We start from the raw sequence: 41844 nt of genomic DNA, 5'->3' as shown, positions 1-41844 counted from the left end.
CTTCGGGCTTTTCAAGCCCGACCAAATTCCCCTCCCACCTTATGTCGGTGGGAGTACCCTTTGGAGGTTAAGATGGTGGTTAAGACATCAATACCGGCATCTAATAACTCTTCAACGTCTTGCCAGCGTTTAGGATGACGACTGCCATGCGGGTTACTGAAAGCTAATTCATCCATTAAAATAATGGCCGGGTGACGTGCTAAAACACCGTCTATATCAAAGGTATTAATTTTACGTCCGTGGTAGCGGATCCGTTTTGCGGGCAGTTGCGGCAAACCTTCTAATAGAGCAGCAGTTTCTAGGCGATTGTGCGTCTCTACCACACCGATGACAACATCAAGCCCTTGTGAACGAAGCCGTTGGGCTTCTTGTAGCATTGCATAGGTTTTTCCTACTCCAGCGTAGGCGCCGAAGAAGATCTTTAAGTTGCCGCGAATTTTTTCATTGGCAATACTCAATAAATCTTCAGGGGTAGGGCGTTTAGGTTCCTGGCTCTCCATCAATCAACCTTATTGTATTTTTGCATTTTCTGATTGTTCAAGCGCGTCAAGGGCAATATTAAGTTTAAGCACATTAATAACAGGTTGACCTAAAAAACTTAAAAAGGGTCGCTAGGTGTTAGCTGCAATTAGGTGTCTAATTTTATGTAAAGCAAGCCGGCGTGCCTTAGCTACCCTGCCTGCTTGATAATAGGCTGCACTTGGTGAAATATGAGGATCTAATCCACTGGCTGAAGCTGTTATCAGCTCGACTGGAACGGCCACATTGTTTTGATTATTGAAAATTTTAATTTGTTGAGCACGGCTAGCAAACTGTTTTTGCAATGCGGGATTATTGACCGCCAGATTACTGCCGCTGGAAGCTAATCCATTATAAGGTGTGTCAGCCGTTGCTGACGGGCGGCCATGAAAATATTTAACCTCAGTTATCGATTGGCCAATCAGTGCCGAACCCACAGTCCGATTATTCTTTTCTATCAAGGAGCCTTTAGCTTGATAATTAAAGAAAGCATTTGATAAACCAGTAATAAATAATGGGTAAACAATTCCGGTTGTGATAGTTAGAAAAATAAATAACACAAATGAAGAACGTAAGACATTCATATTCAATACCTTATTAGGACATAAACAGGCTAAGCAGTAGATCAATCAATTTGATACCAATAAATGGTATAACTAAACCACTTAATCCATAGATCCATAAATTACGGCGTAATAATGCTATTGCACTCATGGGACGGTAACTAACGCCTTTTAGTGCTAAGGGGATAAGGCCAACAATAATTAGCGCATTAAAAATAACTGCTGACAGAATAGCTGAAGAAGGGGAGTGTAAATGCATAATATTTAAAATATTAAGCTGAGGATAAGTAACCGAAAAAGCGGTAGGAATAATAGCAAAATATTTGGCAATATCGTTGGCAATGCTAAAAGTTGAAAGAGCGCCTCTGGTCATCAACATCTGTTTACCAACGTGGACAACCTCAATAAGTTTAGTTGGATTTGAGTCAAGATCGACCATATTACCGGCTTCTTTTGCTGCCTGGGTGCCAGAATTCATGGCGACGGCAACATCGGCTTGCGCCAGTGCTGGTGCATCATTAGTACCGTCACCTGTCATTGCTACTAAACTCCCATCGGCCTGATATTGGCGGATCAATGCCAGTTTAGCTTCAGGTGTTGCCTCGGCCAAAAAATCATCAACGCCGGCTTCAGCGGCAATGGCTGCGGCTGTCAAATGGTTATCACCGGTGATCATCACGGTTTTAATTCCCATCCGGCGCATTTCGGCAAAGCGCTCTTTGATCCCCCCTTTTATAATATCTTTTAAGGCGACCACACCAAGAATTTGCTGATTCTCAACAACAACTAATGGTGTTTCTCCTTTCCGGGCAACTTCTTCGACTAATTTTTCTGTTTCGGCTGGGAATCTAGCATGACTTGTTTCCAAATAACGACGAATAGAATCGGCAGAGCCTTTTCTGATCACACGATCACCCACATTAACGCCACTCATCCGAGTCATGGCGGAAAAGGGAACAAACGTGGCATTTAATGCTTGTAGATCACGCTCGCGCAAATTAAACAATTGCTTAGCTAAGATAACAATACTACGTCCTTCTGGTGTTTCATCAGCCAGCGATGATAGTTGTGCCGCATCAGCCAGCTGTTGTTCTGTAACACCTTTAAGGGGTAAAAATTTAGACGCCTGACGATTACCTAGAGTAATAGTACCCGTTTTATCGAGCAATAAGACATCGACATCTCCCGCCGCTTCTACGGCACGTCCACTGGTGGCAATGACATTTGCGGCTAACATCCGACTCATACCGGCAACGCCAATTGAAGAGAGTAATCCGCCGATGGTAGTCGGGATCAAACAAACTAATAATGCAATCAGTACCACAATAGAAATTGGACTACCGCTGCCGTTCACCTCAGCACTAAATAAACTAAAAGGATAAAGTGTTGAGCAGGTTAATAGAAAAATAATGGTTAATGCAGTTAATAGTATGATTAACGCGATTTCATTAGGTGTTTTGCGCCGTTGAGCACCTTCTACCATAGAGATCATACGATCAAGAAAAGTTTCACCAGGATTAACCGTACATTGGATAATTAACCAATCTGACAGTATGCGCGTTCCGCCTGTTACTGAAGAAAAATCACCACCAGACTCCCGAATAACGGGGGCTGATTCACCAGTAATCGCACTTTCATCAACGGAAGCACCGCCTTCAAGTACTTCACCATCACAAGGAATAATTTCACCCGCTTCAACCAGTACGATATCGCCTTTTCTGATTTGGTCAGAATTGATTTTCTCTTTTGCTGCCTGATAATCGGCACTGGCTAAACGTGTAGTAACACTTTGTTTTTTGACCCCTTTCAGACTAGCGGCTTGCGCTTTACTGCGCCCTTCAGCCAGTGCTTCGGCAAAATTAGCAAATAGCACGGTAAACCATAACCAAACCGCAATTATGCCGGTAAATAGTGCATTACCGTCAACGGATGGCGTGAATAATTGATAAAACCAAATGAATGTCGTCAATATACTGCCGATATAAACGATAAACATAACTGGATTGCGCCATTGAATCTGTGGCGCACATTTTTTTATAGCGTCAAATAATGCTTGGTGGATTAATTTCTTATCAAACAATTGACTGGTATTTTTGTTCATTTATAGTCCCTTATTGGGCGGAATGCCAAAGTTGTAAATGTTCAGCAATTGGCCCAAGTGCCAGGGCAGGCACAAAAGTGAGTGCACCAATAACGAAAACCGTCAGTATTAACAAGCCAATAAAGAGTGGGCCATGAGTAGGTAATGTGGCAAAGCTTTCAGGCTGGCGTTTTTTGCCTACCATAATACCAGCAATAGCCATTACTGCAGTGATTAAGCCAAAACGACCGACAAACATAACTATACTCAGCGTAATATTATAGAACAGATTATTGCTATTTAATCCGGCAAAAGCGCTGCCATTATTATTTGCCGCTGAGGAAAAAGCATAAAGAACTTCACTGAAGCCATGAGCGCTAGGATTTAAAATAGCACTGCGTCCTGCTTCGGTAAAAAGTGCCAGTGTTGTTCCTAGTAGGGTTAAAGTGGGAGTAATTAAAATAGCAATAGCGGTTAACTTCATTTCCTGAATTTCGATCTTTTTGCCTAGATATTCAGGTGCTCGACCAATCATTAATCCAGCCAGAAAAACGGCTAACATGACAAATAGTAGCATACCGTATAACCCAGAACCGACACCGCCAAATACCACTTCACCAAGTTGCATAAGCCACATTGGTATCATCCCCCCTAATGCAGTAAAAGAATCATGCATGGAGTTCACCGCGCCGCAGGAGGTTGCTGTCGTGATAACAGCATAGAGTGCTGAATTTAAAATCCCAAAGCGGCTTTCTTTCCCTTCCATATTAATATTGCTGTTGGCGCCTGAAAACATCAATTGGGGATTACCTTGCGTTTCGGCATAGACGACGATAGTGATAGCAATAATGAAAATAATTGCCATCGCCCAAATTAATGTTATACCTTGGCGACTATCACCGACCACGCGACCGAATGCAAAACAAAGTGCGGTAGGAATTAAAAGAATGGCAATCATTTGGCTAAAATTGGTTAATGCAGTAGGATTTTCGAAAGGATGCGCTGAATTTGTGGCAAAAAATCCGCCGCCATTAGTGCCTAATAATTTAATTGCTTCTTGCGAAGCAACAGGCCCCATGGGGATGATTTGGTTTTGGTTTTGTAATGTCTCTACTACTAGATATGGCGAAAAATTTTGTAACACACCTTGGCTAACAAAAAATAAGGCAAAAATAAATGCCAGTGGTAGCAAAAGATAGAGTGTAATACGAGCAATATCTATCCAGGCATTGCCTAGCGTTTTTACACCTTGGCGTGCAAAGGCGCGGATCAGCGCGAAGGCAACCGCAATACCGGTCGCGGCAGATAAGAAATTCTGTACCGTTAATCCCGTCATTTGACTAAAATAACTTAAGGTATTTTCGCTACTATAGGCTTGCCAGTTAGTATTAGTGATAAAACTAATCGCGGTATTGAGTGCTAGATCCCAATCTAGATTGGCAAATTTTTGTGGATTGAGGGGTAAATTTTGTTGATTGATTAATAGCAGAAAGAGAAATATGCCACCAATAACATTGAACAGCAACAGCGCGGTAACGTATTGTCGCCAATTCATTTAGTGTATTTCACCGCCAGGTTTGCGTAAGCGACAACAACTCCATAAGCCGGATTCCATTTTGAGAACCCAAATCGGCAAATCACTTTCAATCAATAAAGCGATATAATTTCCTACAAATTTAGCGATCACAAGCAGGAAAATTAAAAAACTGGTAATTAATAATAAAGCACTACTTACCATTTAAAAATCCTCCGCATGGATAAGCGCATAAATTAAATAGAGAAATAATATTCCAATTAGAATGATCCCTGTGATAGTAAAAATGGACACAGTTTGTCTCCTCATGCTTTTGATGTACAGAGCTTAAGTTTTTCAATGCAAAGAATCTGATAAAAAGTCGCCACATAGTGTAAAAATAGTATAAAAATGCCAATATAATAGTTTGTAAGTTATTACTGTTATCGCTATTTTTTTGTTATAATAAATTAACCATAGTTAATATATGGTTAATTATTTGAAATAAAAGTTAATATTTTATTGTTTGATAAGTAAATAAATTACGATATAAGGGAAAGTGCTGAAAAAAACAGCAAAAAAGTGGTCTGATGAATAGCCATGCTCACTTTTATCAGATAAAATTTTCATTCATTACACAATATATCTCAATTGTTTATATCAATTGATCACTTTATAAGGAGGATCTTTATGTCTGAGTATCGTCAATATCCCTGGCATCAAGTTCTCTTGCGTCGTGTTGGTGTTGTATTATTAGGCATTGTGGCTTTTCCTGTCATGATTTTCCGTCGAGACCGTAGCCGCTTCTATAGTTACCTACATCGTATGTGGCTAAAGACTAGTGATAAACCGGTTTGGTTAGCCAGCGCTGAAGATACGCAATCGATGAAGTAATTAATTGATTAAAAAATTAAAACGGCCTATTACTTGTAGTGATAGGCCGTTTTTGTTTTAAGCTGCTGTGAAACATATTTTTAAGTTTGATATTTAATAAAATAAATCAGTTTTACAAATAGGATAGGTAAGTAATGGATAATATTAAATTAGAGCAATTAATCAATACGCACTTGAATATTGAACAATATACAGATTATGCGCCCAATGGACTTCAAGTGGAAGGGCGCTCAGAGGTAAAAAATATAGTGACCGGTGTGACAGCATCGCAAGCGCTACTTGATGAAGCAGTAAAATTAGCCGCAGATGCAATTATTGTTCATCATGGTTATTTTTGGAAAAATGAAGCTGCTGTTATTCTTAATATGAAGCGTAAGCGATTAAAAACATTGCTTTGTAATGATATTAACCTTTATGGCTATCATTTGCCCCTTGATGCCCATCCCATTATGGGTAATAACGCGCAGTTGGGAAATATTATGGAGGTAGAGATCGATAGCTATATTACACCTTTATTGCCAATAGGTAAGTTTGCGCAACCGATAACTCCAGATGATTTAATGGCTCGTTTAAATAATCGGTTAGCACGCCAACCATTGTACTGTGGTGATAATGGCCCAAAAAACATCCGCACCATTGCCTGGTGTACCGGGGGCGGACAGAGTTTTATTCAACAGGCAGCTGAGGCTGGCGTTGATGCTTTTGTGACCGGTGAAGTTTCTGAGCAAACCATCCATATTGCTAGAGAAATGGGGATCCATTTTTATGCCGCAGGTCATCATGCAACGGAGCGATTTGGCGTTAAAGTGTTAGGTGAATGGTTGCAAAAAGAGTATGGGTTTGCGGTTACTTTTGTCGATATAGCCAACCCGGCCTGATTTTTGTCAAGATAAACAGCAAGCCAACTAAAAGTGCTAAAAGGTAGTTTATCATTAAACTGTGTCTTGTAATCTATATGGTTGTTGATTACGAAAAATAAAATAGTAAGACACAGTCTATTTATCAGAATAAAAATTAATTATTTTTTGGTTAAATCGCTATGAAAATCTCTTTGTTTGTAACCGGTATATAATTGGCGTGGACGAGCGATTTTTAATTCTTCATCATGCATTTCATTCCAGTGAGCAATCCAACCAATGGTACGCGCAATAGCAAAAATAACCGTAAACATGGTTGTTGGGATCCCTATCGCTTTTAAAATGATGCCAGAATAGAAATCCACATTGGGATAAAGTTTTTTCTCTATGTAATAGGGGTCATTGAGAGCTATATGTTCTAACTGTTTGGCAACTTCTAATATATTATCATTTAATTCAAGTTCTTTAAGTACTTCATCGCAAGTCTGCTTCATCACAGTGGCTCGAGGATCATAATTTTTATAAACCCGATGACCAAATCCCATCAAACGGAAAGGATCATCTTTGTCTTTTGCCCGTTTGATAAATTTAGGAATATTTTCGACAGTTTGAATCTCTTCTAACATGCGTAAACAGGCTTCATTGGCGCCACCATGAGCCGGGCCCCAAAGAGAGGCAATTCCAGCAGCAATACATGCAAATAGATTAGCACCAGAAGAGCCGGCGGTTCTTACCGTTGAAGTTGAGGCATTTTGTTCATGATCCGCATGGAGAATAAAAATGCGATCCATGGCCCGTTCGATGATGGGGTTAACCAGATATTTTTCACAAGGTGTAGCAAACATCATATGAAGGAAATTCGCTGAATAAGAGAGGTCATTTTGCGGGTAAATAAAGGGTTGACCAATAGAATATTTATAACACATTGCAGCAACGGTAGGCATTTTTGACAGTAATCTAAATGCTGCAATTTCACGATGACGCGGATTATTAACATCTAATGAGTCGTGATAGAAAGCCGCTAGTGCGCCTGTTACACCGCAAAGAATAGCCATTGGATGAGAATCGCGACGAAAACCTTGCAAAAGCCGAGTAATTTGATCGTGGATCATGGTATGTTCGGTGACAATTTTTTTAAACTTGTCATAGTCGTTTTGTGAAGGTTTTTCACCGTAAAGTAGTATATAACAAACCTCTAAATAAGTAGAATTGGTAGCCAATTGATCAATAGGATATCCGCGGTGCAAAAGAATACCTTTATCTCCATCAATATAGGTAATTTTAGACTCGCAGGATGCGGTTGAGGTAAAGCCAGGATCGTAGGTAAAATAACCTTGAGAGCCTATTCCTCGGACATCAATTACATCAACTCCAAGTGTCGGTTTTAGTACTTCAAGCTCAATTTTTTCTGCATCTTTATCGACTAGTTCTATAGTCTTTTTTTCTTTGCCTGCCATTACGGGTCTCCTTAGCGCTTAAACGCAATTTCCGACAACCATGAAAGCATGATAAAACGCTTAGAAATTGCATGATATTTTATTAATTAAAAAGCTTGAATCATGATTTTTTAACGAAGTTTTTATCAAATGAAATTTTTCATTAACATTTCATAATCTATTATGTTCCTTATATATTTTAAATTATATCAACAATAACATTAGGTTTTTTATGGCTAACAATCTAGCATTTTTATTTTACATAATTTCTTTTTTTTGTGCGGTAATAAAGACTAATTAATTTAACTTAATCATATGTAAGATAAATGTTTAACACTTGTCAAATTACATTATCAATTTAATGACCGATGTTTAAATCGTGATCATACTCACTGTTCAAGCTAAATCTCTCCAAACATAATGTGTTGTAATTGTAATGGGCATGTGAAGGTCATATACTGCAAACGAGGTCTCCGGATTACCTTGTGGTAGGAGTACCCAGCGTTAATAAGTAACAACTTTTGCCAATATGTTATGGATTAATTTATCAGCTGAGTTGTACTTTGTTATCACGATCGCTGTTTGATTTCTGCTCCAGGTCCGGAGGTAGGAAAACAATAAAGAGCTGTGTGGGCAAAAATTGTGAAAAAACAAAGACCTATTAATCTTCAATTGCAGACAATTCATTTTCCTGTTACTGCAATCGCTTCGATTTTACATCGTGTCTCTGGCGTTATTACCTTTGTTGCGGTCGGTATTTTATTATGGCTGCTGGGATTATCGCTTTCTTCATTGGAAGGCTTTCAATATGCGACCGAAATTATGCATAGTTTTTTCATCAAATTCATTATTTGGGGTGTATTGACAGCATTGATATATCATATTTGTGGCGGTGTTCGCCATATGTTAATGGATTTTGGTTTTATCGATGAGAGTTTGTCTGTAGGACGCATTTCCGCTATAGCTGCGTTTATTATTACCGCTATTTTGTCGATTTTGGCGGGGGTTTTTATATGGTAGTTAGCGCATCAACATTAGGCCGTACCGGTACCCAAGATTGGCTGTTACTTCGTGCATCTGCCATTATTATTGTCCTCTATACGATTTATATTGTTAGTTTTATTGTAACGACTGAGTTAAATTATACTGTTTGGCGGACATTTTTTGCTTTTTCAATAACTAAAATTTTTACTATTTTAACGCTCATTTCCATATTGATACATGCCTGGATAGGTTTATGGCAAGTATTAACCGATTACATTAAGTCAATTGCATTGCGATTATTATTACAACTTTTTTTTATTGTAATACTAATGACTTATTTAATTTATGGAACAATAGTGGTGTGGGGAGCGTAAATGAAATTACCAATAAGAGAGTTTGATGCAGTTGTTATTGGTGCTGGTGGCGCTGGGATGCGGGCAGCATTGCAAATTTCCCAGTTAGGTTTGTCATGTGCATTAATTTCTAAAGTTTTTCCAACCCGTTCACACACCGTATCAGCCCAAGGCGGGATCACTGTTGCATTAGGTAATACACATGAGGATGATTGGCAATGGCATATGTATGATACTGTCAAAGGCTCTGATTATATCGGTGATCAAAATGCCATTGAATACATGTGCAAAACCGGACCTGAGGCCATACTAGAACTTGAACATATGGGGTTACCATTTTCACGTTTAGATGATGGCCGTATTTATCAACGTCCATTTGGTGGCCAATCAAAAAATTTTGGTGGTGAGCAAGCGGCTCGCACCGCTGCGGCGGCAGATAGAACTGGGCATGCCCTTTTGCATACCCTATATCAACAGAATTTAAAAAACCATACCACCATTTTTTCCGAATGGTATTCATTGGATTTAGTCAAAAATCAGGATGGTGACATAGTCGGTTGTACCGCTTTATGTATGGAATCTGGTGAGGTAGTTTACTTTAAAGCTAAAGCCACTATTCTTGCGACCGGTGGAGCGGGCAGGATTTATCAGTCAACGACTAATGCACATATTAATACCGGTGATGGGGTAGGCATGGCCGTCAGGGCAGGTGTGCCATTGCAGGATATGGAAATGTGGCAATTTCATCCAACAGGAATTGCTGGCGCGGGTGTATTAGTGACAGAGGGATGTCGTGGAGAGGGTGGCTATTTACTTAATAAAGATGGCGAGTGCTTTATGGAGCGTTATGCACCCAATGCCAAAGATTTAGCGGGCCGTGATGTGGTTGCTCGCTCAATTATGATAGAGATCCGTGAAGGTAGGGGATGTGATGGCCCCTGGGGACCCCATGTTAAATTAAAACTGGATCATTTAGGTAAAGAAGTATTGGAGTCACGATTACCCGGTATTCTTGAGTTATCTAGGACTTTTGCTCATGTTGATCCCGTTAAAGAACCCATTCCTGTTATTCCTACTTGCCATTATATGATGGGTGGGATCCCAACCAAAGTAACCGGTCAGGCGTTGACGATAAATGAAAAAGGTGAAGATGTTGTGATCCCGGGATTATTTGCTGTTGGTGAAATTGCGTGTGTGTCTGTTCATGGGGCCAACCGTTTAGGCGGTAATTCATTACTTGATTTAGTGGTATTCGGCCGTTCTGCTGGCTTACATCTGAAAGAATCTTTACTGGAACAAGGCTCAATGCGTGATGCCAGTGAATCTGATATTGATGTGGCTTTAAAGCGTTTAAATCGCTGGGATAATACCCATAGCGGTGAAGATCCGGTCGAAATACGTAAAGCATTACAAGCATGTATGCAACATAATTTTTCCGTTTTTCGTGAAGGCGATGCGATGGCTAAGGGTTTAGAAGAATTAAAAGTCATTCGTCAACGTTTAAAAAACGCCCGTTTGGATGATACTTCACGCGAATTTAATACCCAACGTATTGAATGTTTAGAACTAGATAATTTAGTAGAAACGGCGTTTGCAACGGCAGAAGCCGCCAATTTCCGGACAGAAAGCCGGGGAGCACATAGTCGTTTTGACCACCCTGATCGTGATGACACAAATTGGTTATGTCACACGCTATATTTACCACAGTCTGGAACCATGGCTCGCCGAGCAGTCAATATGCAACCTGAGTTACGTGAACCCTTCCCACCTAAAATACGTACTTATTAATGCACGACGTTAATAGTGTTGCGGAGAAAGTAGATTATGAAAATTGAATTTTCCATTTATCGTTACAATCCAGACGTCGATAATATGCCACGTATGCAAGACTACAGTTTGGACATAGCTGAAGGGCGTGACATGATGTTGCTGGATGCGTTAATTCAACTAAAAGAAAAAGATCCGACTTTAGCATTTCGTCGTTCTTGTCGTGAAGGCGTTTGTGGCTCTGATGGATTAAATATGAATGGTAAAAATGGCTTGGCCTGTATTACACCATTGTCAGCATTGTGTCGTGATAAAAGAAAGATAGTGATTCGACCTTTGCCAGGTTTGCCGGTTGTTCGAGATTTAATTGTTGATATGGCCCAATTTTATACTCAGTATGAAAAAATTCGTCCTTACCTTATTAATGATGGCAAGAATTCACCGGCTCGTGAATATTTACAGACTCCAGCGCAACGAGAAAAATTGGATGGTTTATATGAGTGTATTCTTTGTGCTTGCTGTTCAACTTCATGTCCATCATTTTGGTGGAATCCTGATAAATTTATTGGACCTGCCGGTTTATTAGCTGCTTATCGTTTCTTAATCGATAGTCGGGATACTGAAACTGAGACAAGATTGGATAATTTAAATGATGCGTTTAGTGTATTTCGCTGTCATAGCATTATGAATTGTGTCAGTGTTTGTCCAAAAGGTTTAAATCCGACTAAGGCTATTGGTCACATTAAATCAATGTTATTAAAGCGTAGTGCATAGTTTGGGTAAAATTTCCCGTAATAGAAATATTGCGGGAAATAAAAAATAGAAATCAATTATTTTAAATTACTGTTATTTTTATGTGTTAAATTATGGCAGGAGTCTTTAAAAACCGGTTACGGTTTTTAAAGGTTCTTACGATAAGGGGAATTTAATAAAAAGCCCCCTTTATTAATAATCGTGCATAGAACACGTTCAAAGAATCTTTATTGAAACCGTCTATATAAAAACGGTACTGTTAACTACGACGAAAACTAAAGCCTATAGGCTTAAGGGATCACAATGCACAACGGCGTAATGAAGGACTGGCTAGATTCAAGTTTTCTAGCTGGTGCAAATCAGTCTTATATCGAACAGCTTTATGAAGACTACTTAACTGACCCTAATTCCGTTAATGCAGACTGGCGAGACATTTTTGATAAACTACCAGGTGCAAGCTCCAACGGTGAATACTCCCATACTCAAACACGTGAATATTTTCGTTCATTGGCGAAAGATTCTACACGTTATCAAACTTCGGTTAGTGATCCGTCTTTGGATGCGAAGCAAGTTAAAGTCCTCCAATTAATAAACGCATTTCGTTTTAGAGGACATCAAAATGCAAATCTTGATCCATTAGAGTTGTGGAAACAAGAAACTGTGCCTGATTTAGATCCTGCATTTCATGATTTAACTGAAGCTGATTTTGAAAAAACCTTCAATGTTGGTTCTTTTGCTATTGGCCAGGAAACCATGAAATTGAGTGAGCTGTATACGGCACTGAAGCGTATTTATTGCGCTTCCATTGGTGCAGAATACATGCATATTACCAACACGGAAGAGAAACGTTGGATCCAACAGCGCCTAGAACTGGCCACGCCGGTTAGTGAACAATTTAGCAAACAAGAAAAAATCCGCTTTTTATCAGAATTAACTGCGGCTGAGGGATTAGAGCGCTATCTGGGGGCAAAATTTCCTGGCGCAAAACGCTTTTCCCTCGAAGGGGGCGATTCGCTCATTCCGATGCTAAAGGATTTGATCCGGCATGCAGGTCAACAGGATACGCGTGAAGTCGTATTGGGCATGGCGCACCGTGGGCGATTAAATGTTTTAGTTAACATTTTAGGTAAGCAACCAAAAGATCTGTTTGATGAGTTTGCCGGCAAGCATAAAGATCATTTAGGAACTGGTGATGTTAAATATCATCAGGGCTTTTCTTCTGATTTTAAAACAGAAGGCGCTTTGGTTCATTTAGCTTTAGCCTTTAATCCATCACATTTAGAAATAGTTAGTCCGGTAGTAATCGGTTCTGTCCGTGCGCGTCGTGATCGCTTAGATGAAGGTCGTAGTAATATGGTACTGCCTATTACTATTCATGGTGATGCGGCGGTAACTGGCCAGGGAGTCGTGCAGGAAATGCTGAATATGTCTCAGGCTCGAGGCTATGAAGTTGGTGGTACAGTGCGAATTGTGGTTAATAACCAGATAGGTTTTACCACCTCCAATCCTAAAGATGCACGTTCAACACAATATTGCACTGATATCATGAAAATGGTGCAAGCACCTATTTTTCATGTGAATGCCGATGATCCCGAAGCGGTTGCTTTTGTTACTCGATTGGCATTAGATTTTCGCAATAAGTTTAAACGCGATGTTGTTATTGATTTAGTTTGTTATCGTCGACATGGTCATAATGAAGCGGATGAGCCGAGCGCTACCCAGCCAATTATGTATCAAAAAATTAAAAAACATGCTACACCGCGTAAAATTTATGCCGATAAATTGATAGCGGAAAAGACAGTTACTAGCGATGAAGTAACCGAAATGGTTAATCTCTATCGTGATAAATTAGATCACGGTGATTGTGTCGTTGATGAATGGCGTCCAATAGGCACTAACTATTCGGTCTGGACACCTTACTTAAATCATGAATGGAGTGATGCTTACCCTGCCAAAGTTAAAAAGAAACGACTGCAAGATTTAGCTAAACGTTTAAGTACTATTCCGGCAGAGATTGTCATGCAGCCTCGAGTGGAAAAAATTTACAGTGATCGCCAGGCAATGGCGAGCGGTAAAAAACTACTTGATTGGGGAGCCGCAGAAACTTTAGCTTATGCAACATTAGTTGATGAAGGGATACAAGTTCGTTTATCCGGTGAAGATGCCGGTCGAGGTACGTTTTTTCATCGTCATGCAGTTATTCATAATCAAACTAATGGCTCAGTGTATGTCCCTCTGGCTAATATACGGGAAAATCAAGGTATATTTGACGTTTGGGATTCCGTTTTGTCTGAAGAAGCGGTACTTGCTTTTGAATATGGTTATGCCTCTGCCGAGCCACGGGTTTTGACTATTTGGGAGGCTCAGTTTGGTGATTTTGCTAATGTAGCGCAAGTGGTTATCGATCAGTTTATTAGTTCTGGTGAACAGAAATGGGGACGCATGTGTGGATTAGTGATGTTGTTACCCCATGGCTATGAGGGGCAAGGTCCAGAGCACTCCTCTGCCCGTTTAGAGCGTTATCTACAACTGTGTGCGGAACAAAATATGCAAGTCTGTGTTCCATCTACGCCCGCTCAGGTCTATCATATGCTCCGTCGCCAGATACTTCGTAATATGCGACGTCCATTGATTGTTATGTCACCCAAGTCATTACTGCGCCATCCTCTTGCAGTTTCTAGTTTGGAAGAGCTAGCAAATGGTGAATTCCAGCAAGTTATTAGCGAAGTTGATCCCATAGATGCGAAAAAAGTTAAACGTGTCGTTTTATGTTCAGGTAAAGTTTATTATGATCTACTTGAACAACGTCGTGAAAACAAACAAAAAAATCTCGCTATTGTTCGTATTGAACAATTATATCCATTCCCCCATAAAGATTTAGAAACAGCGCTAAAGCCTTATGCACATGTTCGTGATTTTGTCTGGTGTCAAGAAGAGCCTCTTAATCAGGGTGCATGGTACTGTAGTCAGCATAATATCCGGGAAGCAATTCCAAAAGGTTCATTATTAAGCTATGCGGGGCGCCCTGCATCTGCCTCACCCGCCGTAGGCTACGCGTCTGTTCATCAAGAACAGCAAAAAGCATTGGTTGATGATGCACTAAAAGTAAATAAATTAAAGGATAGAAAATGAGTAGCATAGAAATTCTTGTTCCTGATCTTCCTGAATCTGTTGCCGATGCTACAGTGGCAACTTGGCACAAGAAACCAGGTGATCAGGTAGAGCGCGATGAAGTATTAGTGGAAATTGAAACGGATAAAGTGGTACTCGAAGTACCAGCAGCAGATTCAGGTGTTCTGGAATCAATTTTGGAAGAAGAGGGAGCGACTGTTTTATCTAAACAACTATTGGGACGCATAAAGCTTAGTGATAGTACAGGGATCCCGGCTGAGGTAAAAGAGACAACTGAATCGGCACCAGCTAAACGTCAGACTGCCAGTCTTGAGGAAGAGAGTCATAATGTACTAACACCGGCTGTCCGTCGTTTAATTGCCGAACATGATTTAAACCCGGCTAATATCAAAGGTAGTGGTGTAGGCGGGCGTATAACGCGCGATGATGTTGAAAAATATATTAAAAACCAATCAACAGCCAGCGAAAATACAACTATTAAGCCACAGAATGATGCACCTACAACGACATCATCAATATCTCCTCATCGAAGTGAAAAACGCGTACCAATGACGCGTTTACGGAAACGTATTGCAGAACGTTTACTAGAAGCGAAAAACAACACCGCCATGTTGACCACCTTTAATGAAGTCAATATGAAGCCGGTTTTTGATTTACGCAAACATTATGGTGAAAGTTTCGAAAAACGGCATGGTGTGCGCTTGGGCTTTATGTCTTTCTATGTAAAAGCGGTTGTGGAAGCCTTAAAGCGTTATCCTGAAGTGAATGCCTCTATTGATGGTGAGGATTTGCTCTATCATAGTTATTTTGATATTAGCATTGCTGTTTCCACGCCGAGAGGTTTGGTCACACCAGTATTACGTGATGCAGATGCGTTGAGCATGGCAGAAATTGAAAAGCGTATTAAAGAGTTAGCAGTTAAGGGGCGTGATGGCAAATTAACGGTTGAAGAATTGACTGGTGGAAATTTTACCATTACTAATGGTGGTGTTTTTGGCTCTTTAATGTCAACCCCGATTATTAATCCGCCGCAAAGTGCAATTTTAGGTATGCATGCTATCAAAGATAGGCCAATGGCGGTTGATGGTAAAATCGAAATCTTGCCAATGATGTATTTAGCCCTTTCCTATGATCACCGTTTAATTGATGGACGTGAGTCTGTTAGCTTTTTGGTGACCATAAAGGACATGTTGGAAGATCCGGCTCGTTTATTGTTAGACGTCTAGATAACCAAATTAGAGTGAAGTTATTTACTCAGTCTGCAGTATAAAGCTTGGTTAATTTTTTATTGACCAATGTTTAAATGAAAATATATAGAGACCTGTTATGTCTCAGTCAGACTAAATTATGGATAGAGCATCATGAACTTACACGAATATCAGGCAAAACAGCTGTTTGCGCAGTATGGTTTGCCAGTACCGACCGGTTATGCTTGTAAAACAGTAAAAGAAGCAGAAGATGCCACGACAAAATTGGGTAATAGTCCTTGGGTGGCAAAGTGTCAGGTGCATGCGGGTGGCCGAGGTAAAGCGGGTGGTGTCAAAGTGGTTAATAATCGCGACGAAGTCCGGCTTTTTGCTGAAAATTGGTTAGGAAAACGCTTAGTCACTTACCAAACCGACGCCCATGGACAGCCTGTTAATCAAATTTTAGTAGAAGCAGCAACGGATATTGATAAAGAGCTTTATTTAGGGGCGGTGATAGATCGTGCCACTCGTCGGATAGTCTTTATGGCATCGACTGAAGGCGGCGTTGAAATTGAGAAAGTGGCAGAACAGACTCCGGAACTTATCCACAAAGCCATTATTGACCCTTTAACTGGTCCCATGCCTTATCGAGGTCGTGAGCTTGCTTTCAAGTTAGGCTTAAGCGGCAAACAAGTTGAGCAGTTTAGCAACATATTTATCGGATTAGCGACAATTTTTCTCGAGCGTGATCTGGCATTAATCGAGATTAATCCCCTGGTCATAACTAAGCAAGGGGATTTAATTTGTCTGGATGGAAAGCTTAGTGTTGATAGTAATGCACTCTACCGCCAAGCAGAATTACAGAAGATGCGTGATATTTCTCAGGAAGATCCGCGTGAAGCTCATGCATCAGAATGGGAATTAAACTATGTTGCTTTAGATGGCAATATTGGTTGTATGGTTAATGGGGCTGGTTTAGCCATGGGAACCATGGACATTGTCAAGTTGCATGGCGGTGCTCCGGCTAATTTTCTTGATGTTGGTGGTGGAGCCACGAAAGAACGGGTAACAGAAGCATTTAAAATTATCTTATATGATGAAAATGTTAGAGCTGTTTTGGTCAATATTTTTGGTGGCATTGTTCGCTGCGATTTGATTGCTGATGGTATTATTGGCGCAGTTAAAGAAATTGGGGTTAAAGTCCCGGTCATTGTTCGTCTTGAAGGTAATAATGCTGAGCTAGGAGCACAAAAGTTAGCGGATAGTGGCCTACAGATCACGGCTGCAACCAGTTTGACCGATGCGGCAGAAAAAGCAGTAGCAGCGGCGGAGGCGAAATAAGTCATGTCTATTTTAATTGATAAAAATACTAAAGTTATCTGCCAAGGCTTTACCGGTAGCCAAGGAACTTTTCACTCAGAGCAGGCAATTGCTTATGGAACAAAAATGGTCGGTGGTGTAACGCCAGGTAAAGGCGGAACCACACATTTAGGATTACCGGTTTTTAATACAGTACGCGAAGCGGTAAAAGCAACAGGTGCAACCGCATCGGTAATCTATGTGCCAGCTCGATTCTGCAAAGATTCGATTCTTGAAGCGATCAATAGTGGCATCAAACTGATTATTACCATAACCGAAGGGATCCCTACCTTAGATATGCTAACAGTGAAAGCAAAGTTAGATGAAACTGGGGTAAGAATGATAGGGCCAAACTGCCCGGGTATTATTACCCCGGGTGAATGTAAGATTGGTATCCAACCCGGACATATCCACAAACCTGGCAAAGTCGGTATTGTATCACGCTCTGGCACCTTAACTTATGAAGCAGTTAAGCAGACAACCGATGCAGGCTTAGGCCAATCGACTTGTGTCGGAATTGGTGGTGATCCTATTCCTGGTTCAAATTTTATTGATATATTGAAATTGTTCCAGGCAGATCCACAAACTGAAGCTATCGTTATGATTGGTGAAATTGGTGGTACAGCGGAGGAGGAAGCGGCCGCTTATATTAAACAACATATCACCAAACCCGTCGTTGCTTATATTGCTGGCGTAACGGCCCCCAAAGGTAAGCGTATGGGTCATGCTGGCGCCATCATTGCTGGCGGTAAAGGTACCGCTGATGAGAAGTTTGCTGCTTTAGAAGCGGCAGGGGTAAAAACAGTTCGTAGTTTAGCCGAAATTGGCGCAGCCGTTAAGCATTTAGTGACTGGTAAATAACCAGATTCATACTATGATTTGTAAAGGCCACTATAGATAGTGGCTTTTTTGACTATATAAATTATTGATATATAGATATATTTTGATATTATCTACTTGATAACCATTTTATAATTTTAACTTACAGATATAAATCTCATCTTTGACGGGTTTATATACCATTCTGCTATAGCCTCAATTCTGTTATTTAGTTTTCTTAGCAAAAATCAGCCAAAATGTATTTAACAATTATATTTACGAGAATTAAATCTACTAGGTGGTGATGAGAAATAAAAAATAATTCAATTTTATTGTGCGGTTAAAAATAGTTATAAAATAAAAAACGATTAACATTCAATATCATAATTTTATTTTACTCTAATAAATATAAATTTATATTATTTTTAACATAAATATAATAATTATTTAAATCTAACCATTTGTTACTTAGGTGAAATTTATTTATCATGGTTTTTATTTTTTATTAAATAGTAAAGTATAAAATATTATTTGAAGATAAAAATAAAGAATTTAAAAATTTCTTTAATCAAATTTTTTATAAAACATATTTCTTTATTTTTTGATTTCCGGAGGCTGCTGTGAATTCATATAATATTTGGCAGGATTTTTATCAACTTACCCATTTAAGTATAGATTTTCCAAATTCGGTTAATAATAAAGCTGCAATTTATGGCAATGGTAAAAATCAGGTATAGGTCATGGTTACTCTACGTATTATTGATAAAAGTCTTTCACCTATTTCATTAAAAGAAGAGGATGTAAGAGAACATATTTTTCTTTGTGACTTCTTTTCGGGTAATGACTTGAAATCGGGCTGGAAAATATCCGACAAAGATAATGGATATAACAAAGTGATTGAATATATCCAAAGCGCCGATGCTCGGCATGAAAAAATTGATGTGATGGATGATGGTTTTATTAGTATCCATAAGTTTGTTTGCTGTGACAGACAGGATAATGGAGTTGTTATTGCTGGTGGTATTGATATTCCTGGGGTGGGTAAATTTAACACTTCCCAATTTGGTACCTCGACCAAAAATGGCCCCAATGGCAAAGAAGGCAATGAATTTAAAAACCCGAAAAATATTACCATCATTGCCAGAGAACCCATCCGTTACAGTGATAAAGATAATATTACGATACAAGCGGGCGTATTATCTGACATTGCTGAGTTGAATTATCAAACGTTTTACTCTAGTAATGCGCCTTCTTCTTACAAGGGAAAAATAGAGAGTTCAATTATCAAGATTCTTCCAAGTAAAGAAACCGGTGTAAATAACTTCTTTAAAGAACATGTTATTTCTTATCATCCAATAAAAAATCAGGATATGAGTCAGGAAATGCATGTTGTAAGAAGTCCACAGGTTTTTAAATGTTTTTCTATATTTAAAGAACCTCACTATCCCTGTGCGGTTATTGGTAAAAGTCAGCAAAATAGTTATCAGGTCAATTTATGGTACTCAATGAATGACGTTATTGATATTGATGGCTTTTATATACTTAATGATAATAATAGTAATTATCCGACTAAATATCTCTGTAATCCTAAAATAAGAAAAGAATATATCGATGATAAAAGTGGTGCTGTTAACTTAATTTTATATAAAAATACTATTCCGGTTAGTAGTGCTTTATATCAACAAGGCTGGAAAGATGTAATTAATAATCCTGTTATTGAGGTTGTTGACAGTTATGGTAATGAAGGAAATATTGAATTAACCTTCGATAGCCAAGAGCATTTTGATATACCGGCTATTGTTTTGTTTAAGTTGAGTTTTTAAACACCATAAAAAAGCCCTGTTAGTTAGGGCTTCGTTGAACAGGATCGCATCATTCAGGCTATCGGCCTTGCAAAAATTCAGCATTCAACCACTTCGGTTTTTTTTTAGTGCACAGCCAATCGGTAACGAAGCGTTATAGTTGGCGTTCCCTCTACTGCTATATTTTTGCTGGGAATAAATTTGCGTGTCTTGCCCATTTTTAGCGGTTTTTTTATGACAGCAATACCGAAGCATGGCTGGCGGCAAAGATAGCGCAAATAGGAAGTTTGTTGCTTTCGAAGCGGTAGGAGTAAAACGGTTCGTAGTTTAACCGAATGGGGCAGCCGTTAACTAATTAGTGACTAGTAAATAACCTGATTCATACTATGATTAGTAAAAGCCACTATAGATAGTGGCTTTTTTTATGTTTAGGCTGTGAGAAATGTTGGTAAACTTAGTTTTTCACGAGCAAAAATGACGTTATACGGATTGAAAAGATCCAATTTCGGGTTTGTTAAATCACGTTTTGGCTTGTCGTTCCAAGCCATCTAACGGTAAATTGTTAGAATGAATTATTGCCTATTTTATTAACATCTACTGAAAAATAAGTCGCTATTTAAGCTATTGATGATTTTAATAAAAATTGATTTAAATCAAATAATAACATGAGTTTTGCTTTCATTTTTCAAAAATTTATTGTGGATCAAATTTGGCTAGTATTTAAATGTAGTGGTATGTTGATTTAATCGCAAAATTTCAATCTTAATCGTATTAAATCTATTTATTATAAGTGTATATAAGCGTACTATTATTAAGATGTTTGTTGTATTTTGATAAATTTTTTATCGTTATTTTAAGATGTATAAAGCTGGTAGTTATGAGGCTTTCATCTTTGCATTATGAAAGTCAGGTCGCCGCAAGTCGGTGTCTTCCTGCTAGGAGCAAGGAGTCAAGATGTTTGATATTGTCGAACTGTCCCGGTTACAGTTTGCCTTAACTGCAATGTATCATTTCCTGTTTGTGCCATTAACACTTGGTATGTCGTTTTTACTAGCCATAATGGAAACGGTATATGTTATTTCAGGTAAACAGATATATAAAGATATGACTAAATTCTGGGGTAAGTTATTTGCTATTAACTTTGCCTTAGGTGTTGCAACCGGTTTGACCATGGAATTCCAATTCGGGACTAACTGGTCATACTATTCCCATTATGTTGGTGATATTTTTGGTGCGCCACTGGCAATTGAAGGATTAATGGCGTTCTTCCTGGAGTCAACATTTGTTGGTTTATTTCTTTTTGGCTGGGATCGTTTAAGTAAAACCCAACACTTAGCTAGCACATGGCTGGTTGCGTTGGGTTCTAATTTTTCTGCGCTATGGATCTTAGTTGCTAATGGTTGGATGCAAAACCCGATTGCTTCTGATTTTAACTTTGAAACCATGCGAATGGAAATGCTCAGTTTTTCAGAATTAGTTTTAAATCCCGTGGCACAAGTTAAATTTGTTCATACCGTTGCGGCAGGCTATTGTACGGGTGCCATGTTCATCTTAGGCATTAGTGCTTATTACTTACTCAGAGGCCGTGATCGACCCTTTGCTAAACGTTCTTTCGCGATAGCGGCAAGTTTTGGTATCGCCTCAGTACTATCTGTCATTGTCTTGGGTGATGAATCGGGTTATGAAATGGGTGATGTGCAGAAGACCAAATTAGCCGCTATTGAAGCTGAATGGGAAACCCAACCACCGCCGGCCTCATTTAATCTTATTGCTATACCCAATAGCGAAAAAATGAAAAATGAATTCGCAGTGGAAATTCCATGGTTAATGGGAATTATTACCACCCGTTCTATCGATACGCCGGTTTTGGGTTTAAAAGATTTAATGGCGCAACATGAAGTTCGTATCCGTAATGGTATAAAAGCCTATGCACTGTTAAAACGATTACAGGCTGGTGATAACGATCCTGCTACACGAAAAGCATTTGATACAAATAAAAAAGATCTTGGCTATGGATTATTGTTAAAACGCTATACGCCTAATGTTGTTGATGCCAGTGAAGAACATATTAAAGCGGCAGCCAAAGATAGTATTCCTAAAGTTGGACCGCTATTCTGGGCGTTTCGCATTATGGTGGCTTGTGGCTTCCTAATGTTGCTTATTTTTGGCTTATCCTTTTGGTCTGTTATTCGTAACCGTATTGGAGAGAAAAAATGGCTTTTGCGTTTAGCTATGTTCGGTATTCCGTTACCATGGATTGCGGTTGAATCTGGTTGGTTTGTTGCTGAATATGGCCGCCAACCGTGGGCAATTGGTGAAATTTTACCGACAGCGGTTGCGCATTCATCATTAAGTAGTGCAGATCTAATTTTCTCGATGGCGCTAATATGTGGTCTGTATACTTTGTTCTTGGTTATTGAATTGTTCTTAATGTTCAAATTTGCACGTAAAGGGCCGAGTAGTCTTAAAACAGGTCGTTATCATTATGAGCAACAAAATATTTCAGCCCAAGAAGCTTAGTAAACAGGAGTCCATTCATGTTTGATTATGAAGTTCTAAGATTTATATGGTGGCTACTGATTGGTGTGTTGCTGATCGGTTTTGCCGTGACTGATGGTTTTGATATTGGTGTTGGTATCTTATTACCATTTATGGGAAAAACAGATACTGAGCGTCGCATCATGATCAATTCAATCGCACCGCATTGGGATGGTAATCAGGTTTGGCTAGTGACTGCGGGTGGTGCACTATTTGCGGCTTGGCCGATGGTTTATGCAGCGGCATTCTCAGGTTTTTATGTTGCCATGATATTAGTCTTGGCGTCACTATTTTTCAGACCGGTAGGGTTTGACTATCGTTCAAAGCTTGAGAATTCCAAATGGCGCAATATGTGGGATCGCGGCATATTTATTGGTAGCTTTGTTCCTCCACTGATCATTGGTGTTGCTTTTGGCAATTTGTTACAGGGCGTTCCTTTTGCAGTCAATGACCAATTATATTTGAATTACACCGGCTCATTTTTGGGGTTACTTAATCCTTATGGTTTATTAGCGGGCATTATTTCTATAATGATGATAATTACCCAAGGCGCAACTTATCTTCAGATGCGCACGGTAGGTGAATTACATTTACGTTCACGTAATATCACTTATATTACCGCTTTTTTAACCTTAATCGCTTTTGCAGCGGCTGGCTTTTGGTTGATATATGGGATTGATGGTTATGCGATTAAAAGTAACATCGATACCTATGCCGTTTCTAATCCGCTACATAAAGAAGTAGTAAAAGAAGCTGGGGCATGGTTGGTTAATTTTAATAATCATCCCGGCTTATGGGCATTACCTATACTGGGCTTAATTTTTCCCATACTGACTATCTTAGGTACCAAGCTTGATAAAGCCGGCTGGGCATTTTTATTCTCATCACTGACAATTGCATGTATTATTTTAACTTTCGGCATTAGTATGTTCCCATTCATTATGCCTTCAAGTATACAGCCTAATGCCAGTTTGACGATTTGGGATGCCACTTCAAGCTTGTTTACATTACAAGTGATGACGGTTGTTGCCATCATTTTTGTGCCAATAATATTGGCGTATACAATTTGGTGTTATTACAAAATGTTTGGTCGCATTGACAAAATGCATATTGAAAATAACAAGCATTCATTATATTAAGGAGCGAATAGCATGTGGTATTTTGCTTGGATTTTAGGAACGCTACTTGCTTGTAGTTTCGCTGTCATTGCAGCTCTGGCTATTGAGCAGGTTGAAGCTAATGCGGCTAACAAAGCTAACCATCCTGGTGAATGATAATGGTAGATAAAATCTACTCAGCAATGCATAAGGGTCCGTTTCGGATCCTTATCCTGTTTATGGCATTTGCCATGGCTTTTTGTGTACTCTGGGATCCAACATTATTTGCCGCAAATACCAGTTCTCTTGCTACATGGCAGGAATTATTGCTAATTTGGGCAACTTGTAGTGGGATAATATTTGGTATTGGGTTTTTACCTAACAAAGCGTTTTGGCGTTATTTTTTTCATCCATTACCTGCTATTTTGATCCTGGTTTGCGGACTATTTTATTTCTTGCGTATGAGTTTCATTTCTTAAAATAAGTTTATATTTCACTATTTTTTTGTAACTTTATTTATAAATCATTCCAATAGATGATTCACTTAAGTATAGTGACGGGTAATTAATTGATAGCGAGGGGAGTAAAATATGCTGTTTTGCTGGCCTATCCGTGTTTATTACGAGGATACTGATGCGGGAGGTATAGTCTATTATGCACGTTATGCGCATTTTTTCGAGCGTGCTAGAACGGAAATGTTACGAGAAAAAGGATTTGAACAGCAGAAATTACGAGAACAAAATTTAGCCTTTGTCGTACGTAAAATGACAATTGACTATTTATACCCTGCTAAATTGGATGATTTATTAACCGTTGAAACAAAAATTAACCATGTTCAACGTACATCATTGACTTTTCTGCAACGATTAATTAATCAGCAAGGAAAAGAAATTTGCACAGCAGAAATAATTATTGTTTCTATTGATACCTCTGAAATGAAGCCAATCGGGCTTCCTGAGTCTATTGTGGCGGAGTTTAAGCAGTGGCTGACATGAATATCTTAGATTTATTCCTCAAAGCGAGTTTTTTGGTTCAACTTATCATGTTGATCCTCATAGGATTCTCTATTGCTTCTTGGGCTATTATTATTCAACGAAGCAAAATTTTAAATGCAGCAACTCGAGAAACGGAAGCTTTTGAGGATCGTTTTTGGTCCGGTATTGAGCTATCACGTCTCTATAAAGAATGTCAGGCTCGGCGTGATACATTAACTGGATCAGAACAGATTTTTTATTCTGGCTTTAAAGAATTTGCTCGTTTACGCCAAGCTAATCTTCATACCCCAGAAGCTGTAATGAATGGCGCATCTAGAGCTATGCGAATATCAATGAATCGTGAGTTAGAATCATTGGAGGCGCATATACCCTTTTTAGGTACGGTAGGATCAATAAGTCCTTACATCGGATTATTTGGTACCGTATGGGGAATCATGCATGCTTTCATCGCTTTAGGTTCGGTTAAACAGGCAACATTACAAATGGTCGCTCCGGGTATTGCTGAAGCCTTAATTGCAACGGCAATCGGCTTGTTTGCCGCTATTCCAGCTGTAATGGCTTATAATCGCCTGAATCAGCGAGTCAATAAATTGGAACAAAGTTATGACAATTTTATGGAAGAATTCTTAGCCATTTTGCATCGTCAAGCTTTTGCTTCTGAAAAGCAATTAATGCGGAGAACAGAAAGATGGCACGGACTCGACATAGACGTGAACTGAAATCTGAAATTAACATCGTTCCTTTATTGGATGTACTGTTGGTACTGTTATTGATCTTTATGGCAACGGCTCCGATTATTTCGCAAAGCGTAAAAGTGGAATTACCTGATGCGGCACAAGCAGAAATTGTGTCAGGCAGTGATAATCCGCCCATTATTCTTGAAGTCGCTGGCGTAGGGCAATACAGTGTTATTATTGATGGTCATCGGGAAGAGCTTTTACCGCCAGAACAGATTGCGGCAATAACAAAAGCCGCATTGGTAAAAAATCCACAGGCCATTTTTTTAATTGGCGGCGCTAAAGATGTACCTTATGAAGAAGTTATTAAAGCGCTAAATATACTTCATCAAGCTGGCATTAAATCGGTTGGCTTTATGACTCAGCCTATTTGATGTAATTGCATAATTACTTGTTTGGAAATCTGTTGTGAGAAAGACAAAAGAGCAAAAAAATAAACTGAGTCGCTCTGTCGTACTCTCTATAATACTTCACTTTTTACTATTTGGTTTTATCATTTTGGGTTCACTGAATGAAATTATTAAACTTGGTGGTGGCGGTCAAGGTGGTGAAGTGGTCGATGCTATCATGGTTGATCCAAGTGCCGTAATAGAACAGTATAACCAACTGCAACGGCAGCAAACTAGTGCCAAACAAGCAGATGCTGAGCGAAAGAAACGTCTGCAACAACAAGAAGAAGAACTACGAAAACAGCAGGAAGAAGAACAAAAACGCTTAAAAATGGTTGAAGAGCAGCGTATTAAAATAGAACGAGAAGCCGAGCAACAACGCAAGCAAGCAGAAGAAGCGGCCAAAAAAGCGAAAGAACAACAGAAAATTGCTGAAGAGGCTGCCGCTAAAGCCAAAGCAGAACAAGAGCGGCTAATAAAAGAGCAAGCAGAGGCAAAAGCGAAAGCAGAAGCGCAAGCTAAAAAAGAGGCTGAAATAGCCAAGATTAAAGCACAAGCTGAAGCCAAAGAAAAAGCTGAAAAAGCTGCTAAGGCATTGGCAGCTAAGAAAAAAGCCGATGCAGCAAAACAGGCTGCTGCGGTTGAAGATCTGCTCGGCGGGTTAACTGCTCAACAACCAATTCAGCAAACAGGAGGTGCAGCAGCGGCGGGTCAAGGAGCAAATAGAAGAAGCGGGGCATCTAGTTCAGACGTGGCTAATTATCAGAGCAAGATCCAAGCCGCGATTCAGAGCAAATTTTATAATGCTGATATTTATCGCGGCAAAACATGCGAATTAAGCATAAAACTCGCTCCTGACGGTATGTTAATTAGTATTGCAGCTAAAACTAGTGCAGCAAATGATCAATCACTCTGTGACGCAGCGATACTTGCAGCCAAGACAGCGATAATGCCTAAACCGCCTAGTCGTAGTATTTATGATGCATTTAATAAAGAGGGAAGTTCTTTAGTGTTCAAACCTTAGTTAATGAGTGTTATGAATAGCATAAGGCTAGGAAAATTAACAAAAGTTTTTCAGTTATCTGGTTTTGTGTATTCACCTTTGTTAATATTTAAGCTAATTATTACGGACGTGAATACGTGATAAGGAAGAAAAAATGAAGCAGGCATTTAAATTATTATTAGGTTTTCTAATACTATGGGCGGCATATGCTCAGGCAGAAATTCGTATTGAAATTACTCAAGGCATCAATACAGCACAGCCTATTGCTATTGTACCTTTTAAATGGACAGGAACAGGTACTTTACCCGACAATGTAGGACAAATTGTTGCGGCTGATTTACGAAATAGCGGTAAATTTAATCCGATTGATCCCAGTCATATGCCTCAACAACCAACCACCGCATCGGAAGTCACCCCCACTGTTTGGACGGCATTAGGTATCAACGCGGTTGTTGTTGGCCAGGTACAACCTGCTGCTGATGGGCAATATATTATTAGCTATCAATTGGTTGATGTGGTGAACTCTCCTGGCGCTGTATTAACGCAAAATCAATTGAAAGTAGCGGCAAAATGGTTACGCTATGCAGCACATACTATTAGTGACGAAGTCTTTGCCAAATTAACCGGTATTCGAGGTGCATTTCGTACTCGTATTGCTTATGTAGTGAAAACCAATGGTGGAAAGTTTCCTTATGAATTAAGGGTTTCAGATTATGATGGTTATAATCAATTTACTGTCCATCGCTCGCCCGAACCTCTCATGTCTCCAGCCTGGTCAGCTGATGGAGAAAAATTAGCTTATGTAACCTTTGAAAGCGGCAGTTCTGCGTTGGTTATACAAACGTTAGCAACGGGTGAAGTCCGCCAAATTGCCGCTTTCCCGCGGCATAATGGTGCACCTACTTTCTCCCCTGATGGAACCAAGCTGGCTTTTGCTCTGTCAAAGAGCGGTAGTTTAAATCTTTATGTAATGGATTTGGCCAGTGGCCAAACTCGCCAAATAACCGATGGTCGCAGTAACAATACTGAACCAAACTGGATGCCAGATAGTCAGACACTTATTTACACTACTGATCAAGCTGGACGTCCACAAATATACAAACTAAATATTAATGGTGGTGTGCCAGAGCGTATTACTTGGGAAGGCAAGCAAAACCAGGATCCAAGCGTCAGCCCTGACGGTAAGTTTATGGTAATGGTCAACTCGAGTGATGGTAAACAGCACATTGCTAAACAGGATCTGGCAACGGGTAACGTTGAATATTTGACGGATACGTTTCTGGATGAAACGCCGAGTATTGCACCTAATGGTACTATGGTAATTTATAGCTCCTCACAAGGGTTAGGTACTGTATTACAACTGGTATCAACGGATGGGCGTTTCAAAGCGCGTCTGCCGGCAACTGATGGACAGGTTAAATTTCCTGCCTGGTCGCCGTATTTGTGATGCATAATAATAAGTATTTAATAACTATTAAAGGATCGAACAAGATGCAATTGAATAAAGTGCTTAAAGGGCTAATGTTAGCGTTACCTATGCTAGCCGTTGCAGCATGTAGCTCAAAAAAAGGCAATGACAAGACAGGTACTGAAAACAATGTAGTAGATAGCAATGCTAGCCTTTCTGCTGAGCAATTGGCTCGTCAGCAGATGCAAGAATTGCAAAGTAACAATATTGTTTACTTTGGTTTCGATAAGTACGATGTTGCTCCAGAGTATGCACAAATTTTAGATCAGCATGCAGCTTTCATGCGCGGTAATCCTTCAGTAAAAATTACTGTTGAAGGCCATGCTGACGAACGCGGTACACCAGAGTATAATATTGCCCTTGGTGAGCGTCGTGCTAATGCTGTGAAAATGTATTTGCAGAGCAAAGGCGTCAACGGTGAGCAAATTGCTATCGTATCTTATGGTAAGGAAAAACCGGCGGTACTGGGTCATGACGAAACAGCATATGCTAAAAACCGTCGTGCGGTACTGGCATATTAAGAGTATTACATGAACAGTAACTTCAGACATCTTTATTTGAGTCTGTCGTTATTGGTTGGCGTAGCGGCTACAGCAGTCGCTACTGCCCAAGCGCCAATCATTAATGTCGGCTCAGGCTCTACCAGTGATCGTCTTCTTCAAATTGAGACAGCGGTTAATTCTCAAGGGCAATTATTATATCAAATTCAGCAGCAGTTATCGGATGCTCAGCGAGACATTGATACATTGCGTGGTCAAATTCAGGAAAACCAATATCAGTTAATTCAAGTTATTGAACGACAAAAAGATCTTTATATCCAGTTGGATTCATTGACCACTGGTGCAAATAAAGTCAAAGCAAATACTGAAAGTAGTAATAGCAGTAATGCTATTGGCACGGCTGAACCAGCGAATGAAAAGGCTGACTATGATACGGCGGTTGCACTTGCTATAAAGAGCAAATCTAAACAGCAGATTGCCCAGGCAATTAGTTCTTTTCAGCATTTTATCAAAGCTTACCCTAAATCTAATTATCAGCCCAATGCTAATTATTGGCTTGGACAATTGAATTATAATCAGGGAAATAAAGATGATGCGGCTTTTTATTTTGCTACCGTCGTAAAAAACTACCCTAATTCACCCAAAGGGGCAGAATCCCTTTATAAAGTAGGGTTACTGATGCAAGAAAAAGGGCAAAATGATAAAGCACGAGTTGTTTATCAACAAGTGATTAAAGCTTATCCTGGCAGTCCGAGTGCGCAATTGGCAGAGAAAAAATTAGCATCACTCTAATGAATAGCCCCGAAGTATATACTGCTGTTTATTTCGGGGATAATTGTGTGATTAATAAGCATTTAAATTCATTCAGTAAAAAAACAATTGCACCCTTAGTAAAAATAAGTAATATACACCGCCATCAGCTCAGGTAACTTCAGATGGGTCGTTAGCTCAGTCGGTAGAGCAGTTGACTTTTAATCAATTGGTCACAGGTTCGAATCCTGTACGACCCACCATCTAAAAAACTCTTCCTACTTTCCAACAAAACTAAAATAATATATTGCAATGCGAGTACAGGATGAGAAGCTGTGTAGGTTCGAGCCGAGCGCAGCGAGACAGCCTTGTGCCAAGCACAACGACCCGCAGGGCGAGGCCGTAGACCGGGTGATCCTGTACGACCCACCATCTAAAAAACTCTTCCTACTTTGCAAAGAAACTAAAATAATATATTGCAATGCGAGTACAGGTTGAGAAGCTGTGTAGGTTCGAGTAGAGCGCAGCGAGACAGCCTTGTGCCAAGCGCAACGACCCGCAGGGTGGGGCCGTAGACCGGGTGATCCTGTACAATCCATCATCTAAAGATATCTTCATGCTTTCCAAAAAACCAAAAATAATATATCGCAATGCGAGTACAGGATGAGAAGCTGTGTAGGTTCGAGTCGAGCGCAGCGAGACAGCACAACGACCCGCAGGGCGGGGTCGTAAGCCAAGTGATCCTGTACGATCCAGCATCTAAAGATATTGCTACTATTTCAGCCAAAAGCTAATTTCATCTTATCTGGATACTGAATGCGGATGAAAAACAGTATTTATTTTTATTATGCAACCAGATAGATAAATCGATTATCTAGCGCTATTTGATAGTAAAAATTAAGCGACAAAATTTTAAATATTGATTATCTTGTTTAGTATATGAAACAAAAGAGGCAAAGAAATAGTCTTTTTTGCTAAAAAAGATTATTTTTAATTTAAATACTAAACAAACGAGTGAAAAATGTCTAATTTTATTGATTTCAATTTAGCTAGCTATCCATTTCCTATTAGGTCAGCGCCTTTGACAGATAGTGAAAAAAAACATTGTAAATAATCTATTAAACTATTGTTGGAAAAGAGAAATGCGGTTATAGTCGCGCATTATTATACCGATCCTGACGTTCAAGCTATAGCCGAAGAAACCGGTGGTTGTGTAGCTGATTCACTGGAAATGGCACGTTTTGGCTCACTACATCCGGCATCGACTTTAGTTGTTGCTGGAGTTAGATTTATGGGAGAAACGGCCAAAATCTTAAATCCTGAAAAAACAATATTAATGCCAACATTGAAAGCGGAGTGCTCATTAGATTTAGGGTGTCCCGCAAAGCCATTTGCTGAATTTTGTGATCAACATCCAGAGCGAACAGTGGTTGTTTATGCCAATACTTCTGCCGCAGTTAAGGCTAGAGCTGACTGGGTTGTAACTTCCAGTATTGCAGTTGAATTAATTGATTATTTAGATAGTCAAGGACAAAAAATTATCTGGGCACCGGATCGTCATTTAGGTAATTATGTACAAAGAAAAACAAGAGCAGATATTCTTTGCTGGCAAGCTACTTGTATTGTACATGATGAATTCAAAATTCAAGCCTTGAAGAAAATGAAAGTGTTGTATCCTGATGCGGCAATATTAGCGCATCCAGAATCCCCAGCAGCTGTTGTTGATTTTGCAGATGCAATTGGCTCAACCGGTCAATTGATCCAAGCTGCGCAAAATTTGCCTAATCAGCAAATAATCGTGGCAACAGATAAAGGTATTTTTTATAAAATGCAGCAAGCATGTCCAGATAAAACATTTTATATTGCGCCAACGGCAGGTGAAAGTGCGTTCTGCCGAACTTGTGCACATTGTCCTTGGATGGCAATGAACAGCTTAAAAACTATTGAACAAGGACTAAAAAAAGAAGGTGAATTACACGAAATATCTATTAATGGTGAATTAAGAGAGAGAGCATTAAAACCTTTGGAGCGGATGTTGTCGTTTGCTGCTAACATTAAGTGACTGAATTATAAGTGTTAATAGGGTAAGAGGAATGGAGTTTTTCAATACTAGTAATACTATGGTACATATTGCTCTTGGCAGCAATGGTTATAACTTATCTTATATAGAAGCTGTGGCTACGATAGCCGGATTTTTATGTATTTGGCTTGCTAGCCAGGAAAAAATTATTAATTATCTTTTTGGTTTAATAAACGTTACATTATTTGCTGTAATTTTTTTTCAAATTCAATTGTATGCTAGCTTATTGTTACAAATTTTCTTTTTTGCAGCAAATACATATGGTTGGTACGCTTGGAGTCGAGTAGATGCTTATCATGAATTAAGGCTTAAGATTCGCTGGATGAGTTTTTCAAAAGTAGTGGTAACTTTATTTATCGCTATTATTTCAACGCTGCTATTAAGTTTTAACATTGATAAAGTGTTTATTTTTCTTACTCAGATTACTTGGGATATCGCCCATTTATTAGGCTTTCATATTGAACCTGTACAAATAGAGCCCGATGCATTCCCTTTTTGGGATTCAGTAATGATGGTACTCTCGATTATTGCTATGGTACTAATGACACGAAAATATGCAGAAAACTGGTTACTATGGATTATTATCAATATTATTAGTGTTGTCATTTTTTACTTGCAGGGTGTTTTAGCAATGTCATTTGAATACTTGATGTTACTCGGTATTTCAATCAATGGTTTTCGACTTTGGCGTCGGTCAGCTAAAGAAAATGGTTCGATATTTTTAGCTAATTGATTGTTACTTGTATTGGTATAACCGTATAATATTTTTAAAATTAACGATTAAGAAATTTATATCATATTATATATTTTGATTAAATCTTTATAATATAAATATTAGTGCATATTTACACTTTTATCTCTAGAGGTTAAATTGAGTTCATCTTTTATTTATTTTAGAGAATATATTGGCTAAAAAGCGATACATTGAGCAGAAAAGATGACTTATAAGAATGATGACATTAGAATTAAACAGATAAAAGAGTTATTACCGCCAGTTGCATTACTAGAAAAATTTCCGGCAACAGATAAAGCCGCTTTGACAGAGCAAACAGCTCGTGAATCAATTCATCAAATTCTAACTGGTAAAGATGACAGACTTTTGGTTGTTATTGGTCCATGTTCAATTCACGATCCAAAAGCAGCCATTGAATATGCACAAAAGCTAAAAAAAATTCATGATGAGTTAAAAGATGAACTAGAAATTGTTATGCGGGTTTATTTTGAAAAACCGCGTACAACTGTTGGCTGGAAAGGTTTAATTAATGATCCTTTTATGGATAACAGTTTTGATATTAATGAAGGATTGCGTATTGCACGTAATTTATTGGTAACAATTAATGATTTAGGTTTACCAACTGCGGGTGAATTTCTTGATATGATCACACCTCAATATGTGGCAGATCTTACCAGTTGGGGAGCGATTGGCGCACGTACTACTGAATCTCAAGTTCATCGTGAATTAGCATCCGGTCTCTCTTGCCCGGTAGGTTTTAAAAATGGTACCGATGGAACAATAAAAGTGGCTATGGATGCAATTAATGCTGCTAAAGCGACTCACTGTTTTTTATCGGTTACTAAATGGGGTCACTCAGCAATTGTAAATACTAGCGGTAATCTCGATTGTCATATTATTTTGCGTGGTGGTAAAAAGCCAAACTATAGTGAATCAGATATCCAAGCTGTTAAAGAGAGTTTGCAAAAATCAGGCTTGTCAGCCCAAATTATGATTGATTTCAGTCATGCAAATAGCTGTAAACAATATAAAAAACAGCTTGAAGTGGCTGAAAATGTAGCTCATCAAATATGCCACGGTGAAAAAGCAATCATTGGAGTAATGGTCGAAAGTCATCTTGTTGAAGGAAATCAAGATATAAGTATAAATAAACCGCTAGAGTATGGTAAAAGTGTGACAGATGCCTGTATTGGTTGGCAAGATAGTAAAAAATTATTATATCGTTTAGCTGAAGCTGTTCGAATACGTCGTAAAAAGCATATCTAATTCATGATTAATAAGGCCACAAAGTGGCCTTATACTTATAAATTTAATTTAATTATTTTGCTTTACCTTGATTAGCAACAGCGGCTGCTTTAGCGGCTATTTCAGCTTGATCACCAAGATAGTAGTGTTTAATCGGTTTCATATTTTCATCAAATTCATAAACCAGCGGAACAGCGGTTGGAATATTAAGTTCAAGGATCTCGTCTTCACTCATCTTATCTAGATGTTTGACTAATGCTCTTAATGAATTACCGTGAGCTGCAATAATGACTTTTTCGCCTTTTTTAACTCGAGGTTTAATCACCTCTTCCCAATAAGGGACAACACGTTCAATGGTGGTAGCGAGACTTTCAGTGACAGGAAGCTCTGAAGGTTGCAAATTTGCATAACGAGGATCATGGCCAGGGTAACGAGAATCATCTTTGGTTAATTCTGGTGGTGTAATTTCAAAGCCACGACGCCATAGTTTAACTTGATCGTCACCATATTTTGCTGCTGTTTCTGCTTTATCTAAACCTTGTAGCGCACCATAATGACGTTCATTAAGCCGCCAATTTTTTTCAACGGGAAGCCACTGTTGATCTATTTGATCTAAAATGTTCCACAATGTATGAATGGCACGTTTTAAAACGGATGTATAAGCATAGTCAAAAATAAAACCTTCTTTTTTTAATAGCTGGCCTGCCTCTGTTGCTTCTTCGCGCCCCTTATCGGAAAGTTCAACATCAGTCCAGCCAGTGAACCGGTTTTCTTTATTCCATTCGCTTTCGCCGTGTCTTACTAGAACCAGCTTAGTTACTGCCATAGTTTAAACTCCTATTGATACATTCATTAAAATCGTTCTGAATTATTATATTATCCATGAAACTGAATACCAAATATAACTGTTGTCGTTTTCAAATTGTTGACTAAGATCTACCCTAATTTAACCAGCCTACCATTAAAGTAGTTGTTTAAAAGTGCAAAAATAACCTATTTTGTTATTTATATAAATAAGTATTATTTAAGTGTAGTGAAATTAAAATAGTGTTAGCCAGATAAATCTGTTATTAAAAAATTAAAGCTGAACAGCTATGGCAAATAATAGAAGAGTTTTGATATTGATTTTACCTATTAAAGAAATTTGTTATAGCTATGATAACAAAATATCAAGCATTAAAGATAATGGATTATTTGCTAAAATAAACTTTTCAGTAAAATAAGTGAAATTTATGTTAATTATTTATGTAATAAATTAATAAAAACTGAGATTAGAGAAATTAGCTATTTAGTCCGATAGGCTATTTATAAAATAGCGATGTAAATAAATTATTAATAATAAATTTTAATGATATTGTAGAATTATTTTAAAATTATGTGTCTATATTTATATTTGTAACAATAGATAAAAAAAATGGAGCCTTATGGCTCCAATTTTCCTTTTATAAGAGAAACTTTTCCGTTAGTTTCAGGCACAAAATAGAATAAGACAATTAGTATAATAAAAAATACCAATCAGTAGGTTATATTTCCATATATTAAGTATGTTTCCAAATCGATTAAATAAAATATTCGTTTAGTGATTATTAATGTATAGCGTGTAAATTATCATATTCAATACCTGGTCATTATTGAGAATATTCAAAGTCAATTTGTTATTAAGTTGTTTTTATTTAGTTGTATTCATAATGATTTATTTTGCAATATCATTTAATTTTATTTTCTATATTCGTTTTAAAGCGAATAATATGTAATTTTGTAATCTCTGTATAGTTAAACTATAATTAAATATGTATCTAAATGTTTTCATTTTTTATATCTTATTGATTTTTATTAATTTAATCCATTGGGGAAAACGATCATAAGTTAATAATTGATAGCTGTTATCTATTAATATTTGACTTATGATCGATTAAAACGATTTGCCGTTTTAATATTTATATATATCATTTCACTCATTACAAGCTTAACTTATAGAATTTTTTCTTGTTTTTTTGTTTTAGTTCATACTTTAATCTAATCATCTATTTGATGAGAATAATTTTTGTTTAAAAATTTAAATAATTTATATTTGAATATAATTCAACCACTATCAAATTATTAATAAATATAGTTTATCTATGACTAATAGTTATTCGATATTTTACTTTATTAAAAGTGAGAATTTTTACTTAACTTTATTATTAATAAAATTTTAAGGATTCACTTTTATATGTCGAAACGATTATCTTTTTTTATTAAAAAACTAGTACTACTTTTTTCTATCATTTTTATGATGTTGTGTAGTACTGAATTATTAGTTTGGATCACTCGAAATGGCTCCTTAATGGAGCTTGTTAATTAGCTACGTAATTGAATAAAGGCTTTGTTATGAATGTTAATTTCCAAAAGTGCGCTTTAGTATTTGGTGCTATGTTTTTATTAAATGCTTGTTCTGTACCTGTGTCAAAAAAGATGAATAATAAATTAAATGATAAAACAGCGAGTCAAACTAATAAAAATGGCGCGACTATTGTCAATAACCAAAGTAGTATTCCTGCACGAAATTATATAGAAAAAAAAGGTATGTTATTTGATGGTATTACTATTGCCTCGTCAAATAATGAATGTGTTGACCGTTTTAATTTTTTAAAAGAAGCGAATGGCGGTAAATACCAACAATATTCCAATGATTATAATAAAATTAGCAGGGATTATACGTTTTTAAATGTTAATAAAAATATTATGGATAAAGATTCAAAAGAATTATTATCTATGACCCTAAGTACTAAATTAGACACGCTATGCTCAAAAGTTCAATTCTCAGGTTTTCAAAGCGTAAAAGAAAAAGTTAAAGCGTTATCAAGTATTTAAATATTATTCTTATTCTACCACCTTTAATTAACTGAAGGTGGTTTCTTACTATGAATGTACATATTAGAGTAAATTACTTATGCCACAGTTTTCATGGAAGGGAAAAAAAATAATAGCGTGGTGGTTACTTTTAATACAATTATTTTCTCCCCTCCTTTTTTTTTCTACCTCAATAGCTAATGCAGTCGAAAATGCTGAGATGGCTGATACTATCTCAGGTATTTAATCCCTGATGAATGATGCCAAAGAGCATGATAATATCGTTACTAAAGAGAGTTTAACATCGTCATCTCAGGGAGAAACCTCTCTATTTCCCTCTGAACGCTTGAGTTCAGGACATTATCCGTTAGAAATGCCACCCAGTCTTGAAATCAAGGCTAACAGCACCGAGACAATTAATCCTATTTTACCTAATTTAGGTGGAGCTGAAACTTCCGCAGAAGACAATACAGATCAAGCTTTGGCTTCCATTGCCAGCCAGGTTGGCAATATTTTAGCCAATAGAAATGCAGTTGATGCTTCTATCGGTTATGCAAAAAATATTGGCGAAGGGTTGGTTAATCAGCGACTTAACGATTGGTTAAGTCAGTATGGTACTGCCCGTGTTTCTATCAGCAGCGATAGAACATTTACTGGAGATTTTTTATTACCTGTTATAGATAGCATAAATAGTTTGCTTTTTACCCAATTAGGATTAAGAACAAATAAAGACAGAAATACTTTAAATTTGGGTTTAGGTTATCGTCAATATTGGGGCGATTGGATGTATGGCATTAATACTTTCTATGACTATGATTACACCGGAGGTAATGCCCGCTTAGGTCTAGGTGGTGAAGCTTGGACAGATTATCTGAAATTAGCGGCTAATGGCTATTTTGGCTTAACTGATTGGCACCAATCAAAGATATTTATAATGGATGATTATGATGAGCGTCCAGCAACCGGCTTTGATGTTCGCGCAGAAGCCTATTTACCGACTTACCCTAAACTGGGTGGTAGTATCAAATATGAAAAATATTTTGGCAAAGGTGTCCATCTTGGTACCGGTGTTGATCCTGATAAATTAAAAGACGATCCTTATGCATTGACATTAGGGATAAATTACACGCCCGTACCATTAATAACCTTGAAAGGGGAGCATGCGGCCGGTGACCGTAATGACACTATGGTTGGTATGGATATTATTTATCGCTTTGGCGTGCCTTTAGCACAGCAATTAGATCCTGATGCGGTTGATGTCATGCGTAGTTTGGTTGGTAATAAGTATGATTTTGTCGATCGAAATTATGATATTGTTATGCAATATCGCAAACAGGAATTAATTAATATTTCGTTGCCCGCTGAAATGCGAGCGGAAGCAAAAGAAACAGTGATTGTTTCTGCTACCATCAATAAAACCAAATATGGTTTAAAAACCATCAACTGGACAGTTCCCGCTAATTTTCTCGCTAATGGTGGTAATTATAAGGTTATTTCACCAACCCAATTGGAAATTATTTTACCGGCTTATGTTTATAAGACACAAAGTAATGCTGCGCAAGAATATCAAATCAGTGCGGTGGGGATAGATAATAATGACAATGAATCGAACAGAGCCACGACCATAATACGAGTAAAACCTTCTAAGAATGTGGTTAATGATTTGATTGTCGAGCCTAATGCAACTTTACCTGCAAATAATCAGGATCGTTTTACCACTACTGCCGTGATCACTAATGAACATGGACAACCATTACCTCAACAAGTTATTACTTTCCATGTCGATGGTTTAAAACAGTCAGATGGTCAATCGGGTACAACATTGTTTAGCGGTACTCAAAGTGCTAGCAATGGAAAGGGGATAACAGCAACTACTGATAGCCAAGGAAAAGCGGTTATTTATATAACCAGTAAAGTGGCGGGCGAAGGCAAGATCACCGCAACAATGGAAAACGGCAATTATAAACATAGCGCGCTCAAATTCAGCGCGGATCGTAATTCAGCTGAGGTTGCCAAATTAACTGTTACCAGGGATAAAGCATTAGCCGATGGTAAAGAAAAGAATACGCTGTATGCATTAGTAACTGATAAACATGGTAATACAGTTGCGGATATGCCCATTATTCTGACCGCCACCGATGGCGCAATAATTGACAATAGTGGAAGCGCGAATACTAATCAACGTGGAGAACTGATTATTGGCGTTACCAATACTAAAGCGGGTAAAAGTGAAATTACCGCTGCAGTTAATGGTAAGGAAGAAAAGCAGTCGGTTACCTTTGTCACTGGCCGTCCAAGTGCAGAAAAATCATTATTAACCGCACAACCCGCAACTATTGTGGCCAATGGTAAAGCGGTAGCTAACTTAAAACTTGAACTGAAGGATGCGCAGGGCAATCCTATTAGTGGTGATAAAGTGACCTTTAGCACTAGTTTGGCTAATAGTCACATTAATAACATAAATGAGACTGCTAAAGGTGTTTATAGCGCCGAATTAACCGGCACCACTGCTGGACAAAGTACCTTTGGCGTTAAAATTAATGGTTCAGTGTTGAAAGTTAAGCCAGTAACTGTGCTGCTAGAAGCGGATCGCGACACGATGAGCATTAAAAAAGGTAATTTGATTATATTAAAAGATAATCAATTAGCCGATGGTAAAGCACAAAATCAGTTAAAGGCGGTAGTCACTGATGCAAATGGTAATTTGGTGCCAAATGTAAGTGTAGTATTTAAGGCAGATAATGGAGCGATGCCTGCATCGAAGAACGTCGATACGAACGCTAATGGAGAAGCCAAGTTTGAGATCACTAATAAAACAGCGGTTGGATCTACTATTACGGCAAGCATTAACAATTCAACTCAACAGCAAAAGGTTAATTTTGTTGCAGATACTTCAACGGCTGTTATTACCGATAGTAATTTGTTGATCACTTCTGATAATGCGCCAGCAAACGGCATAGCAACTAATGGGGCCACAGCCAAGGTAACCGATGAACATGGTAATCTGGTACCTAACGTTGATGTGGCTTTTACCGTTAGTAATGGTGCATTAATCAATACAGTAATAGGAAGAACCGGTAATGATGGTCAAGCAAAGGCTACGGTAACCAGTAGAAAAGCCGGTGCTTATACTGTTACTGCTAAAGTGAATAATAAAGCGACCCACAAACAGACCACCTTTATAGCTGATGAGAAAACGGCACAAATTACAGCCGGCAATTTACTGATCAATCCCAATAACTCACCAGCAGATGGCAAAACCGCCAATGTTGTTACTGCGATAGTGACTGATGCTGAAGGTAACCAGGTGCCGAATATTGAGGTGACATTTGCGGTCAGTGGTGAAGCGAAACTTACGCAGCAAAAAGTTAAAACCGATAGCGAAGGTAAAGCGATTACCGAGATAACGAGTAATAAAGCGGGTACTTATACCGTTACGGCTAGTGTAAATGGCAAAGGGACTGACAAGCAGACCACCTTTAAAGCCGATGGCACAACCGCAGAAATTACCGATGTCACCGATCATGCAAAACTGATCCACTAACGATCATCTAAAACTGATCCACTTGGTATTATTCGCACATTTTTGTACGGGTAATTTATGTTAACCAAGGAGATATTTGTGGATATTCATGTTCGCTTTGCTCAAGGACAAAGCCTTCGAAAAATTGCCAGTGAATTGGGCATTTCGCGTAACACCGTAAAACATCATTTACAACAACAGACAATGCCAACTTACGCTAAAAGAAGTCAACCACCGACTAAATTAGCACCGTTTAAAACTTACTTGCTTCAGCGAATTGAACTGGCTAAACCTGATTGGATCCCTGCAACAGTCTTATTTGATGAGATAGTTGAAAGCGGCTATCAAGGTGGTATTGCTCAATTACGCCGATTTGTTTGTCAATTTAAACCAAACATTATTCCTGAAGCTGTCGTCCGTTTTGAAACACAGCCAGGTCAACAAATGCAAATAGACTTCACCAGCATACGGCGAGGTAAAAAATCTCTGAAAGCGTTTGTTGCAACGCTAGGCTATTCGCGTGCGAGTTATGTAAAGTTCTTTGATAATGAACGAGCAGAATCGTGGCAACAAGGTTTACGAGAAGCTTTCGACTACTTTGGTGGTGTACCACAGGAAGTATTGTGTGATAACGCAAAATCCCTCATCATCGAACGGGATGCTTATGCAGAAGGTGAACATAAATTACATGTTGAAATGCTTCAAATGTCGAAAGATTACGGCTTTAAATTGAAGGCTTGCAAACCCTACAGGGCAAAAACGAAAGGGAAAGTAGAGCGCTTTAACCACTATTTAAAAAACAGCTTTATCGTGCCATTAAATACCAACCTTCGTGCTCATAATCTTGAACTGGATATTGAGATAGCTAATGCAAAAGTAGGTCCATGGTTACAACGCGTTGCCCATCAGCGGATTCATGGAACAACGTTAGAGAAGCCAGCAGACAGACTAGCTAAGGAGGTTAAGTATCTTCTACCCTTACCAGCAAGGGTTTGCCAATCTATCCCGCAGACTAATACGCTTAATATCCGTATCGTACCGCCCCTTGAATCTGTCAGTTTGCAGCACTCAATCAGCGTATACGAAGCATTGCTGGGAGGTGAACATGTTATTGCATGAACAAATTGAACACCTGTGTGAGTCATTGAAATTAAATTCTATTCCGACTCATTGGTCATCACTTGCCGAACAATGCATTGCCCAAGACAAAAGCTACGGAGAGTTTTTACTGTCCCTATTAAAATGTGAGCAACAACAACGAGATGAACGAACTCGTAATCTTTTGAGTCGGATGGCAGGATTCCCAGCACATAAAGAACTTAATACGTTCGATTTTAAGTTTGCAACGGGGATCCCCAAACAACACATACAGGAATTAAGCGCATTAACTTTTATTGAACGTAATGAAAATATCGTGTTGCTTGGCCCAAGCGGTGTAGGCAAAACCCATTTAGCTATTGGGTTAGGATTAAAAGCAGTACAGGCCAAGAAGAAAACCCGTTTTACCACGGCAGCTGAACTGATGTTGCAACTCTCAACTGCCAAACGACAAAATAAGCTCAAACAATATCTATCACGTTCGGTGACGGCACCAAAATTGTTGATTATCGATGAGATTGGATACCTGCCGTTTGGGCGAGAAGAAGCAAACCTGTTTTTCAATGTGATTGCCAAGCGTTATGAGCATGGCAGTGTCATATTGACGAGTAACCTATCATTTGGGCAATGGCCAAGTGCTTTTGCTGATGACGCAACATTAACTGCCGCTATGCTTGATCGTTTACTTCATCATTCGCATGTACTGCAATTAAGCGGTGAAAGCTACCGATTGAAAGATAAGCGGCGCTCAGGAGCAATAACTGAGTAAAACAGTGGATCAATTTTGATTGATCGGATTTAGCTAAAAAGTGGATCAGTTTTCGGTGATCGTTGACAC

32 protein-coding genes, 1 tRNA gene, 3 other RNA genes and 4 pseudogenes are annotated in these 41844 nt (G+C 38.5%); 33 read left to right on the top strand and 7 right to left on the bottom strand.

The features are described from left to right. Nucleotides 1-71 precede the first annotated feature (71 nt). The 5 genes and pseudogenes from H1X92_RS08705 to kdpF form a co-directional block, all read right to left on the bottom strand. Nucleotides 72-500 (bottom strand): annotated as a pseudogene (locus H1X92_RS08705) (two-component system sensor histidine kinase KdbD); the annotation flags it as partial. Between the two features lie 9 nt (nt 501-509). Continuing rightward, a pseudogene (gene kdpC, locus H1X92_RS08700) lies at nt 510-1103 on the bottom strand (potassium-transporting ATPase subunit KdpC). 13 nt (nt 1104-1116) lie between these two features. Then, nucleotides 1117-3183: a potassium-transporting ATPase subunit KdpB gene (kdpB, locus tag H1X92_RS08695; protein WP_180559769.1), complete on the bottom strand. Its 2067-nt coding sequence runs from the start codon at nt 3181-3183 to the stop codon at nt 1117-1119. 10 nt (nt 3184-3193) lie between these two features. Beyond that, nucleotides 3194-4900, bottom strand: a pseudogene (gene kdpA / locus H1X92_RS08690) (potassium-transporting ATPase subunit KdpA). Further along, a complete protein-coding gene (kdpF, locus tag H1X92_RS16240) occupies nt 4901-5005 on the bottom strand; it encodes a K(+)-transporting ATPase subunit F (protein WP_081700644.1) in 105 nt (34 codons plus the stop codon). 360 nt (nt 5006-5365) lie between these two features. Between kdpF and H1X92_RS08680 the strand changes: the two genes are divergently transcribed. Next, complete coding sequence (locus tag H1X92_RS08680) at nt 5366-5569, top strand: YbfA family protein (RefSeq protein ID WP_026822776.1); 204 nt, start codon at nt 5366-5368, stop codon at nt 5567-5569. A 134-nt stretch (nt 5570-5703) separates the two neighbouring features. Then, nucleotides 5704-6447, top strand: coding sequence for a type 2 GTP cyclohydrolase I (locus H1X92_RS08675; RefSeq protein ID WP_180559768.1), 744 nt, complete (start codon nt 5704-5706; stop codon nt 6445-6447). A 140-nt stretch (nt 6448-6587) separates the two neighbouring features. Here H1X92_RS08675 and H1X92_RS08670 read toward each other — a convergent pair whose 3' ends face one another. Further along, nucleotides 6588-7883, bottom strand: a complete 1296-nt coding sequence (locus tag H1X92_RS08670) for a citrate synthase (RefSeq protein ID WP_180559767.1) — start codon at nt 7881-7883, stop codon at nt 6588-6590. A gap of 606 nt (nt 7884-8489) precedes the next feature. On the opposite strand from H1X92_RS08670, the gene sdhC reads away from it, so the two are divergent. The 27 genes and pseudogenes from sdhC to aroG all read left to right on the top strand — a co-directional run bounded on the left by sdhC (nt 8490) and on the right by aroG (nt 33574). Continuing rightward, complete coding sequence (gene sdhC, locus H1X92_RS08665; RefSeq protein WP_180559766.1) at nt 8490-8882, top strand: succinate dehydrogenase cytochrome b556 subunit; 393 nt, start codon at nt 8490-8492, stop codon at nt 8880-8882. Further along, nucleotides 8876-9220, top strand: a complete 345-nt coding sequence (gene sdhD / locus H1X92_RS08660; RefSeq protein ID WP_180559765.1) for a succinate dehydrogenase, hydrophobic membrane anchor protein — start codon at nt 8876-8878, stop codon at nt 9218-9220. Before sdhC ends, sdhD begins: the two co-directional genes overlap by 7 nt. Continuing rightward, complete coding sequence (gene sdhA, locus H1X92_RS08655; RefSeq protein WP_180559764.1) at nt 9221-10987, top strand: succinate dehydrogenase flavoprotein subunit; 1767 nt, start codon at nt 9221-9223, stop codon at nt 10985-10987. It begins immediately after the preceding gene. Nucleotides 10988-11023: 36 nt separating this feature from the next. Next, the gene (locus H1X92_RS08650) at nt 11024-11740 is read left to right on the top strand and encodes a succinate dehydrogenase iron-sulfur subunit (RefSeq protein ID WP_180559763.1); all 717 of its coding nucleotides are present in this window, start codon (nt 11024-11026) and stop codon (nt 11738-11740) included. A gap of 282 nt (nt 11741-12022) precedes the next feature. Continuing rightward, nucleotides 12023-14851, top strand: coding sequence for a 2-oxoglutarate dehydrogenase E1 component (sucA, locus tag H1X92_RS08645; protein ID WP_180559762.1), 2829 nt, complete (start codon nt 12023-12025; stop codon nt 14849-14851). Beyond that, nucleotides 14848-16077 (top strand): 2-oxoglutarate dehydrogenase complex dihydrolipoyllysine-residue succinyltransferase, encoded by a 1230-nt coding sequence (gene odhB / locus H1X92_RS08640; RefSeq protein WP_180559761.1) that lies wholly within the window; start codon nt 14848-14850, stop codon nt 16075-16077. The genes sucA and odhB overlap by 4 nt, the downstream gene beginning before the upstream one ends. A 135-nt stretch (nt 16078-16212) precedes the next feature. Then, nucleotides 16213-17379, top strand: coding sequence for an ADP-forming succinate--CoA ligase subunit beta (sucC, locus tag H1X92_RS08635; RefSeq protein ID WP_180559760.1), 1167 nt, complete (start codon nt 16213-16215; stop codon nt 17377-17379). A gap of 3 nt (nt 17380-17382) precedes the next feature. Beyond that, nucleotides 17383-18258, top strand: a complete 876-nt coding sequence (gene sucD, locus H1X92_RS08630; RefSeq protein WP_180559759.1) for a succinate--CoA ligase subunit alpha — start codon at nt 17383-17385, stop codon at nt 18256-18258. 698 nt (nt 18259-18956) lie between these two features. After that, nucleotides 18957-20039, top strand: coding sequence for a hypothetical protein (locus tag H1X92_RS08625; RefSeq protein WP_180559758.1), 1083 nt, complete (start codon nt 18957-18959; stop codon nt 20037-20039). Nucleotides 20040-20972: 933 nt separating this feature from the next. Then, nucleotides 20973-22538 carry a cytochrome ubiquinol oxidase subunit I gene (cydA, locus tag H1X92_RS08620; RefSeq protein WP_180559757.1) on the top strand — a complete coding sequence of 522 codons (1566 nt, stop codon included), beginning with the start codon at nt 20973-20975 and terminating at the stop codon, nt 22536-22538. Between the two features lie 17 nt (nt 22539-22555). Beyond that, complete coding sequence (cydB, locus tag H1X92_RS08615) at nt 22556-23695, top strand: cytochrome d ubiquinol oxidase subunit II (protein WP_180559756.1); 1140 nt, start codon at nt 22556-22558, stop codon at nt 23693-23695. Between the two features lie 12 nt (nt 23696-23707). After that, on the top strand, nt 23708-23830 hold the full coding sequence (cydX, locus tag H1X92_RS08610; RefSeq protein ID WP_180559755.1) for a cytochrome bd-I oxidase subunit CydX: 123 nt from the start codon (nt 23708-23710) through the stop codon (nt 23828-23830). Then, on the top strand, nt 23830-24132 hold the full coding sequence (gene ybgE, locus H1X92_RS08605) for a cyd operon protein YbgE (RefSeq protein ID WP_370520681.1): 303 nt from the start codon (nt 23830-23832) through the stop codon (nt 24130-24132). Before cydX ends, ybgE begins: the two co-directional genes overlap by 1 nt. A gap of 111 nt (nt 24133-24243) precedes the next feature. Beyond that, a complete protein-coding gene (gene ybgC / locus H1X92_RS08600) occupies nt 24244-24648 on the top strand; it encodes a tol-pal system-associated acyl-CoA thioesterase (protein ID WP_180559753.1) in 405 nt (134 codons plus the stop codon). Next, nucleotides 24636-25367 carry a Tol-Pal system protein TolQ gene (tolQ, locus tag H1X92_RS08595; protein WP_180559752.1) on the top strand — a complete coding sequence of 244 codons (732 nt, stop codon included), beginning with the start codon at nt 24636-24638 and terminating at the stop codon, nt 25365-25367. Before ybgC ends, tolQ begins: the two co-directional genes overlap by 13 nt. Then, a complete protein-coding gene (gene tolR, locus H1X92_RS08590) occupies nt 25337-25759 on the top strand; it encodes a colicin uptake protein TolR (protein WP_180559751.1) in 423 nt (140 codons plus the stop codon). Before tolQ ends, tolR begins: the two co-directional genes overlap by 31 nt. Nucleotides 25760-25793: 34 nt before the next feature. Then, nucleotides 25794-26798, top strand: a complete 1005-nt coding sequence (tolA, locus tag H1X92_RS08585) for a cell envelope integrity protein TolA (RefSeq protein WP_180559750.1) — start codon at nt 25794-25796, stop codon at nt 26796-26798. Between the two features lie 133 nt (nt 26799-26931). Further along, nucleotides 26932-28224, top strand: a complete 1293-nt coding sequence (gene tolB, locus H1X92_RS08580; RefSeq protein WP_180559749.1) for a Tol-Pal system beta propeller repeat protein TolB — start codon at nt 26932-26934, stop codon at nt 28222-28224. A 44-nt stretch (nt 28225-28268) separates the two neighbouring features. Continuing rightward, on the top strand, nt 28269-28766 hold the full coding sequence (gene pal, locus H1X92_RS08575) for a peptidoglycan-associated lipoprotein Pal (protein ID WP_180559748.1): 498 nt from the start codon (nt 28269-28271) through the stop codon (nt 28764-28766). Between the two features lie 9 nt (nt 28767-28775). Then, nucleotides 28776-29537 (top strand): tol-pal system protein YbgF, encoded by a 762-nt coding sequence (gene ybgF / locus H1X92_RS08570; RefSeq protein ID WP_180559747.1) that lies wholly within the window; start codon nt 28776-28778, stop codon nt 29535-29537. A 145-nt stretch (nt 29538-29682) separates the two neighbouring features. Next, nucleotides 29683-29758, top strand: a tRNA-Lys gene (locus tag H1X92_RS08565). Nucleotides 29759-29799: 41 nt separating this feature from the next. Beyond that, a non-coding RNA gene (locus tag H1X92_RS08560) (RtT sRNA) lies at nt 29800-29927 on the top strand. A gap of 41 nt (nt 29928-29968) precedes the next feature. Next, nucleotides 29969-30096: non-coding RNA, RtT sRNA (locus tag H1X92_RS08555), on the top strand. 41 nt (nt 30097-30137) lie between these two features. Further along, nucleotides 30138-30253, top strand: a non-coding RNA gene (locus H1X92_RS08550) — RtT sRNA. A 263-nt stretch (nt 30254-30516) separates the two neighbouring features. Continuing rightward, nucleotides 30517-31557, top strand: a pseudogene (nadA, locus tag H1X92_RS08545) (quinolinate synthase NadA). A 31-nt stretch (nt 31558-31588) separates the two neighbouring features. Continuing rightward, complete coding sequence (gene pnuC / locus H1X92_RS08540; protein WP_180559746.1) at nt 31589-32308, top strand: nicotinamide riboside transporter PnuC; 720 nt, start codon at nt 31589-31591, stop codon at nt 32306-32308. Nucleotides 32309-32512: 204 nt separating this feature from the next. Then, the gene (gene aroG, locus H1X92_RS08535; protein WP_180559745.1) at nt 32513-33574 is read left to right on the top strand and encodes a 3-deoxy-7-phosphoheptulonate synthase AroG; all 1062 of its coding nucleotides are present in this window, start codon (nt 32513-32515) and stop codon (nt 33572-33574) included. Nucleotides 33575-33626: 52 nt separating this feature from the next. On the opposite strand, the gene gpmA is transcribed toward aroG, so the two are convergent. Then, on the bottom strand, nt 33627-34379 hold the full coding sequence (gpmA, locus tag H1X92_RS08530) for a 2,3-diphosphoglycerate-dependent phosphoglycerate mutase (RefSeq protein WP_180559744.1): 753 nt from the start codon (nt 34377-34379) through the stop codon (nt 33627-33629). Between the two features lie 1544 nt (nt 34380-35923). Here gpmA and H1X92_RS08525 point away from each other — a divergent pair. The 4 genes from H1X92_RS08525 (at nt 35924) to istB (ending at nt 41775) form a co-directional block, all read left to right on the top strand. Beyond that, complete coding sequence (locus H1X92_RS08525) at nt 35924-36406, top strand: hypothetical protein (RefSeq protein ID WP_180559743.1); 483 nt, start codon at nt 35924-35926, stop codon at nt 36404-36406. Between the two features lie 232 nt (nt 36407-36638). Beyond that, nucleotides 36639-39929: an Ig-like domain-containing protein gene (locus H1X92_RS08520; protein WP_180559742.1), complete on the top strand. Its 3291-nt coding sequence runs from the start codon at nt 36639-36641 to the stop codon at nt 39927-39929. 57 nt (nt 39930-39986) lie between these two features. Then, the gene (gene istA, locus H1X92_RS08515; protein ID WP_180559741.1) at nt 39987-41027 is read left to right on the top strand and encodes an IS21 family transposase; all 1041 of its coding nucleotides are present in this window, start codon (nt 39987-39989) and stop codon (nt 41025-41027) included. After that, nucleotides 41014-41775 carry an IS21-like element helper ATPase IstB gene (istB, locus tag H1X92_RS08510; RefSeq protein WP_180559740.1) on the top strand — a complete coding sequence of 254 codons (762 nt, stop codon included), beginning with the start codon at nt 41014-41016 and terminating at the stop codon, nt 41773-41775. Before istA ends, istB begins: the two co-directional genes overlap by 14 nt. The last annotated feature ends 69 nt before the right edge of the window (nt 41776-41844 follow it).

The sequence above is a fragment of the Arsenophonus endosymbiont of Apis mellifera genome (genome assembly GCF_903968575.1).
Taxonomy (GTDB): domain Bacteria; phylum Pseudomonadota; class Gammaproteobacteria; order Enterobacterales; family Enterobacteriaceae; genus Arsenophonus; species Arsenophonus apicola.
This window is presented reverse-complemented; position numbering and strand designations above follow the sequence as displayed.

What these genes read in the sequence shown, in the direction of transcription:
- kdpB (WP_180559769.1), bottom strand. Translation starts at nt 3,183, where the DNA reads ATGAACAAAAATACCAGTCAATTGTTTGATAAGAAATTAATCCACCAA.
- kdpF (WP_081700644.1), bottom strand. Translation starts at nt 5,005, where the DNA reads ATGAGGAGACAAACTGTGTCCATTTTTACTATCACAGGGATCATTCTA.
- H1X92_RS08680 (WP_026822776.1), top strand. Translation starts at nt 5,366, where the DNA reads ATGTCTGAGTATCGTCAATATCCCTGGCATCAAGTTCTCTTGCGTCGT.
- H1X92_RS08675 (WP_180559768.1), top strand. Translation starts at nt 5,704, where the DNA reads ATGGATAATATTAAATTAGAGCAATTAATCAATACGCACTTGAATATT.
- H1X92_RS08670 (WP_180559767.1), bottom strand. Translation starts at nt 7,883, where the DNA reads ATGGCAGGCAAAGAAAAAAAGACTATAGAACTAGTCGATAAAGATGCA.
- sdhD (WP_180559765.1), top strand. Translation starts at nt 8,876, where the DNA reads ATGGTAGTTAGCGCATCAACATTAGGCCGTACCGGTACCCAAGATTGG.
- sdhA (WP_180559764.1), top strand. Translation starts at nt 9,221, where the DNA reads ATGAAATTACCAATAAGAGAGTTTGATGCAGTTGTTATTGGTGCTGGT.
- H1X92_RS08650 (WP_180559763.1), top strand. Translation starts at nt 11,024, where the DNA reads ATGAAAATTGAATTTTCCATTTATCGTTACAATCCAGACGTCGATAAT.
- sucA (WP_180559762.1), top strand. Translation starts at nt 12,023, where the DNA reads ATGCACAACGGCGTAATGAAGGACTGGCTAGATTCAAGTTTTCTAGCT.
- odhB (WP_180559761.1), top strand. Translation starts at nt 14,848, where the DNA reads ATGAGTAGCATAGAAATTCTTGTTCCTGATCTTCCTGAATCTGTTGCC.
- sucC (WP_180559760.1), top strand. Translation starts at nt 16,213, where the DNA reads ATGAACTTACACGAATATCAGGCAAAACAGCTGTTTGCGCAGTATGGT.
- sucD (WP_180559759.1), top strand. Translation starts at nt 17,383, where the DNA reads ATGTCTATTTTAATTGATAAAAATACTAAAGTTATCTGCCAAGGCTTT.
- H1X92_RS08625 (WP_180559758.1), top strand. Translation starts at nt 18,957, where the DNA reads ATGGTTACTCTACGTATTATTGATAAAAGTCTTTCACCTATTTCATTA.
- cydA (WP_180559757.1), top strand. Translation starts at nt 20,973, where the DNA reads ATGTTTGATATTGTCGAACTGTCCCGGTTACAGTTTGCCTTAACTGCA.
- cydB (WP_180559756.1), top strand. Translation starts at nt 22,556, where the DNA reads ATGTTTGATTATGAAGTTCTAAGATTTATATGGTGGCTACTGATTGGT.
- cydX (WP_180559755.1), top strand. Translation starts at nt 23,708, where the DNA reads ATGTGGTATTTTGCTTGGATTTTAGGAACGCTACTTGCTTGTAGTTTC.
- ybgC (WP_180559753.1), top strand. Translation starts at nt 24,244, where the DNA reads ATGCTGTTTTGCTGGCCTATCCGTGTTTATTACGAGGATACTGATGCG.
- tolR (WP_180559751.1), top strand. Translation starts at nt 25,337, where the DNA reads ATGGCACGGACTCGACATAGACGTGAACTGAAATCTGAAATTAACATC.
- tolB (WP_180559749.1), top strand. Translation starts at nt 26,932, where the DNA reads ATGAAGCAGGCATTTAAATTATTATTAGGTTTTCTAATACTATGGGCG.
- pal (WP_180559748.1), top strand. Translation starts at nt 28,269, where the DNA reads ATGCAATTGAATAAAGTGCTTAAAGGGCTAATGTTAGCGTTACCTATG.
- ybgF (WP_180559747.1), top strand. Translation starts at nt 28,776, where the DNA reads ATGAACAGTAACTTCAGACATCTTTATTTGAGTCTGTCGTTATTGGTT.
- pnuC (WP_180559746.1), top strand. Translation starts at nt 31,589, where the DNA reads ATGGAGTTTTTCAATACTAGTAATACTATGGTACATATTGCTCTTGGC.
- aroG (WP_180559745.1), top strand. Translation starts at nt 32,513, where the DNA reads ATGACTTATAAGAATGATGACATTAGAATTAAACAGATAAAAGAGTTA.
- gpmA (WP_180559744.1), bottom strand. Translation starts at nt 34,379, where the DNA reads ATGGCAGTAACTAAGCTGGTTCTAGTAAGACACGGCGAAAGCGAATGG.
- H1X92_RS08525 (WP_180559743.1), top strand. Translation starts at nt 35,924, where the DNA reads ATGAATGTTAATTTCCAAAAGTGCGCTTTAGTATTTGGTGCTATGTTT.
- H1X92_RS08520 (WP_180559742.1), top strand. Translation starts at nt 36,639, where the DNA reads ATGAATGATGCCAAAGAGCATGATAATATCGTTACTAAAGAGAGTTTA.
- istA (WP_180559741.1), top strand. Translation starts at nt 39,987, where the DNA reads ATGTTAACCAAGGAGATATTTGTGGATATTCATGTTCGCTTTGCTCAA.
- istB (WP_180559740.1), top strand. Translation starts at nt 41,014, where the DNA reads ATGTTATTGCATGAACAAATTGAACACCTGTGTGAGTCATTGAAATTA.